Source organism: Gilliamella sp. wkB112, from assembly GCF_001690685.1.
GTDB classification, from domain to species: domain Bacteria; phylum Pseudomonadota; class Gammaproteobacteria; order Enterobacterales; family Orbaceae; genus Gilliamella; species Gilliamella apicola_J.
Window position 1 is genome coordinate 459,953 of record NZ_LZGL01000009.1, and the last position, 57,671, is coordinate 517,623.

Below are 57,671 nucleotides of genomic sequence, written 5' to 3' on the forward strand. Positions count from 1 at the left end.
CAGTTGTGGTAAGGTTTGTGGCGCTTGATGATTAGTTTCCAATGACACTTGTTTGATTGCTTCAGTCATTGATTCTGGATTTAAAAATCTGGCATCATTAGGATTGACTACGTATATAAATGGTTGTTGTTGTCTGGCTTGTTCAATTAGAGAGGTAATGTCTGATACGTTGTGTTCAGCACATACTCTTTGAAACAACCATAAACCCATTATGTTTTTCAATACTCTATAATAACCATTAACACCACCTTCATTAGTGATATTAGCTTTTAGAGCTTCAGAGCCAGTGACTGGGGTTTTGGATTCAATTCCCATCAACGACCAAGTTCCAGAACATAAGTAAGCACAACTTTTATTTTTAAGTGGTGCGGCAATAACAGCACTCGCAGTATCATGACTTGCTATTGCAATAACGGGGATAGCATCACCACGAGCATTGTGCCAATAACCTACTGTATTACCGGGTGCTTGGATGTTGCCAAACCACTGGCGAGGTACGCCTAGATAATTCAGTAAATCATTATCCCAATCATTGGTAGCCACATTAACTAATTGAGTAGTAGTAGCATTGGTATATTCGCGATTAAGTTTACCTGTTAGTCTATAAATAAGATAATCGGGGATCATCACTAAATCGGTAACTTGTTCTAGCCAATCAGGTTGTTCTTGCATCATGGCTTTAAGTTGATACAAGGTATTGAAAGTCAGAAATTGAATACCGGTTTTTTGATAAATATTTTCTGTACCAAATTCTGATTGAACTTTTGTCATTAAGTTATCAGTGCGGTGATCGCGGTAAGCATAAGTAGGACCAACTACAGCACCATTTTTATCTAGCAAAACATAATCAACGCCCCAAGTATCAATACCAATACTATCGAGCTTGATATTTTGTTCGCTAATTTTGTTAAGTCCGGTTAGGATTTCCTGTTCTAAATAAACAAGATCCCAACAAAATTTTTGAGCTATCGGTTTAAATCCATTACTAAAGCGATGAATCTCTTCCAGAGTTAGATGTTGGGTTTGTGATTGATAACGAGCTAACATTACCCTACCACTTGAAGCCCCTAAATCTATAGCTGCTATATATCTATCTACCATTCTAACTATCCTGATTATTGTTTTGATGGTTACAGTCTAGATAGGATTGAACTTAGCAACATTTGAATGTTTGCCATTGTTTTAATCTTATTGGCAAAATTTTAAAAGTGAGTGTGATCTATGCCACAAATTAGCAATTAAAGCGACTTTACACATTACTAATAATTCTTGTTATAATGGCGAGTTTCCAGCAATTATAGAGAGCAATTTATGTTAAACCAATTTAAAGCAATCATTCAGTATCTTTTACCTAAGCAGTTATTAACCAGTATTTTTGGTTGGTTAGCTAAAAAACGATTGGGTAAAGTAACTACTTGGTTGATCATCGGTTTTAGCAAACTATATAAAATTAACTTAGATGAAGCAAAATTAAGCAACGCCAAAGATTACCAAACCTTTAATGATTTTTTTGCCCGAGAATTAAAAGATGGAACTCGTCCAATAGATGACACTGCTAATGTGGTGGTAATGCCTGCTGATGGAGTGCTAAGTCAATTCGGTTCTATTCAAGCTAATCAATTATTACAGGCTAAGGGGCATTTTTATTCTTTAGAGTCTTTACTTGCTTGCCATCCTGACATGATTAAGTTTTTTACTAATGGTTCATATGCAACCACTTACTTATCACCTAAAAATTATCATCGTTTTCATATGCCATGCGATGGTATATTGCGGGAAATGATTTATGTGCCAGGATCTTTATTTTCAGTAAGCCAAGCTACAACTCAAGGTATTCCTAATATTTTTGCTCGTAATGAGCGAGTAATTTGCTTATTTGAAACTGAATTTGGTCCAATGGCTCAAATTTTAGTGGGAGCAACCATTGTTGGTAGTATTGAAGTTCAATGGGAAGGAGTAATCACTCCACCGCGTGATGGTATCATGAAACGTTGGACCTATGCTGGTGAAGTGAAATTAACCAAAGGCCAAGATATGGGTTGCTTTAAATTAGGTTCAACCGTAATTACTTTATTCGCTTCTAATACAATTGAATTTAGTAGCGACTTGAAAATTGGCAATACAACTCGAGTTGGTCGAAAATTAGCCGAAAGGATATAACTTTATATAGCTATGTAGTGAAATTCAAAAGTTAATCATTGAAGCTTACCGTAAACATGGTTTGCAACTACTATTTCTACCTTTGCAAACCAATTTGGAAGCACTTAGCCGTAAATATGAATGACATGGTTATACCGCTGGTTCGATTTAACCGAATAAAGTTTCAAGCCAAGGGACGCCATAGGCACCAGGAGCAAGTAATACAAAAGCCCAAACTGGTGCAGAGCTAATATTAGCTAGATTAAATTTACTGGTTGGCATTTGCATCGTACCAGCAATTAACGGCACAATTGCCCGTAAAGGTCCAAAAAATCTACCAATAAAAACGCCAAAGGTCCCATAACGATGGAAAAATTGCTCGGCACGAAAAACTAATTTAGGGTGTCGATTGAGAGGCCAAGAGGTAATGACAACTTGATGATAATGTTTACCTAACCAATAAGAAACCGAATCACCAATAATCGCCCCTAATGAAGCTGCAATTAACACAGGTACAAATGAAATCGCCCCTGCACCAATTAAAGCACCAGCACCTAATAAAATAGCAGTTGCCGGCACTAACAGCGAAATAATAGCTAATGATTCACCAAAGGCTAATAAAAAAATAATTGGTAAAGCCCACATTTGATTATTTTGAATAAATTGCATTATTACGTGGGTAATTTGCTGTAATGACATACCTTTGCTTCGTAAATTATAAATTGATTATATTTTGCCATTTTACCATAATAATCAATTATAGTTTTAAGTTTGCCATTTAGCAGTAGCATCTTTTAAATATATTTAACGATTATTAATAATTGGTTAATTTGTTTTTAATTGTTTACTAATAGACGCTATCAACTTTTATTAAATTTACTTATTATTGAGCTAATCTCCAAGAGATAAACATGACCATTGGAATCGAAACTATTGCAGTAAATAAATTTAACCACAGTCAATTACAACACACGGAACAAGATGTGTTGGCTATAGAAAAACCGGTGGCATTAGTTTACAACGGTATTTCACATGTAGTGATGATGGCTACCCCTAAAGACCTTGACTATTTTGCTATTGGTTTTTCATTAACTGAAAAAATTATTGAGTCAGTTAGTGAAATTTACGGCATTGATATTATAGAAAACTCGAAAGGAATTGAAGTTCATATAGAATTATCATCCAGACGATTCCTTGAATTAAAAACCAAACGTCGCAATTTAAGCGGCAGAACCGGCTGTGGAATTTGTGGTACCGAACAGATTGATCAAGTCTGTCAAATCATCCCTTCATTACCACTTACTAGCAGTATTAAGTTAACTAATTTTAGTAATGTGCTTGCAAATTTAAAACAAGTGCAAATAGTTGGTAGCCAAACTGGTTGTACTCATGCCGCAGTGTGGCTTGACGTACAAGGTAATTTTATTGCTGGTTTTGAAGATATTGGCCGCCATGTTGCCTTAGATAAATTACTCGGTTTCCGAGCTAAACAATTACAAAATCTCAGTAATGATAACAAAGGATTAATATTGGTTTCTAGCCGAGCTAGCTATGAAATGGTGCAAAAAACCGCTGTCTGTGGCATTGAAATTTTACTTGCTGTTTCAGCAGCAACATCGATGGCAGTTGATATGGCTAAACAATGTAATTTAACTTTAGTGGGATTTTTTCGCGGAGATAAAGGTGTAATTTATTCGGGTGAATCTCGCATTATTTAATTTAAACAACATATTGATTTATATAATTAAAAAATTTAAACCAATCATTTTATAGCAACATAATTGCACATGTACCTTTCTTTATTGTGAGAAGTTCATCATAATATACGCCTTGCTATATAAGAAATGCTTTGATTTTCTTATATATTATTTTTTTCATTGATGAAAAGTTTTATTGATTAGTAACTACAAAATTCTAAGGGATACCGTCATGCATCAAACAGCAGATATTCAACAAGCCGTTAATTATATTCAGCAACAAACCGATAAAAAACCTACCATAGGTATTATTCTTGGTTCAGGGTTAGGACCTTTTGCCGATACTCTTACTGATGCGGTTCATATTCCTTACCATACTATTCCTCATTTTGCTAAATCTGCCGCAGTAGGCCATGCTAATGAATTAGTAATTGGTAAAAGTGGCGATAAGACAGTTGTAGCTATGAAGGGTCGATTCCATTACTACGAAGGCTTTACTTTAGATCAGGTTACTTTCCCTGTGCGGGTAATGAAAATGCTTGGTGTTGAAAAACTGATTATTACCAATGCTTGTGGTGCGGTGAATACCAGCTTTCAACCAGGTGATTTAATGCTGATCACCGATCATATTAATCTCACAGCTAATAATCCGTTAATGGGGCCAAATAATGATGAATTAGGGGTTAGATTTTTAGATGTTAGTGAAGTGTATAACAAACAACTACGCGCAACAGTAGTTGATGTAGCCAAAGAACTGAATATTACACTTCGTCACGGTGTTTATGCATGGTGGACCGGCCCAACTTATGAAACTCCTGCTGAAGTTAGAATGATTCGAGTGTTAGGTGCAGATGCGGTTGGCATGTCAACGGTACCTGAAGCGATTATTGCGCACCATTCTGGCATCAAAACTATTGGAATATCCTGCTTAACTAATATGGCTTGTGGCATTTTAGATCAACCTTTAGGCCATGAAGAAGTAATTGAAACAGCCGAACGGGTTAAATCAACCTTTTTACAATTGATAACTCAAACTATAACTCGTTTCTAACTGAGCCTTTTATAAGGTTAAAGATATTGGTTACAATTCACTTTATGATACTAGGCATAAACAATGGACATAAAAAATAGATTAAAAATCATGATGTTTCTCCAATATTTTATTTGGGGAAGTTGGTTAACAACATTTGGCGCTTACATGAATAACACCCTGCATTTTTCAGGGGTTGAAGTTGGCTTTGTTTTTAGTTCTAAAGGCCTTGCTGCTCTAATTATGCCAGCCATTCTTGGAATTATTGCGGATAAATTTATACCGGGTAAATATTTGTATATGCTTTGCCATTTGGTCGGTGCAATTGCTCTGTTTTATGCAGCACCAATTAATGATTCAACAGCTATGTTTTGGATTATGGCGTGTAATGCATTTGCGTTTATGCCAACCATCTCTTTGTCTAATTCAATTAGTTATTATTGTTTGGATAAAGGTAATTTAGATACTGTTACGGTATTTCCTAAAGTGCGAGTATTTGGAACCATAGGTTTTATCGTAGCAATGTGGACAATTAGCTTGCTTGGATATGAATTAAGTAATATGCAACTTTATGTAGCATCAGCAGCATCAGTTTTATTAGTTCTGTACACAGCTACATTACCTAATATTCCTATTATTAAACAACAAAACCAATCGTGGTTTTCACGTTTAGGATTAGATGCGTTTGTGTTATTTAAAAAGCCTATTATGGCAGTATTTTTCCTGTTTGCCATGTTACTAGGCGCTATATTACAAATTACTAATGTTTTTGGCGGTGCTTTTTTACATGATTTTGCTAATTACCCACAATATAAAGATAGCTTAGTTGTGAGTCATGCGGCAATTTTATTATCCGTTTCACAAATGGCTGAAGTGGGCTTTATTTTAACCATTCCATTTTTCCTTAAGAAATTGGGTATTAAAAAAGTTATGATCATCAGCATGATCGCTTGGACATTACGCTTTGGCTTATTTGCCTTTGGCGACCCATCACCGTTCGGCTTTGTTCTATTGATGTTATCCATGATTGTTTATGGGTGCGCCTTTGACTTTTTTAATATTTCTGGTTCTATTTTTATTGAAAAAGAAGTCAATTCAACAATTCGAGCTAGTGCTCAAGGTCTCTATATGACTATGGTAAACGGCATCGGTGCTTATATTGGTTCGATTCTAAGTGGTTTAGTTGTTGATATGTGTACTCATGATGGTATCAAAGATTGGCAAACTATTTGGCTAATTTTTGCGTCTTATGCGTTATTACTCTGCATCATTTTCTACTTTACCTTTAATTATGATCATAAAAAAGATTCAGTAACCAATCAATAATTTAATTAACTAAGCAATAAAAAATCGAAACCAAGTAACAGGATCACCTCCTGTTACTTTTGTCTGTCCTGTCATCGTCAAAAACGATGCAACCGATATAAAAAATAATGAGATTTAAATATGAAACAGCAGTTTATAGGTGGTTTGTTAGTTTTTTTAGGGGCTTGCAGCTTCGGAGTGTTATCCTCTATTGTTAAAACCGCTTATCATGCCGGTTATACCTTAGGTGAAGTCACTGGGGTGCAATGTTTGTTTGGCATGTTAATTTTATGGGGACTTCATATTATTTTTACTACCTTTAGGAATTCCAAAAAGAAAGCCAATACTCATCACAACAATCAACCATTCACACCAAGATGGAAAGTTGTCGCTACCGGGATTTTTCCAGGATTGGTAGGAATATGCTATTACCAATGTGTCCAATTAGTGCCGGCTTCTATTGCTATTATTTTATTAATGCAATACTTATGGATGAGTGTAATGATTGATTTTATAGTATTTAAAAATAAACCAACAAGCATGCGACTATTGGCAGTAATTGTAATTATTGTAGGTAGTTGCTTGGCAGCTGGCATTACTAATCAAAGCATTCATTTAAATTTAACCGGTTGTTTATTTGGATTGTTAGCAGCATTAATGTATTCATTATTTATCAGCACCAGCAGTAATATTGGTAATCATTTACCTAAATTGGAAAAGAGTGCTTTAATGATTACCGGTGCATGTATTGTCACTTTTGCGATATTTCCACCTCTATTTTTGTTTAAATTGAGTTTTAATGATCTGATTTACCAATTAGGTTTATTATTAGCATTACTGGGTACCGTTTTACCACCATTTTTATTTGCAGTCGGTATGCCCAAGATTGGAATTTCGTTAAGTGCCATTTTATCAACTGCGGAACTTCCAGTTGCGGTCACTTGCTCATATTGGTATTTACAAGAATCAGTTTGCTTTAATCAATGGATAGGAGTGTTTCTGATTTTGTCCGCAATGGTATTACCTAATTTAAAACATATCCGCAAAAAACATTAATTTTATCAGTTTTAGGAGCGATTATTAATCGCTCCTTTTTAAATAGAATTACCAATAACGACAACAATAACTCAATAAGTTCAACCAATAAATAACATGTACAAGTTTAAGTTTATTTACTGTTTAACTATTTTTAGTATAGCTGTTAATAAAAAATCTTTGGTATTGAATATTGATAGAACGCCCCCATTATAATAACTTCTAGATTGTATTGATAATATTACTGCCGCAGATAGTTTAGCTGTGGGGAGACCTTCTGGATTTGTTGGTCAAGCAATGGAAAGATTATCTGATCGTAATATATAGATTTATCAAAATTAAGTTTTTTTTTATCAATTAATTAATGAGAAACAATTTAATATGGCATTTTAAGTTAAATATAAAATTGAGTTCTCAGTTTACAATCTAGTTTTTTATTGTGAATTTCACGCAATACCTAAAATATCTTAACAAATAGTAGTAACCGTTTTTTTTCATTGTCAGACATATTGTTATCTTATTATCCTGAAAATAAAAAGGAAGTTATAGAATGGCGACATATAAAAAACCTTTATTTACCTTGATTCCCGGCAATAAATCACTACTTTCCCAAAAAACATTAAACCAATGGGATGCAAATTCAAATAATCCAATCCAAGCTGATGAAGTTTTTGCCTTACGAATTAAAAAACATAAACTCCATCATGCAACGTATACGGAAAAAGAGTACACAAACGAAACTAATGATAATCGTGAATTTCGTTTTATTTTTAATGAAATCTTTGAATCAGAGCACCATGCTAAACAAATAGGAATGTTGAAGGATGAAATTGCTCTAGACGAAGAATCTAATAAAATAAAAAAATTATTAGCCAATCGTTTAAAAGAGATCATTGAACTTTACCCTAAACTAAAATTTGATTTGCATGATTGTTGTTTGTTACCTAAAAAAATTAAAGATTATCTCTTTGCACCACCATTAGTCCTCACTGCAGATAATTCAATTATGCTTTGGGACAGTTAGTTAAGGTTGAGCAAAATTAGGTAATCATCAACTAATAACTATTTTTTAACAGGGCAATATGCCCTGTTTTTATTGAAGTAAATTATTAAATACCGCTAATTATTAAATGCACTTTCACCATGGTAGTTAATATCCAAGCCTTCGCGTTCGTGTTCTTCACAAACTCGTAAACCAACACACAGATCAGCAATCTTATAGGCAATAAATGCAACTACTGACGTCCAAATAATACAGGTAACTACACTCATAGCTTGAATACCAACTTGAGTTGCCATGGTGATGCCTTCTTGGTAGCCAACGCCACCTAAAACATCTGATGTGAATACGCCGGTGAGTAGACAACCAACAATACCACATACTCCATGCACACCAAATACATCGCAGGTATCATCAACTTTTAAGATTCGTTTAAGTGAAGACACCCCCCAAACTCCGGCAAAACCACAGATAAGTCCAATTAACAATGCGCCCCCTACCCCCACAAAACCTGCTGCTGGAGTAACACCAACTAATCCGGCAATAACACCAGAGGCGGCACCTAAACATGATGGTTTCCCTCGTAATACCCATTCAGCTAATGACCAAGATAATACTGCAGCAGCAGTTGCCGCAACAGTATTAATAAATGCTAGACCAGCTATTTCATCGGCATGGGTTGAAGAACCGGCATTAAAGCCAAACCAACCTATATATAGGATCGCCGCACCAAGATAGACTAAAGGTAAGTTGAAAGGTTTTAGTGGTTCACGGTTAAAACCAATACGGTTTTTCAGTAGATATGCACCCATCAAACCAGCTACAGCGGCATTTATATGTACCACTGTACCACCAGCAAAATCTAATGAGCCTTCATCACCTAAAATGCCGCCGCCCCAAACCATATGTGCCATAGGAATGTAAGAGAAAGTAAACCAGATCACCATGAAAATTAACACAGCTGAAAAGCGAATTCTTTCAGCAAAAGCACCAGGGATTAAACAACAGGTAATGCAAGCAAAAGATCCTTGAAAAGCGATCCATATCAATTCATAAATCATGCCGGACACATCAGTAACACCAATACCAATCAATAACAGGTGGTTAAAATTACCCAAAAACCAGTTGCCTTCACCAAATGCAAGGGAATAACCATACACAATCCATAATACAGCGATAAGAGAAAAGCTTACCAGTACTTGTGATAACATTGACAGCACGTTTTTAGCTCGTAATAAGCCACCATAAAAAAGTGCTATTCCTGGTACGGACATGAATAATACTAGTGCAGTGCAAATCATCATAAAGCCATTATCTGCTTTATCAGCTACTGCAACTTCATCAGCAAACGCAGGGCTTGCAAGTAAAAACAACACAGATAAAGTAAATTTTTTAAACATAATTATATCCTTAACAATGGTTATAATGCTGAATCATCGGTTTCACCAGTGCGAATACGCACTACATGTTCTAATGCAGTCACAAAAATTTTGCCATCACCAATTTTGCCGGTATAGGCGGCCTTAGTGATAGTACTGATGACTTCATCCACTAGATCGTCACTAATGGCTAAATCAATTTTTACTTTTGGCAGGAAGTTGACATTATATTCAGCGCCACGGTATAACTCGGCATGACCTTTTTGCCGACCAAAACCTTTGACTTCGGCAACAGTTAACCCGGTAATCCCAATATTGGATAATGCTTCTCTAACTTCTTCTAATTTAAATGGTTTGATAACTACTGTGACTAATTTCATCAATAATTCCTCATTTATGAATGCAAAACATTGTTATTAATGCAAAGCATATGCCACATTTTTAAAATAGTTATTTAGATAGTCGTTAGAGAAGTTTTTAGGTAGGACATATTTAAGATTAAATGAAATTAAAACTATTGATATAGTTAGAGATAAACCAATTATTACTTAGGACTTATTATCATTTAAGTTGCTTGCATGTTACTAACTATTTAACTAAAGTTAGTTGTTTTTAATAAATAAAATTTTTTGTAAAGATGTTTCAGGAGTGCCGTACGTTTAAGTATAAATGTGTTTTTTGCGCACTTCGTTGGTGCGGATGCTTATTTTTAGTGCTAGTAATTTTAGCAAATAATATCGATTAAACCGTTACCATCAATTTACGATATTCATCATAAGCAAAATGATCGGTCATGCCACTAATATAGTCTTGTAATAATCGACAACGATAATAAAGCTCCATACAAGCAAAACTTGCTTCTGTGGTTTTGAGTTTAGTTACTGCTTTTTGATAAGCATCACAATGTTTAGCTGATAGTTTATGATATAAGCGAGTTTCAATTGGATAATGTTTATGATTACCGGTTTTAACTAATTTTATAAAATCATCAGTTGGCATATCTAACAGTGGGCTATAAATATCAAGTAAGCCACTAATAATGCGATAACCCTGTAGTTCAATATTTTCAACCGATTCATGATTAAAAATATGTTCAAAGCCAACCGCTTTAAAAATATTAAGTAATTTATATTCAGCATCATGATCTTCAAGTAAAGCATGATTAAAGTAACCATGATAAATAGCTTCGATATTTTCAATAAAACGTTCGGCCGCATGCGGAACCAGTTTACCAATAGTGTTTACGCGTAAATACATGAAGAACTGATCAACACCAATTGGATCAAACTCATTTTGTATCAGATTATCGTAAGGGCGATTGACGACTTCATCAAATAAATCACCTGCTTTAACCGGTCCCCAAGCATTTTTCAAGTAACTATAAAGCTGTTTTATTGTAAGAATTTTCTTTTCAACAGCATCTTCAAGATCGGCAATACAATAAGAAATATCATCCGCCGCCTCCATAATATATGTTAATGGATAACGATGAAAAGGTTGGATATCAAGTTGTTTAGATAATTCTTTAACAAATGGTTCTTCAGATAAATAATAACCTGGCTTTTTCATTAAATAGTCAAACTCACTTGGTATAGGCTGTGACCAATAGGCTGGTTTGGAATATTTAAAGATGGCAGCGATTTGTGAATAAGTTAAGTTAAGCCGTAAAATAGTATGTACTAGTCGAATTGCTTGGGCATTACCTTCAAAATTACATAAATCTTGGCGAATCTTCAATTTCAAGTCTTGCAATTTATCACTATCATTTGCTTGTAATTCAATAGATAGGTAGTTAGTAGATTTACCAATTCCTAAGCGTTTAACAAACCATTTATTAATTGCTGCTTCACCAAAATGACCAAAAGGCGGATTGCCAATATCATGCATTAAACACGCCATTTCTACCAGACTTTCAATCGCCATAATTGATTTATCTAATCCATAGGTTTTTAACTGCCCAGATTTACCTAAACGATTAACAATCTCTTTGACGATATAACGCCCGACTTGTTGCACTTCCATTGAATGTGTAAGGCGAGTCCTAACGACTGAATTACGTTCTAAAGGAAAAACTTGCGTTTTTTGTTGTAATCGCCTAATGGCGGCTGAATTAATAATACGACCACGATCGCTTTCAAAACAACGGACTATTGAATATTCGTCTGATAATGCTTCGCGTTGCTTACTTGCATAACGTTGATAATTAATTTTGTTGCTAAAGTTTATCATGACTCAATCCTTGATGTATAAAAGCGTTGATTGACTAAGTTGTTACAACTTTTGCTTTGCCCATGCAATAGCGAATTGATAATCAGTTGGCAATAACGGTCTTAACGCATCTAATGAGGTTCGTAATTTTTCAGGTTGATTATGAGTTAGATTTAAATGCCCTACTTTACGCCCGATACGGACTTCTTTGGCATACCAATGTAGATGAACTAAATCAATTGCTAACCAATGTTGATTTAAATCGGTACCGATTAAATTGACCATTACTGAAGGTGCAAATACATCTGGTTTAGGTAATGGTAGGTCTAGAATAGCACGCAAATGAAGTTCAAATTGGCTAATGGAGGCGCCATTTTGAGTCCAATGACCACTATTATGCACCCGTGGTGCCAATTCATTTATTAAAAGTTTATCGCCGATTACAAAGCATTCCATTGCCATAACACCTACATAATTAAGCTTATGCATGATAGCTGAGAGCATTTGCTCGGCTTGTTGCTGTAACCGCGGATTTTCATTAGGTAAGGCAACACTCATTTTAAGAATGCCATCTTGATGTAAATTATTGGTGAGTGGGTAAAAAACCGTCTGACCTTTGGTATTTCGTGCCCCAACTAAAGACATTTCTTTATCAAAAGCAATGGCTTGTTCCACAATAGCATGCTGATAGACATCATCCGGTACATTGATTTCATTATTGATCTCAATGCGCCATTGCCCTCGCCCATCATAACCACCGGTGCGACGCTTAACAATTAATAAATCACCTAACTTTTCAAATAATTGAGTCCAATCCTGTTGATGATTAAGTGGCAACCACTTAGCCGTAGCCAAGCCAAGCTCATCGAGTAATTGTTTTTGAGTCAAACGATCTGCAATAATCGGAAAAATATCGCGGTTAATAAAATGTGAGTGTTTAGCGAGTTGTTGAGTAAATGGAGTATCAGGCCAACGTTCAATCTCGGCGGTAATCACTGAATTCTGATAAGGAATGCTATTAGGATCAACATCTGAGCCTACCGGATAAACATCAATACCTAGTAGTTCGCCAGCTTGCCTTAACATTCGCCCTAGCTGACCATTACCGAGTACACAAACAGTTGGCGTTATCATATTAAGCTTCTACTCTTGGATCTGGATTATTTAATACTTCATCAGTCTGACTAAGTCGCCAGAGCGATAAACGTTGATAAATGGCATTATCGTGTAGTGCTAATATTTGTGCCGCCAGTAAGGCTGCATTTGCCGCTCCTGCTTTACCAATTGCTAAGGTACCTACTGGAATACCTTTCGGCATCTGCACAATCGAATAAAGGCTATCTACACCATTTAAGGCTGCAGTTTGTACAGGCACGCCTAACACTGGCAGTAATGTTTTCGCTGCTAACATCCCCGGCAAATGAGCAGCACCACCAGCCCCAGCTATAATGACATCAAAACCTTTCGATTTAGCGTCTTCAGCAAAGCGAAATAGTTTATCTGGAGTACGGTGAGCCGAGACAATTTCTACGTGATAAGGAATAGTTAATGTATCAAGCACATCAGCAGCATGCTGCATGGTTGCCCAATCACTTTTTGAGCCCATTACAATGGCAATTTTAGGTTGATTATGCATAAGATTGCTATCAATATTTACAAAAATGATATGGAAGAAGTATACACTAAATTTTAATGGATGGGGATAGTTAGTAGCTTGATTACTAATTAATTGGCTAACTAAAACCGAATATTAAATTAAAGGATGGCATAAACATTCACTAATACCAATAAACTCGAGAGCTTCCTCCTCATTATAAATGAGGAAGATAGGTCATAAATCGATAAATAGAATAATTTAAGGTTTTACCGCAGCAACTATTTTAATTTCCACCAAATATTCCGGTTTCATTAGTCCAGCTTGCACCGTACAACGTACTGGAGCCTTGCCTTTAGCAACCCACTCATCCCATGCTTTATTCATCGCAGCAAAATCACTTTTATTCACTAAAAATAGCGTAACATCTAAAATTCGTGTTTTATCACTATTAGCGCGAGCCAAAATTTTATCAATTTCGGCTAAAGCACTTTGAGTTTGCTGATAAGCATCATCAACCAGATTAGTTGGCACGCTGGTATAGTAAATTACATTATTGTGGATCACTGCTTCAGACCAGCGATCATCGGGATCGATTCGCGTTATTGTCATCTTGTTTCCTTTTAAGATACTTTAATAAAATCTGCACGTAGTTTTTTTATCTCATCACGTAGCACTCCAGCTTTTTCAAATTCAAGATTTTGTGCTGCTTCATACATCATGGCTTCAAGTTCTTTGACTCTTGCTTGTACCTCTTTTACTGACACATAATGATATGGCTTACCAGGTTCGAAGGCTTGAACTTTAGCGGTAGCTTTTTTAGTACTTAATCCCGCATCTAAAATGTCTTTAATCTCTTTGCGCACTGATTTAGGTGTAATACCATGAGCAGTATTAAAATCTTGTTGTTTTTTACGACGACGAGCAGTTTCATCAATAGTTTTTTGCATTGCCGGAGTAATTTTATCCGCATATAGAATAGCTTTACCATTTACATTACGGGCCGCTCGGCCAACGGTTTGAATCAATGAGCTTTCCGAACGTAAAAAGCCTTCACGATCAGCATCTAAAATCGCTATCAACGAGACTTCCGGAATATCTAATCCTTCACGCAATAGGTTAATGCCAACTAGCACATCAACTTTACCTAGTCGTAAATCACGAATAATTTCCATACGTTCTACCGTATTGATATCCGAGTGTAAATATTTAACATTAATATTATGTTCTGACAAGTAATCAGTTAAGTTTTCTGACATACGTTTAGTTAGTGTGGTTACCAGTACTCGCTCGTCATTTTCAATACGAATTTTAATTTCCGACAACAGATCATCGACTTGTGAAGCAACCGGACGCACTTCTAAAATTGGATCTAATAAACCTGTTGGTCGAACTACTTGTTCAATGATTTCACCACCTGATTTTTCAATCTCATATTTAGCTGGGGTTGCCGACACATAGATTGTTTGCGGCATAATATTTTCAAATTCAGTAAATTTTAATGGACGATTATCTAATGCCGATGGCAAACGGAATCCATATTCAACTAAATTTAGTTTACGAGATCGGTCACCATTATACATCGCTCCAATTTGAGGAATGGCTACATGTGATTCGTCAATAAACAATAAACCATCAGCTGGCAAGTAATCAAACAGAGTTGCCGGAGGTTCACCCGGATTACGTTGAGCCAAAAAACGCGAATAATTTTCAATACCTGAACAATAACCTAATTCTGTCATCATCTCAATATCGAACAAGGTACGCTGAGTTAGCCGTTGTTCTTCAAGTAGACGATTATTGTCTAGTAATACTTTTTGACGTTCTTTAAGCTCTTGCTTTATTTGCGCAATCGCATTTTCCATAATGTTTCTTGGGGTTACATAGTGGGTTTTGGGGTAAATAGTGATACGTGAAACTTCGTTAACGCTACTCCCAGTTAATGGATCAAACAGCACTATCCGCTCGACTTCATCGTCAAACAATTCAACTCGTACAGCTAATTCGTCAGAATCAGCGGGAAAAATATCGATTACATCACCACGTACCCGAAATGTACCACGACTAAAGCCAATCTCATTACGAGTGTATTGCATTTCAGCCAAACGTGCTAAAATTGAGCGTTGATCTGTGATAGTACCTTTAGTTAAATGCAAAATCATTGACATATAAGTCTCTGGTGCACCTAAACCATAAATGGCGGAAACCGAAGCAACTATAACTACGTCACGGCGCTCTAATAACGATTTAGTAGCTGATAAGCGCATTTGTTCAATATGTTCATTGATAGATGCATCTTTTTCAATAAATGTGTCTGTTGAAGGCACGTAAGATTCCGGCTGGTAGTAATCATAATAAGAAACAAAATACTCCACCGCATTTTCCGGGAAAAAAGCTTTCATTTCACCATATAATTGTGCCGCCAATGTTTTATTTGGCGCGAGAATAATTGTTGGGCGATTATGTTTAGCAATTACGTTAGCCATAGTAAAGGTTTTACCCGATCCGGTTACACCCAATAGCGTTTGATGGGCTATTCCATCTTCAAGATTTTGGTTGATCCTTTTAATTGCTTCTGGTTGATCACCAGCAGGTTTAAAATCGGAACACAATTTAAATTTTTTCATTACATCGCAACCTAATATTTTACCTATTAATAAAAATTATCCCCAAAAAGACTTGACCTTTAAAAATCTTATATTTTTTGTTCTATTAACATAAAAACTTATAATTATGGCATTAAAATTACACCTTGATTTATGATAACTTATTGATATAAAACATAATAGCAATTCATGCTTAAGTTATAACCAAATCAAGTTAAAACCTGATAGCAACTGTAATTATAGCTTTTTTCAATGAACAATCCACAGAGTTATCCACAGGCATCGGGGATAACTCTATAAGTATAGTTGCCATCTCTCTTTTTCAATGGTCAAGCTAAATTTTCATGAAAAAAATAATTTATTTTCATTGATTGTTTCTATTTTTAAATAGCTATTAATAGCTGATAGCTAACAATCTAATTAACTCGCTCTAACTTATATTGATAGTTATGATCTAAATCAGGCTCAAAAGTTAATCGATGAGTGATGCATTTTGGTGCATCTTCTGCATGATGAGATACAAACAGTAGTTGGCTATAGCCGTTATTAATTAACCGATCTATCCAACGTTTAACTAATTCACGATTTAGCTGATCTAGTCCTTGCAATGGTTCATCCAAAATCAGTAATGTTGGATGTTTTACTAAAGCTCTTGCGATCAACACCAAGCGTTGTTGCCCCCAAGAAAGCGATTGAAAAGGATCATTTGATTGCTTTTGTAAACCAAGTAATTGTAACCATTGATCAACTAATTTATTTTGTTTATCACTCGTTGCTTGATAAACACCTATTGAATCAAAATATCCTGAGAGTAATACATTTTTAACACTGACACTGACTCGGTAATCTAAATGTAAACTACTACTGACATAACCAATATGTCGCTTAATGTCCCAAATAGTTTCTCCAGAACCTCGTTTGCAACCAAACAAGGTTAGATCATTACTATAACCCTGCGGATGATCGCCAGTAATCAGACTTAATAAAGTAGATTTACCCGCGCCATTTGGTCCAACAATTTGCCAATTTTGTTTAGCTTTGACTTGCCAAGTTAAACCATTAATTATGATTTTATCCGCATATTTAACATAACCATTGTTTAAAACAACTCTATCTATGTCATTATCTAACTTAACTGGTGGTTCATCTGCTTCAGGTAATAAAACATTTTGCATTGTTTCCATCTCTGCCAGTTGTTTAACTGTAGCGTCTTCTAATATGGTTACTCTACTACCAATTTTCAATAGTTGGCAATCAGCAAGTACACCAATAGTTTCAACAAAAGATGGAATTTCATTAAAACGATTCAAGACCAGTACAATTGTCACGCCTTGCTGGGACAATTCGCCAAGTTTTGCCGCTAAATTTTCACGAGATGCAACATCTAAACCATCAAAGGGTTCATCTAATATTAGTAAATCAGGTTGATTTATTAAGACGCGACAAAGTAATGTCTTTCGAGTTTCTCCAGTTGAGAGATATTTAAAACGTCGAGATAATAAATGCTCAATACCAAACTGTATGGCTAATTGCCGACAACGTGCTTCATCAATTGTATATTCTTGAATAATTTGCGCAGTAGTTAATCCGGTATCAGTTTCCCCTTCACTAAGCATGTCTGTGTTATTACGTTGCCATTCATCATCAATAATTTTTTGTAGTTGTTCAAACGAAATGTGAGCGATTGATTTAAATTCATTAATGACATTTCCGGATAATAAGGTCTGTTCACCTGCTAATATATTGACTAAAATTGATTTACCACTACCATTGCGCCCAACAAAAGCAACACTACTTACAGGTTTGATAGTTAATGATTTAATTAGAAAAACCTTATAATCACTAATTTTGTAGCGCGCATTTGTTATTGTTAACATGTCGATCCTCGTTGTGCTAGACCAATGTAGCCACAATTATATGTTCCGGGTGAATAGACAATCTAGTTTGCTGACCTTCTGTTAAGCCTAATTGTTTAACTATGTCTGTAGGTTGACTAGCATATAGTGTTATGCCAGAGGCTAAGGTCAAAACAATTTCGCTCCACTGACCATCACAAGTTATTTTATCAACTGTCACCAGTAAACTATTTTCACCACTATCAGTTATGTTAATCAGCGGTGCTTTAATCAACAGTAATACTGTTTTTTCAGCACTTAATTGCAAGCGCTCAACGCTATGTTGGGTAATATACACTTTTAATTCTGTTTGCTCATCACTTAATTTAACAGTAATAAAACCAGCTATACCGTTAGTGAGAATTTGCTGTACAGTACCATATAATTGATTTCGCGCACTGGTTTGCAAGGATAATTTAGCGGTGGTTTGTAAAATATCATCAAGCGGGACTTGGTCATCACTCAATATTTTAAAGGCATTATGCTGTATTTGTGTTAATAGATCATAAAGCTGAATAAACCGCACTGCATAAGCACTGAGTTTGGTCCCGCCACCGTTTTTACCACCAGTGATAGTATTCAAAAATGGCTTGGGTGCCAGTTGATTAATTTCCTTAATCGCATCCCAGGCAGTTTTGTAACTAATATTAATTAATTTTGCCGCTTGAGTTAACGATCCTGTTTGTTCAATTGCTTTTAGTAAAGCGATACGTCTAGGATCCGTAAAAAGTTGATGATTTAATTTTAGTGTTAGTAAAATTTCCGGAGAAAACATTAGTGAGATACCATTTTAAGCTAAAATTTAGACGGCTTTATCATTAGTTCATTGTAGACTTTTTTTATCCTTTCATCAAAATTTGTCACTGATTTTAAGTTTAGTTGTACTTTATAGATCAATTTTGATAGCATCGATATATATTATTTTATATAACGAATGTTTGGTTGTTAATATTAGTCATTGCTGATATTGATGATATCAATAAGCAATTGATGAACCGCCTATTAATCATCATACAAATAACTAACTTATTAATTTTGTGAGTGAGGAACTAAATGAAAAAATTGATTGGATTATTGCTGGCTATCTTAGCTTTAGCAAACTCATATTCTGCATCTGCTTTAGAAAAGGTTACAGTATTTGCAGCTGCATCATTAACTAATGCCATGCAAGATATTAGTGTAGCTTATAAAGCAGAACATAAAGATGCAGATATTGTGTTTTCATTTGCCTCTTCGTCAGTTTTAGCTAAACAGATTGAGCAAGGAGCTCCTGCTGATATTTTTATGTCTGCAGATCAAAAATGGATGACTTATCTAATCGACCATAAGTTAGCTAAAGATAAAGAAGATCTACTAAAAAATACTTTAGTACTAATTGCACCCAAACAATCTAAATTAGATAAGGTTGAAATTAATACTAGCACTAATTGGGCGACTATTTTACCTAAAGGTGAGCGAATCGCCGTTGGTGATCCAGAACATGTACCTGCGGGACTTTATGCTAAAGAATCATTAACTAATTTAGGAGCATATGATAAATTATCACCACAATTTGCACCAACAAGTAATGTCCGTGACGCTTTAATGTTAGTGGAACGTAACGAAGCGATATTAGGCATTGTTTATAGTACTGATGCGAAAGTTAGTGATAAGGTAAAAATTATTGGTACTTTCCCAGCTGATACCTTTAAGCCAATTGAGTATCCAATTACTTTATTGAAACCAGAAGCTAAAAATTTTTATCAATATCTTAAAACACCACAGGCTAAAACTATTTTTGAAAAATACGGATTTGTAACTAAGTAATATATTAAATAATATGCTACTAACAGATTTTGAATGGCAAACATTGCTACTTAGCTTAAAAATCGCTGGAGTAGCAATTATATTTAGTCTGCCTGTTGGAATTTTAACCGCATGGATTTTAGCTCGTTGTCAATTTCTTGGTAAATCTTTATTTGATAGTTTTGTGCATCTTCCATTGGTATTACCTCCAGTAGTATTAGGTTATTTATTACTATTAACCATGGGTAAACGAGGCATTTTGGGTGAGTGGTTGAATCACTATTTTAATATTAGTTTTAGCTTTAATTGGCAAGGGGCAGCACTAGCTTCGGCTGTAGTGGCCTTTCCATTAATGGTACGGTCGATCCGTTTGGCCATTGAGTCAATTGACACCCGTCTTGAAAATGTTGCACGTACCCTTGGTGCACATAAATTCCGAGTATTTATCACAATAACTTTACCATTAGCATTTCCGGGTATTTTGATGGGAATTGTTCTAGGATTTGCTCGTTGTTTAGGTGAATTTGGAGCTACCATTACTTTTGTTTCGAATATCCAAGGAGAAACTCGTACACTACCTCTGGCAATGTATACATTGTTACAAATACCAGATGGAGAACAATCGGCAATGCGTTTGTGTATTATTTCAATTATTTTATCTTTAGTTGCATTGTTCTTGTCTGAAATGTTGAATCGATGGCATAAACGAAAACTAGCTGGATAAAATATATGCTCAAACTACATATTAAAAAACATTTGGCTTCATTTTCATTTGTATTTAACCAAGACATAGAATGTCAAGGTATCACCGCTATTTTAGGTGTTTCAGGTTCAGGTAAATCAACGCTAATTAACCTTATAAATGGTTTAATCAAACCAGATATCGGTAGTATCATCCTTAATGAAGTTACTCTAGTTGATACTGAGCAGAATATTTTTATTTCTCCGGAAAAACGACATATTGGTACCGTTTTTCAAGATGCTTTGTTGTTTCCACATTATAAAGTTATTAAAAATCTGACTTATGGTACTAACCATAAATTACCAGAAAGATTTAATGAAATTGTCGATGTTCTCAATATTCGTCCATTATTAAATCGTTATCCCGCTATGCTTTCCGGTGGTGAAAAACAACGTGTAGCAATTGGACGGGCATTATTAACTAATCCCAAATTATTATTAATGGATGAGCCGTTATCAGCTTTAGATATGCCACGGAAAAAAGAACTTTTATCCTACATTGATAGTTTAGTCAATGAATTAAAAATACCAATTATTTATGTTACTCATAATATCAATGAAGTAAAACGTATTGCGGATGAAGTAGCAATTTTAGATCAAGGCAAACTATATGATTATGGCAAAACCGAAATTATTTTACAAAGTGATTATTTAAAACAATGGTTATAAAGTTGAATATTGTCACTGTTACTTTCTTGCTTAATATATGAAACCCCATCATGCCATGCACCAAGCACAATTCTTTTTACCGGCTTCTCATTGATTAAAAAAACATGAGTTGCTGGTTTATGGGTATGACCATGAATCATGATATCAGCATGATATTTAATCATCATTTTCACGACAGTTTGTTGATTAACATCCATAATAGTTTCCGATTTCACTCTATTATGTTGACTACTTTTTTGGCGCAATTTTATTGCTATTTTTAATCGAATAAACAAAGGCATGCATAAAAATAGTTTTTGTAACCAACTACAATGCATGATTTTACGAAATCTTTGATAGTGTGGATCATCGGTACAAAGCAAATCTCCATGTAGAAAAATAATACTGTTTTCTGACTTCACTAAGCAATTAATATCGGTTAATAATGTCATATCACAAGATTTGGCATATTGTTTACCTAATAAAAAATCACGATTGCCACAAACAAAATATTTTTTAATATGCCGATTAGATAAAGACTGTAATGCACTAGCTATTTGTTTATGCAAGATAGAATTGACATCATCACCAACCCAATAATCAAACAGATCACCTAAAATATAGAGTTCACAATTATCAGGTAAAGTATCCAAAAAAGATAATAAGCCCGCAGTAATTTCGGGCTCATCATCGGTTAAATGGATATCGGCAATAAAATAACGAGTTGGATTATTCAACCGTAACACTCGAAATTAAAACATCTTCAACCGGAACGTCGGAATGCATACCATTACGACCTGTTTTTACCGCTTTGATTTTATCAATAACTTCAAGTCCATCAACTACTTCAGCAAAAACACAATAACCATAACCATTAACATCAGCTGAACGATAGTTTAAATAATCGTTATCAACCACATTAATAAAAAATTGAGCAGTAGCCGAATGCGGATCTGAAGTGCGTGCCATAGCTAAAGTACCACGATTATTTTTGAGTCCATTAGCTGCTTCATTTTTAATTGGCGCTTTAGTCTTTTTCTGTTTCATATCAGGTTCAAAACCACCACCTTGAATCATGAAATTATTGATTACACGATGAAAAATGGTGTTGTTGTAAAAACCTTCTTTACAATAATTAACAAAATTTTTAACCGTTTCAGGAGCTTGATCGTCAAATGTTTTGATTTTAATGTCACCAAATGTAGTGTGAAATATAATCATAAAATGTTCCTTATTTTAATTTCTATTCAAAATAATTCTTTAAAACGTAAATCGTGAGTTTAAATAGAGATCTCTCACTTACTAAACTTTTCACACGCTTCAAGAGTATTACTCATTAGCATGGCAACAGTCATTGGCCCAACTCCACCAGGAACAGGAGTTATCCATCCAGCTTTTTGGGATGCAGCAGCAAATTCAACATCACCAGCAAGTTTACCATCAGGCAGGCGATTAATACCAACATCAATGACTATTGAACCAGGTTTTATCCATTCACCTTTTACATAATTAGGGATACCTACACCCGCAACTACAATATCGGCATTACTAACATGTTTAGCTAAATCAACGGTGCGACTATGAGTTATAGTTGTTGTACAACCCAATAACAATAGTTCAAGAGCCATAGGACGACCAACAATACTGGACGCACCCACTACGGTGGCATTTAACCCAGAAAGTTTTACTCCAGTTGACTGCAACATTTTTATGACCCCATATGGAGTACAAGGTCGTAAGATAGGATCACGTTGTAATAAATGACCAATATTATAAGGATGAAAACCATCTACATCTTTACAAGGTTCAATTCGTTCCAACACTTTGGTTTTATCAATATTATCCGGCAAAGGTAGTTGAACTAAGATGCCATGAACATCATCGCGTTGATTTAATTCGTCAATAAGTGCTAATAATTCTTGAGTCGTAGCAGTAGGAAAGTCATAAGCAAATGAGGTGAATCCAACATCATCACAGGCTTTTTGTTTATTTTTAACATAAATTTTTGAAGCTGGATCTGAGCCAACTTGTATTACTGCTAGACCTGGAACAGTTAATCCCGCTACAATTCGTTGTTTTACTTTAGTAGCAATTTCATTTCGCACTTGTTGTGCTAATGCTTTTCCATCAATTATTTTTGCTGTCATCAGCTTGCCAATCCTCATTAAATTAATGAGCTATTCTCGCAAAAGATTTTATTAATGTCTATTCACAAGTAAATTGATTACTGCAGTTCAGCTAAGATTTGTTGATATTGTTCGTCTATATTAGTAATAACGGTACAAATATGAGCATCAAAAGCTTTTAATTTTGGTTTTTGAGTCTTCCATTCATTTTTAGAAATTTGTTTAATGGCACTATAATTTTTTAATAAATCGAATTGTAAAATACTGCTGCCAACCACGTTATAAAAAATATGTTGTCCAATATCCTCACCTTCTTGTCTGATATTATTATAATTCTGGTAATAGAATCGGGTTTCACCATTATCAGTTAAGATTGACCGGCGTAACAATTTAACCAGTCTTTTATATAATTTATTCAATTGACTATGCAATTCATTGTCATCACCTAATTTGGTTTTTATCGCCTGATCAAACGTTTGTTTTACCTCACTCAAAAGGGTAAAAGCTTGTTGTTCTAACTGTGGTAATTGTTGACGCAAGTCTTGTTGAAATTGTTTGGTTTCCTTTATTAATTTCGGATCTAGGTTCATAGATTTATTATTCAATACTACCTCACCCTTCGGGGTGATTATCAAATCAGTTGTTTTATTAAAAATATGGACATTTACTTTATTTATGACAATGTCATAACTTGGGTTAACTTTACATTCCTTGTGTGCAGCAAGTAGTGACATAGGCACTAATAATGAAATAAATAACAGTTTTTTTAACATAACTACATCCTAGCGGTTCACCAATGAGATTAGAACTACTCACCAATAAAAAATAATATAACTTTCATTTAATGTTTTAGTATTCATTATATTTTAAGTTAACACCTTAATTTGATTTTACTAATCAATAATGTTTAAAAAATTTACAGTTAAATCAGAGTTACTAATTATAATCGTTTTCTGGCTTTATAATAGTATGATCGATAGATATAATCTATTTAACCAAATATGAATATCTGCTTTTTTTTCTATAAAAGTTAAGTATAGTAATTATATTTATTAAATAAACAATTAGAGGTGATGAATGTATACTGTAATTTTTGGGCGATCTGGCTGTCCTTATTGTGCCCGAGCAAAAGAATTAGCCGAAAAATTATCCCAAGAACGTGATGATTTTTCCTATCGTTATGTAGATATTAATGCCGAAGGTATTACTAAAGAGGATCTATCCAAAAGTGTGGGGAAAACTGTAGAAACTGTGCCACAAATTTTCATTGACGAAAAACCAATTGGCGGATGTACTGACTTTGAAGCCTATGCCAAGGAACATTTAGGCCTTTATAAAGACTAGGCCTAATTACTAATTTAGTTGTATACCTTAAATATGCCACCACACAGTGGCATATTTTTTATACGAATATATGGTTAGTTACCGACCGGGTAGTTTTTTCCAAGTTACTTCATTACGCAAATAAGTTGGTTCTACATCTTCGACAGAGATTATTTGATTATTTTGCCATTTATGATTTGCAATCATGACAAGATCTTGTGCTTGAGGTAATAAAATATCACTTTGCTGGATATTTGTAAGCATATTGGGATAAGTTTGCCAACCAGTTCCTGCACTATAGTAATTTATGGAAACTTGTTTAACTTGTTCCACTATCCTTTCGGGAGCAATGACACATTCTGGAATGACCGCCTGCCATTGATTGTTAACCAACTGATATTGACCAAGATAAACTTCATTCATTCTGGCATCAATTGCAGCTACTACACTATTTGCCTGTTGAGTACGGTAAACTCCTTGAGCCAAGGTCATTAATGTTGATACGCCTATCATCGGTTTATCAACTCCTAAGGCTAAGCCTTGAGCAACACCAATACCAATCCGAACGCCTGTGAAGCTACCTGGGCCTTGCCCAAAGGCAATTGCATCAACTTGGGAAAGAGCACAATTTGATTGTCTCAATATTTTGTCAATCATTGGTAAAATCTGTTGCGTATGATCACGAACGGATATAATAAAATCATGAGTGATCTCATTACGATATAATAAAGCGACTGAACAAGCTTCAGTCGAGGTATCAATGGCTAAAATAGTACTCATCGTTTTTCCAGAAATGTTTAACTTATGTAGATTATTTTTTAGTTAATAAAAAATTAATTACGTTATTTATATCTCGCGTTCTTGGTGAAGGCGGTAAGCTATTAATAAATGTTGCCCCATAAGATCTCATAACTAAACGATTATCACAAATAATAACTGCACCACGATCATTATGGTGACGGATTAATCTTCCAACACCTTGCTTTAAGGTAATAACAGCCTCGGGTAATTGTACCTCATTAAATGGATCTCCACCTTGCATTTGACAATCTTCCATACGAGCTTTAATTAAAGGATCATCAGGCGAAGTAAATGGTAATTTATCTATAATAACACATGATAAGGTATCCCCTCTGACATCAATCCCTTCCCAAAAACTACTGGTAGCAATTAATAAAGCATTACCATTGTGAATGAATTGTTCTAATAATTTAACTTTACTAGTTTCACCCTGCACTAAAACTAATAATTTAGTCACTTCTCGAAATTGTTTTGCCAAAGCATTCATCATGGCATACGAAGTACATAAAAAGAAACAACGCCCATTATTAGCTTCGATAACAGGTAACAAAATATTAACCAGTTTTTCGGCATTACCTTGTTCATTAGGGGAAGGAATATAACGCGGAACACACATGATGGTTTGATGCACGTAATCAAATGGGCTTTCTAATATAAGCGATTCTGCGTTAGTTAGTCCCAAACGTTTAGTAAAATAATCAAGCTGATTATCGACTGATAACGTAGCGGAAGTAAAGATCCAACTACCTTTACGTTCATTTAATAACTCAGTAAATTTTTCAGCCACTGATAAAGGTGTTAGTGCAAAAACAAAATAATTATAAGAGCTTTCATACCAATAGCTAAAACCAGGAACTTGAGTGTCAGTCAATCTTTTCAGCAATAAGTTATATTGATTAACTCTTTCAAAACAATTATCTAATGTTGTTGAACGACCTACCGCCAGTAATAAAACTTCCTGACAAAAATTTAAAGCATCAAAAAGGAAAGATAGCTCTTGTTTTACTGTCGGTTGCTTAAATAAATTACGTAAATTCCCTTTGGCATTTTGTTGATTAATTGCAAGTCTTAAATCTTGAGTACATTTTTGCAATTTATCTGCACATTGTTGTAACTGTGACATGTCTTTAACCTCAGTACGGTAACTGAGATTAATTTCTTTAGCTAGGTCAAATAGTTGGCGACTAGTTAACTGTTGACCGAAATAATGACAAGCTAAATCCGGAAGTTGGTGTGCTTCATCAAAAATCATCACTTCTGCTTTAGGAATTAGCTCACCAAACCCGGTATCTTTAACTACCACATCAGCTAAAAACAAATGATGATTTACCACCACAATATCAGCATTTAATGCGCGTTTACGGGCTTTAACTACATAACAATCATTATAATGTTTACACTCACTACCGAGACAATTATCGTTGGTGCTAGTTAATATTGGCCAAATTGTATTATCTTCAGTTACAGTAGTACATTTGCTAATATCACCATCCTTAGTTTTGATTGACCAGCTTTTAACTCGAACTAAATCGACTCGTAAATCTTTATCAAGATCACCTGCGGCAGCATATTGATGATGTAATCTTTCTAAACATAGGTAGTTAGCACGCCCTTTAAGCAGAGAAACTTTGCCAGTGTAATTTAGTGCTTTTTTTATAATTGGTAGATCTTTACTAAAGAGTTGTTCTTGAAGATTTTTAGAACCAGTTGAAATAATAACTTTTTTATCACTACGTAATGCAGGTACTAAATATGCAAACGTTTTACCCGTACCTGTTCCGGCTTCAACAACTAGTGATTGTTGTTTTTTTATTGACTCAGAAACTTTACTTGCCATGTTCCGTTGTGGTTCTCTAGCCACAAATCCATCGATCGTTTGAGCCAGTAAACCATTGTCAGCAAAATCATCAATCACTTAAAAAGTACCTAGTTAACCAAGAATAAGTTAGCAAAATCGATTAAAAATAGAAAATCTAATTACGACATTATACAGCATTATAAATACATAAATCCTGTATATTGAATGGGGATAGCATCTTACACCAGAATTGAACAACTCACAAATTATGTAATTCACATTTCTTAATGTAGTTATAGTGATTTCTGAGTATAAATATAGAAAAAATAATTAATTTATAGTTAATTAAAGATCCACTTAGTATTACCTAAAATCACTTTAACAATTCTTATTTGATAAATTTAGTTTTTAAATAAATCATGTATTGTATTACTGCTGATAAGTATTTTTTTTCTTTAAACATTAATTTTGAATAAGCGCGAATTGATGAAGTTTTTTTATTATTATATAAAGGTAAAATATCATTTTTCCATGAAGATTTAGCTAAATAAAAATCATATAACTTTGATTTATAAGGTTGATGCCATGGTTTATTTTTAGTGATGTAGTGGATCAATATAGTATCCTCAGGTAAATTAGAGTCTTCATTTCCATAAAGTGATAACCCTAATAAATTATTATACTTTCTATCTAATATTTTTCTTTGGTTACCCACAACAATATTTAATACATCTTGATCTGGATAATTAAACTTCTCTCCACTATTAAGTAATTGCAAAGTTTTTGAGGTAACATCTATTTGACACCAAAGGTTGATATTAATTAACATAACTCCAGAATTAAAATAGGTTCCTTTGACTATACCATATTTACTACATTGAGACTCCTGCATATAAGGCTCATCAGCCACTGCAGCAACTACAATATTATCTAATGGAATGTCAAGAAGATTGTCTAAATGTTTGAGGCAAAGTGTATCACTATCGATATATAGCAATCTTTCCGTAATATTTTTTAAAACAATTGGAGCTATCAATCTTACACAAGCTGCTATTGGAAATTGTTCGGTATTTTTATGATCAACTTGAAATTTATCATTAATAATATATTCTGTTATTGCTATGTTCTCAGCTGAAATTAAAGTAAACTTTTGTCTATTCTCTTCAGAAATATTATGTGTAAATAAATGAAAATGGATTTGATGATTTTTATTATTTTCAATAATAGAAATTATATCTACTCCGGCCGGTAAGGCATAATTATTATCAAAACAAAATAAAATATGTAAAACTTGTTTACTATTTACAAAATCATAGTTCAATAGTTTATTTCTTTTATTAATAAATTTATCAACATCAATCAAAATATATTCCTTAACGCTTTTTAAATAATTTATGTTTTAAATAAAGCAAATAATATTTAAATGCAGAAACATATTTGTGCTGGCTTACTAATAGTTTTGCATATCGCCTTGTCGTAGAAGGTGCATTTTCGTTAGCTAATAATAATTTATCATTTGCCCATGGTGAAGAAGCTATGTATTGCCGGTAAGTTGGAGTTAGATATAACTTATACCATGGTTTATTACCTGTGACATAATGGATAATTACTGCATCTTGATCAATCCGAAGATCCTCATTACCAGCAACAGTAAGCGAGGTAAGATTATTAAAACATCTAGGTAAAAATACTGTTTTACCTTGCATTAAAATATTAAGAACATCTTGATCTGCAAATTTATATACTTCACCACTATTAATCATAGCGAATGCTTTATCGGTCAGATTGTTTTTAACCCACATATCTGTGTTAATATATATCATACCTGCATTAAAATATTCACCATAAGGTATACCACATGCAGCACATTGTTTTTCTTGTGTCTTGTCAACATCTGGAACCACTGCTGAATATTTATTATCTAAATTAATCTTAATTAACCCATTAAGATTATTAGTACATAAAACATCACAATCTAAATATAAAACCCGTGAAGTAACTTTATTTAAAAGTTGTGGAACAATAAACCGTAAACAAGTAGATGCTGAAACATGTAAAACTAGAGTGTCAGGATTAATCGAAAAATCTTCACTAATCTCATAACAAATAATTGTTATATTATTTTTATTTAATTCATTAAAACGCTCAATTTTCGCATTTGAAACTTTATTAGCAAATAAATGGAAAACTAGATTTTTATCTGGATTATTGATAATTACAGAAGATATAGCAATACCAGCTGGCATTGCATAATTATCATCAAAACACAAAGCAATATGCAAAGTTGATTGCGATGTAACTGAATTCTCAAATATTGTTGATATTTGACTTATAAAAATATTTTCTTGCATATAAAATGTTTAATAATGGTTTGAAATCTAGATATATTGTAACATATATAAAATTAAACAAAGAACTAATAAACAATTTTAAGTTGACATATCTACTAGCAAATGACTAAATATTAAGGATAGATCTTTAAGAGCATTAATGATGAACAAGAATATTATTAACATAGCATATTGTACTGATTCCAATTATTTGGAACATGTAGGTGTATCTATTATCTCTATTATTTTAAATAACATGCATAATAATATTCATTTTCATGTTTTTTTATATGATGTTTCTTTTGAAGAACAACAAAAATTACAGAAAATAAGTTCATCTATAACTATTTATTCAATTCCACCAGAAGAACTAAATAAATATGAAGATACTCAAAATAATAAAATAAAACATATTAATCGATCCATGTATATCCGCTTATCTGTACCTCGATTATTGTACCAAAAAATAGACAATTTTATTTATCTAGACGCCGATATGCTATGTTTTGCTGACATTTCACCAATTTTGAATGTAAATATAAATTCTGTTATTTGTGCGGTATCTCCCGACTCTTTAAATAATAATAATATATTAAAAAATCAGGAGAGACTCGAATTAACCACACAAAATTATTTTAATTCAGGTTTTTTATACATAAATATCAACAATTGGATGAGTTTTGATACTGAAAATAAAGTCAATCAAATATTATTGAATTCGCAATATTCAGAAAAGTTGATATATCCAGATCAAGATGCACTAAATATCATTCTACAGAATAAAGTCTCGTTTATTGATAATAAATGGAATTATCTATTCACTTGGATGGATGACAAACAAAAGCAGAACTTTTTCTACAATAAAACAATTTTGCCATATATTATTCATTTTACTGGTGCAAGAAAAATATGGTATCAAGAACATAAAGGATTGGCTCAAGATATTTATTGTTTCTATAAACATTTTACTCCGTGGGCAACAACACCTCTGGCTAGTTATAAAACTAAAATGCGTATAAGTGACTATCGGATCTATGCAAAAAGCTATTTTCAAAAAGGTAAAATTATTAATGCAGCTAGAAACTATATTATTTATTTGACTAAAAAATTAAAAAGATAATAAATAGGTTCGAAGTGAACATATTAGCTAACATACATAAATTTTAATGATAACTAATATAAGTTCATTAATATTAAACTTCTAAAGTTAGTAAATTTATAGCTCAGCTTTATTTTTGATCTTGTTTGTAAGTCAAAAACCTATAATTGTAACTTGTCCATTGTTAGAATAATCTTATTCTAAATTTAATTTATACTTAATTAGAATTTCGTATATATAAATAATAAAATTTTAAAGCCGTTCCTACTTTACCTCTTTTCAAACAATATTTAGCATAATGACGAAGCCATGATCTTTTTAAGGTAATAGGTTGATTTGAATTCTTCCATGGTGATAATGATAAATATTTTTTGAACAAGTGAGAATCAAATGTTTGATACCAAGGTTTATGTCCAGTAACATAATGTAACAACACAGTATAAGGGGCTATTTCTTTTTCTTCTTTACAAGAAGTTGTAATATGGATTTTGGTATTATATTTAATCGGTAACAAACGTGTATTATTTTCTAGTAAAATATTTAAAACATCTTGATCTGCAAAACGATAAACTTTTCCATTATTTATTGTGTTCATACAAAGTTCGGTAATATTGTTCTTAACCCATTTTTTAACATTTATAAGTAATACTCCAGCATTAAAATAATTTTTATAATTAATTGTATAAAGATCTTTTATTAAACTTTGCATTCCATCATCATCTGGAATAACACCTGCAATATTATCTCCAAGCTCAGTATCATATAATGAATTAATAGGATTTAGACATAAGATATCACTATCTATATACAATAGTTTATCCGTCTTATTCTTTAATATATCGGGTATAATAAACCGAACACATGACATTGCTGACAAATAGCCTAACACCAGCGTATCACAATTGATTTGGAAATTATCATTTATGTAATATAAATTTACAGAAACTATATCATTTGCTAACTCTTTTATCTTTGCTAAGTTATTTTCAGATAACTTATCAACAAAAAGATGAAAACATAAACAAATATCAGAATTATGATAAATTAATGAAGAAATAGTAACTCCTGCAGGCATTGCATAATTATCATCAAAAGCTAGCGCTATATGCACTAATTCAGATGATTCCGCAGCATCTTTTGACAGAATTTCCATTCTACTTATATAATTTTTCGAATCAAACATATAACGTATCTTTGTGGTAATTTTATTTAAATTGTAAAGAAAATATTTTTTATGTAAAAATAAAATAATATAAATATAAATCTATTGTTAGATTATTTAGATTGCATGTATACTAAATTACAATAAAAAAATCAAATGGAACATTATGTTATCATACAAAATTTATAAACAAATGATAAAAATAATAACCTTCCCTATTTTTATCACCCCTTTGCGGAAAAAAATAAAAAATTATTTAAAACTGAACGTTTTTAATATGCCATACCGGAGACAAAAAGCGTTTTATAATTATGTCAAAAAATATTGTGATGATTCTGTTGTAACAAGCAATATATCTACACATATTGATCCAGAAAAATTACCAATCTGGCAAATTTGGTTTCAAGGTCAGGATTTAGCGCCCGATATTGTTAAACTATGTTTCAAAAGTATTGATAAGTATGCCAATGGTCGCAAAATAATAAGGTTAACGGAGCAAGATATCCATCAATTTATTGAATTACCAGATTATGTCTTAGAAAAATATAACAAAGGGATCATCACACCAGCACATTTATCTGATATTATCAGGGTATGTTTATTAGCAAAATATGGTGGGACATGGATAGATGCAACAGTTCTTTTGAGCAATTTTATTCCGACTTCTATCATAAACTCTCAATTTTTCGCGTTCCACATTACCCCAAAAAGCACTTGGTTTGATTGCCATGATTATCTAACTTCAGCTAGTTGGTTTTTACACTCTCAACCTAATAATAACCTGATGTGTAGTGTAAGAAATGCACTTTTTAAATACTGGAAAAACGAAAATAGTATTGTTGATTATTTCCTTATTTATTTTATATTTAAATGTTTGGTTGATCAACATACTAAACTGGCAAATGAATGGAATTCTACAGTCAATATCAATGAAGAGGCAACACATCAAATGCAATTATTTTTTAATAGTTCATTTAACTCAAAGAAACTAGAGCAAATAAAAGAAAATTCTTCTATACATAAATTGACCTATCATTATAAAACTATAATAGATGATTCTTTGCTAGATATATTTTTTAAAAAAAATAATTTATTTTATTAATATGCTTTTAATTTTATAAATATAAACTTTTCAGTGTATAATATAGTTTTTTATATTCATTTACTTTATGTTTAATTCTCAAAATTTCATTAAAACAAAAAACACCATTGTTAAAGCATCTAGTGAACATAAATCTATTCTACATATTGCGTTAGGTTTTGATAATAATTATGCAATGCCAGCAGGTATTGCTATGTTATCAGTTATACAAAATACCTTTAATTACAATTTACATTTTCATTTATTTATTGATCAAGTATCAGATTCGAATATTGAAAAATTCAAAAAATTAGTAACGACTAAAAATGTTACTATTACACTTTATTATATAAATAATGATTTCGTAATTAACCCCAAAACATTAGTATTACATATAACAACAGTATCAACATGTATTCGTTTTATAATACCAGAAATACTAGCATCAATAACAGATAAATTAATTTACCTCGATAGTGATGTAATATGCTTACAGTCTTTAGCAGCATTAGCTGAGTATAACATTGATAACTATATTGCTGGCGTTATACCTGATACTAAAGATATGCAAAACGAAATTAGAACGATGTATAATATAGATTCATCTCAATATTTCAATGCGGGAGTTTTATTAATTAATACAAAAAAATGGAATGAATTTCATATTTCAGAACAAGCATTTAATCTAATAAATAATGGTAATATTTATAAATATGCAGATCAGGATGTGCTCAATATTTTATTTGAACACAAAACTTATCCACTACCTATAAAATATAATACTAAAATAAAAATATCTACTGATGCCCATCAGGAAAAAAGCATTAAATCATATACTGTAATATTGCACTATATATCGCAAAATAAACCTTGGTATAAAGTATATCGTTCTAAAATCTTTAAACAATATTTCAAAGATTCACCTTGGAAAAATGATCCACAGCCTTTAAGCGATAACAGCTCATCAATAAGAAATTATGCAAAATATTTAGCTCGATTGCATAAGTATAAAGCAGCTTTTTATTATTATCTGGTATATTTAAAATATAAATTATATCTGAAAAAATAATTTGGTCACTTTGCAAGTGAATTAATAACAAAAATTCAAATATAACTTTTTATTAGACTATTATAATTAGATAAAAATATGGTTTAATAACCATTCTGCTTTTTATATATTGCTAATAACTAGCTAATAATCATAATATTTTCATTTTAACTATTTAATTTCCCTTGATATAATTTTGCATATAAACCATCTTTTAAAAGTAATTCTTGATGATTACCTTGTTCAACAATATGACCATTATCTATGACTAATATCTTATCCGCATTTTCAATAGTTGATAATCTATGCGCAATGACTATTGCTGTTCTACCTTTTTGTAATTCATCTAAAGCTTTTTGTATTGCTTTCTCCGATTCAGTATCTAATGCAGAAGTCGCTTCATCAAGGATTAAGATAGGAGTATCTCGTAATAACGCTCTAGCTATGGCTATGCGTTGACGTTGACCGCCAGATAATAATATGCCACTTTCACCAACTACTGTATCGAAACCTTTTTCCATTTTCATTATAAAATCATACGCGTTGGCTTCTTTAGCTGCTTTATCTATTTGTTTTTGAGAATATTCCCCAATATTCCCATAAGCTATATTATTAGCAATAGTATCATTAAACAAATGTACATTTTGCGATACTAGACCAATTTGGTTACGTAAACAATGTAAAGTTAAATCTTTTATATTATAGTTATCGATTAAAATTTCACCTTGAGTAATATCATAAAATCGAGGTAACAAATTGGCTATAGTCGTTTTACCCGAGCCAGAACGCCCCACTAAAGCAACAGTTTTTCCTGATTCTACGGAAAAGCTAATATCTTGCAATGCTGGTTCTTGTCTAGTCTCATAAGTAAAAGTAACATGTTTAAAGTCAATTTTACCGTTAACACGATCAATATTTACTTTACCTTTATCCGCCTCAATTGGTTGTTCAAAAATAGCAAATAATGTTTGGCAAGCAGCCATACCCTTTTGAAAATCAGCGTTTACACTTGTTAAACTTTTGATTGGTTGCATTAACGCAACTAGGGAGGAGAAAACAACGGTAAATTGTCCTGGAGTAATATTTAAGTCTGGATTACTTGCCGTTAACAATACAAAAGCAATAGCAAATGAGATTATAAGTTGAACAATAGGAGTTGATAATGCTGAAATTGAAACTAATCGCATCCCATCACGACGAAATTTATTATTCACTTTATCAAATTTTTTGGATTCTTCATCTTGGGCACCAAAAAGAATTATTTCTCGATGACCTTTTAACATCTGTTCAACAGACATAGTGACACTACCCATAGAATTTTGCATATTTTTGGCTAATTTCCGAAACTTTATAGAAATAAAAGTAATTAAGCCAATTACAATTGGTGTAATTATGAGCAAGGATAAAGACAACTGCCAACTATTAGTAAACATGGTATAAAATAACCCACAAATAAAAGCTGACTCACGAACTATGGTAATTAATGCATCCGATGCAGACGAGGCAACTTGGTCTGTATCATAAGTAATTCGAGATAATAATCTACCAGTAGAATTTTGGTCAAAATAACTAACAGGTGCGTCGACAAAGTGATTAAAAAGTCTTTGACGAATTTTTAAAACAATTTTAGTAGAAACTAAAGATAAAAAGAACGAATATCCATAATTAGTAACACCTCGCAACAGTACTAATCCAAAAATATAAAAAGGAGCCATAAATAAGAAATACTGATCATTCTCAACAAATCCTCTATCAAGTAAAGGTTGAAGCAATGCGATTAGAGAGGTATCAGCGAAAGCACTGATGATAAGTAAAATAACTGATATAAAAAGAATAAATTTATGTTGCGCAATATAAGGTAATAGCTTGGAAAAAGTACTCCATGTTGATGAATCGCGATCAATATCATTAGTCATAGATTGAATATCTTTTTTATTCATAATTCATTATATATTAAGAGTTAAATTGTAATTGATGCATATGAGTATATATGCCTTTTTTTAATAACAAAGTTTTATGATCACCTTCTTCAACAACTTTGCCATCATCAATGACTAGAATACGATCAGCATTTTCAATTGTAGATAAGCGATGTGCAATAATAATAGAAGTTCGATTTTTTTGTAAGTTTTCTATTGCTTGCTGTACTAATCTTTCAGATTCATTATCTAATGCCGAGGTTGCTTCATCAAATATTAAAATTGGATTATTACGCAACAAAACTCTTGCGATTGCAATCCTCTGCCTTTGTCCACCAGATAACAAAATTCCATTGTCACCGACCTGAGTATTTAAACCATATTCTAATTTATCAATAAATTCCATTGCATTAGCTTGTGTTGCTGCTTTTATAATATCTTGCTGATTATACATATTTTTCGCACCATAAATTATATTATCAGCTATCGTACCATTAAATAAATGCACTTTTTGCGAAACTAATCCTATTTGATTACGCAATGACTTGAGAGTATAGTTTTTAATATTTATACCATCTAATAATATTTCTCCTTGTTCGATATCATAAAATCTTGGAATCAAACTTACAATTGTTGACTTACCTGCCCCAGATCGGCCAACTAAAGCCACTGTTTCACCTTGTTTAATTTTAAAGCTTATTTTATTTAAAGATGGTGATGTTCTTGTTGGATAGGTATAAGTTACATGACGAAATTCAATACTACCTTCAGCTTTGTCCAAACTTATCTTTCCATTGTCCTCTTCAAGAGGTGAGTTTAGGAGTCCAAAAAGGGACTCACAAGCTACGGAACCTTTTTGCAATTCTAGATGAACACTGGTTAACTCTCTCAGAGGACGCATTACCGCAACCATAGCTGAAAAAACGACGGTAAATGAACCCGGTGTGATATCTAAAGCTTGGTTTGCTACCAAAAACAAAATTATACCTAAGGCCAAAGTTGCAACTAATTGAATTATCGGTGTCGATAAACCGGAAACCAGCACTATTTTTAAAATACTTCGTCTGAAAATTTTATTAATTGAATAAAAATTATTCTTTTCGTACTTCTGGGCATTAAAAATTAAAATTTCTTTATGTCCCTTAAGCATTTCATCAGTTGCTGTTGTAATGGTTCCTATATTTTTTTGCATTGAGAAAAGGGTATTACGAAATTTTTTTGCAATGAATTGTGCAATAAGAATGACAATTGGGACTACAAAAATTAAAACTAAAGCTAGTTTCCAATTTCCGTAAAACATCACTATACATAAACCAATAGCATAAGCAATTTCTCTAACTAAAATAATCAGTGCATCAGAAGAAGCTTTCGATAATAACTGGGTATTATAGGTAATTACAGTAACTAGTTCTCCTATTGGATTTTTATCTAGATAATTAATAGGACTTTTAACTAAATGGTCAAAAATTAGCTGTCGAAATTTAGCTATTACTTTACCTGATAACCATGAAAGACAATAAGTGGAACAATAATTTGATAGTCCACGCAATGCAATTAAACCAATAATGCCTATTGAAAAAATAATTAGCAACTCATAATTCTTATCCATTAACCCATTATCTAATAGAGGTTTGGTTAATGAAATTAATGTTGCATCAGTTGCGGCATTTAGTAACAGAGCAAAAACTGCCACAACTAAAGCTTTTTTATGTGGATAAATAAATGGCCACAATTGTTTAATAGTATTTAATGAGCTATATTTATTTGACATAATAAATAAAGAAAGTTAATTATGTTAAGAATTATACTATACATAATCTATAAATTTAAATTTTATTACAATTCCTTTTCAACTAGAAAACTAAGTGTTTTATCTATATAATAGTTAAAATTATGTAGTAACGTTCTTGTTACTTGCGTTATTTTAATCAAACTTACTAACAAGTTATTAGTCCATATTAATCGTTGTTCAAAGAGATAATAGGAAACAAGTAATGCATTTGAATGCAAACACTATTATAAAAAAAAAAATAACATTTGGAGCTAAAAGCTATAATAATGTTGATCAATTAAATATTGCCTATGGTATTGATCGGAATTTTTTTTTAGGTTGTGTTATCTCCATTACTTCTATCTTATTAAACAACCCTAATGATGATTTTAGGTTCCATATATTTACCAATCATATAAATGACGATTTTCAACATAAAGTAGAACAACTTACTAATAAGTATAAAACTTGTATAATTATTTATTTCATAGATGATAATAATCTATCTAATTTACCTACAACTAGAAACTGGACTATTGCAACCTATTTTCGATTTATCATAGCTGATTACTTCTATAACCAATTAGATAAAATTCTTTATCTTGATGCTGATATTATATGCAAAGGGTCTTTACATGAATTATTTGTGTTACCATTTGATAAGAATATAATTTATGCCGTTGAGGATAAGGATTCTATATGGTGGAAAAAATGTGCTATACGACTTAATGAAAATAAATTATTAAGTGCTTATTTCAATGCTGGTTTTTTACTAATTAATCTTAAAAAATGGGAAAGTTTTAACGTAAATGGTAAATCATTAAAATTACTTGCCGATGAAAACCTATCAAAAAAATTTACTCATTTAGATCAGGATGTATTAAACTTAATTTTACTTGAAGAAGTTAAATATCTGGATAAAAGATACAATCAGCAAGTTAATATCAACTATGAATTAAAATATAAATCAAAATCTAACTTTTATTGCCCGATTACTGATGAAACTATACTAATTCATTATATAGGGCCAACTAAACCTTGGCATAAATGGGCTAAAGATTATAAATGTTCTCAATATTTCCTTGATGCAAAGTCAAATTCTCCATTTCAAGATACTCCTTTATTATCAGCAAGAACTTCAACTCAAATGCGGTACTGTGCTAAACATAAATTACATCAAAAAAAGTTTTTTTCTAGTATTTTTTATTTTTTAAAATATTTCACACATAGAATTAACTATTTGAAAAATTTAACATTTAACCGAAAAAAACGATAATAAAGAGTATAAAAAAACCAAATCACTCTATTATTTTTCTGTATTACCTTAAATTTATTTTTATCTTTATTATTCAGCTTATGTTCATTAAATAAAATTTCTTTATCTAAAAAATCAGTTTGTTTTAAATAGTATTTTATTTTCTTATAGTTCATTTTTTTTATACAATCGATCAAATAAGAAATTTCTCTTTGAAAAATAAAGGCAGAAGCTAACTTTATTATTTCTTGCTTATCATCTTTATCATAATTATTAAGTAGATATAATAAAATTTTCTGACGACCTTGAATATCGGCAAGCCACTTATCTTCATACCATAAAGACGACATTACAGATCCAGTCCGTTGAACATAATTAAATAAATATTCTTTAACACAATAACAATCAAAATTACTAAGAAGTTTAACCGTAAACAATAGATCTTCTGAGATATTACAACCTAGCTCAAAATAAATAAGATTGTCTGTTAAGATTTTTTTACGTATCAACATGCCAGAGAAATGGAAATATCCATTTCTCTGTAAATAAGGATTCAAAATATTACCTTCCATAAAAGAATTATAGATTGGTGACAATTTACCTGATATATCTATTCGATTAAATCCACAATAAACTATATTTGCATCATTTTCTTTTTGTTTAGCCAACATTTTTTCTAAAAATGTTGGTGAATAAGTATCATCACTGTCAAGAAATGCAATAAAATCACCATTTGCCAGTTCAATCCCTTTATTTCGAGCCACTGAAACTCCACTATTTTTTTGACTATGCAAAATTATATTATTTTTGTTTTTTTTATAATCCATTAGAATATTCAAAGAGCCATCAGTTGAACCATCATTTATTAAAATAATTTCATAATTATTATAAGATTGAGCTTCTAAAGAAATTAATGTCTTTATTATAAATTGGCTAGAATTATAAATAGGTATAATTATTGAAACTGCTGGCATATTGTTCTTCATCAAGAATCTCATTTTAAAATATTAGATCACAAAAATATTTAATAAAACATATAAATATATATAAACTAAAATTTATCAATTAACTATTTGCATTTTTATGTTAAAAATATACTATATGTTAACTAACTATAACATTTTATTCAGATTAGTGGAAAGAGAAAACTATGAAGTATGACTATTTAATTGTTGGTAGTGGCTTATTCGGTTCTATATGTGCATATGAACTTAAGAAAAAAGGATTTAAAATACTAGTGATTGAAAAACGAGATCATCTTGCTGGTAACATATATACTGAAGATAGCAATGGTATAAATGTTCATAAATATGGTGCTCATATATTCCATACTAATAATAAAAAAGTATGGGATTACATAAATAACTTTGCAGAATTTAATCGTTTTACTAACTCACCTATAGCGAATTATAAAGGTAAATTATATAACTTACCATTCAATATGAATACTTTTTATCAATTGTGGGGAGTAAAAACCCCAAAAGAAGCTCAAGCAAAAATTGAAGAACAAAAAAAACTATATCACATTGAAAATCCTAAAAATCTTGAAGAACAAGCCATATCTCTAATTGGTAAAGATATTTATGAAATATTAATCAAAGGGTATACTGAAAAACAATGGGGAAGAAAGGCAACTGATCTTCCACCATTTATTATTAATAGATTACCGGTTAGATTTACTTTTGATAATAATTATTTTAATGATAAATATCAAGGCATTCCTATAGGTGGATATACTCAGGTAATTGAAAAAATGCTGGATAGTGTTGAGATAAGATTAAATACTAATTTTTTTGATGATAGACAAACTTATCTAAACATAGCTAATAAAATCATATATACAGGTCCGATAGATCAATTTTATGATTATAAATATGGAACCTTGGAATATAGGTCTTTACATTTTGAGAATGAGACAATTAATGAACCTAATTTTCAAGGGAATGCTGTAGTCAACTATACAGAATTTGATATTCCTTATACTCGTATTATAGAACATAAACATTTTGATTATGTTGATACAAAGCATACTATTATAACTAAAGAATATCCCAAAGATTGGAAGATCGGAGATGAAGCTTATTACCCAATCAATGATGATAAAAATGCTAAATTATATGAGAAATATAAGAAAATCGCAGATAATGAAAAACAGATATATTTTGGCGGTAGATTAGCTGAATATAAATATTATGATATGCATCATGTAATTGAAAAAGCATTAAATTTTACCAATAAGTTGGCGTGAAAAATGCCCTGCCATTTTTAATGGCAGGTTTATAATTTTATTTCTAATTAATATTTAAAGCTTTAAAACTTTGGTCCAGAATTCTTTTGAAGTAAGCTTTCCTATGTTATTTTTATACTTTATCACATTAGACTGATAGTTTGATCTCATCTTATACATATCTATATAAAGACCAAACAATAATTTAAAGAATTTAATACGTGAAACTTGTACAACAAAACCTTCCTTATTATTAGGTTTATAATAAAGAATACTTTTATATCTAAAAATATGGTCATAGTTAGCGCAATAATTAAAATCCTGATAAGCAATTTTATTTTTCATTGGTAATAAAAGACCATTAAAGGATATTTTCTTTATTATTTTCTTTCTTCTTTTATAAGAAAAAATAGGTTTTAATTCATCCAAGTTAACATCATGAAATCTTTCTACCTTAACAAAACTATTAATTTCTTTTCTAACATCAGCCAGATCATAATTATTAAACCAGAAATCAATATTACCTAAAACATGTTGAAGCGCTAATCTAATAGCTAATACCGTTTCATATTTATGAGAATACAATGCATCTAAGTAAAAAAGTTTATAAGTTTTCAATATTTTTTTAACTGGAATTCCCAAATAAAATGAATTAATAATATGATTTCTCGTATCCAAATATAGGTTTAAAGGAGACGATTTGGTAGAAAAACTCTCGCCATAACAAGCGATCCCAATAGGAGATATGTAATTAAAATTATTAGAAATGCCAAAAAATATATCATCTCCTCTAACAAAAAATGGGAAAGTATAATTTTTCACATAATTAATTGGGAATGCAAAAAACCACCACGCACCATAATTTGCTTGAGGATGATATCCCAATTCTGATACTAACATACTATGACGATCTGCCATATTGTAATTATGCCAGTTAGGCTTACATATTGCATCAAACTGAGCTCCTTTTTCAATAAGGAAATCTGGTCGATCATCCATAAACAAGGAACCACTGACTACTGAATTATCTTTTAATGCATACGATAAAATCCAATAAGCTCTAGTTATACTTTCTGTTTCACAAGATGCATCATCATCCATGAATAAAACATGGGTGGCATTAGTATCATTTTCATAATGAAGTAAACCACGCATAAAACCACCTGAACCGCCAGTGTTTTCATTAGGGATTATGTTTACTCCGCTTGCCTCTTCGTTAGTAATATTTTTGGAATTATCAACAACAGTGAAAAGAATTTTATTTTTAAATTCTGGATTATCCAATATATTTTTTTTTACTCTTTGAATAGCTGGTAAAACATATTCTTTACGATTGAAATGAGTTACACTAATTCCAAGAACAACCTCTCGTTTGGGTTTATCTGGAGTATACCATCCACCGCCTGTAAAAAATACCTTATCTTCCATTGGCGAAATAGTAATATATAATAATCCATTATGCTCTATTTTGGATAATTCATATTCAAAAATTATTTTTTCATTTTCAGTGAATTCAACCGTTTTCGTGGCTAACTCATAATCAATTCCAATTGTAGCTACAAATAATTTAACTACAGCTTTACCTTTTCCTTTAGCACAAAAAACAATTCTATTGAGACCACATTGTTCTTTCCAAACAGGCAATGATAATGCATTATAATAAGAATCAAAGTATATTCCCCCTCCAGAAAAGATCACAATTTCATCTTCTGAATGGCTTGCTAAGTTAGACCCCATATATTTAAATCCACAAGAACCAAATGTTTTATGAGGGAAAAGAATATTTTGAATACATATTAAGTTGTTTGAAATCATTTTATTTGCAATAAGTAAATTAAGAGTAAATAGTTTGTGAATTTTACACATTTCTCACATAAAATAAACTTTTTTATTATAACGATAATTTTTTTAAGTTTAAAGATAATAGATAATAACAAATTATATTTTATGATTAAATACTATATTTACTATATTAAATTAATCGACTATATTATCATCCACATTATCTATTCATAATAATTTTTTGCTTATTGTTTATTAATTTTGGCTGTTAGGGTCTGCTTTTCCATGTTTAAATTTATAAGCTAGACCCTTTGTTTGTTGAAAAGTACAAACTTTAGTGAAAATTAAATCATTATTGACAGCAAACGGTGAATAATATTTCCGTTCGATAAAAATTCATAAATATTATGTTTCACTGCTTCATCAGTAATAACTTCTAATATACTAACTAATGCGCGATGAGTGCTAAATACAAACTCTATTGAATTATCGTCTTTTATCCGATCTAACTTGTATCCTTTACAAAAAACAGTATAAAATAGTCCTGTGAAAATTTGAAACGCTTAATAAAGCTTCTGGAAGAATTATATAATACACAACTCAAATATCAATTCAAAAAATACTTATTTTTCAACTAATTAAAATTAACTATATTATAACCGTTTCCTGTACTTATAAATGAATGGAATCACTTTAATAATTAATATTTTTTTTAAATCTTTAAAAGTAAAAAAAGGATTCTTTTTAGAGCATATTTCGCGGTTTTTACCTATTTCTTTTGACCAAAACAAAAGAAATGAATAGCGATAAGGCATTTCTAATCTATTATAATTCCATTTATAACTTTTATATTGCAAATAACTAATTAAGTATTTTAGCTTTTCATATATAAGTTTATCTTTAGCGTATCTAATAATTTCATTAAATTCATTACATATGCAATATACTTTATCTTTACTTTTTATTGAAGATTGCTCATGTATTCGATAATAAATTAATGCATTATCAATAAGCATTAATCTTGTTGCACAAGCATACACTTTAAAACTAAAAGCTGTATCTTGATATGATGCGCCAGGAGTTTCTAAAAAGCTCAATTTATTTTCTTCAATAAATGTTCTTTTATATATATTAGCCCACACGGCTGGCCATTGAAAAAAAGGTGATAAATCATTTTTTGGATTAATTAAGGTACCGCTTTTCATTTGATAAGAATCAATTTTTTTTATTACACCATTTCTTTGTTTAAAAGTATAAAAATGGCACCTAACAATGTCTAACTCATTTTCTAAAGCTACTTTAAAAAGTGTTTCAAACATTTCAGGTTTAGCAAAATCATCTGATTCAACAATGCCGATATATCGCCCTGTACATTGTTGAAATCCAATATTCATTGAATGACCATAACCTCTATTAGGTTTATCTATAACATATATTCTTGAATCTTTGCTAGCATATTCTTGTAAAATAGATAATGAACTATCAGTTGAACCATCATTTACACAAATAATTTCAATATTAGTTAATGATTGGTTGATAATACTATCTAAACATTGACGTAAATACCTTTCCACGTTATATACAGGAACTACAATTGATACATCTGGTATCATAAAAATTATTCCTTATTTTTAATATTATTTAAATACCATTCAATAGTTTTTCTTAGTCCACTAATAAAATTTTCTTGTGGCTTCCAGCCTAATTCTTTTTCAATTTTAGAGGAATCAATGGCATATCGATAATCATGTCCTAAACGGTCTGCTACAAACTGAATAAGATCTTTGTATTGCTTAACACCTATTGGATGATTAGGAACTAATTCATCTAGAATTTCACATATTGCGTATACTAAATCAATATTTTTATATTCATTATTACTACCAATATTATACGTTTCACCAATTTTACCTTTTTTTAGCACTTGATATAAAGCCTTAACATGATCTTCAACATAAAGCCAATCGCGAATTTGTGAACCATCACCATAAATGGGCAATGGCTTACCATTAATTGCATTATATATAACTAATGGAATTAATTTTTCTGTATGCTGAAATGGTCCATAATTATTAGTACTGTGGGTTATAATAGTTGGCAAACCATAAGTTTGATACCATGCACTAACTAAATGATCACTTGATGCTTTAGAAGCGGAATAAGGATTGTTGGGCACATACGGTGTTAATTCAGTAAATGATAATTCTGTATTTTTTAAATCACCATAAACTTCGTCCGTAGAAACATGAATGAAACGAAAACTCTCTTTTAACTTTTTAGATAAAGAATTCCAATAAAACCTGCTCGCTTCAAGGAGAGTGAATGTTCCTATAATATTAGTTTCAATAAAACTTACCGAATTATTAATTGATTTATCTACATGACTTTCTGCCGCTAAATGTAACACTGCATCAGGTTGATATTGTCTAAAAATACGATTTAATGCTTCTCGGTTACAAATATCAATTTGTTCAAAATAATATCTTTCATTATTCGATACCATTTGGAGTGATTGTAAATTTGCCGCATAAGTTAACTTATCAATATTAATTACATGATTATGTGTAAAATTAATCAAATAACGAACAACAGCTGAACCAATAAAACCAGCTCCTCCAGTTACTAAAATCTTCATAACTCTATCCAACAAAACTACCGCCCTATCCCATAATCTCTTAGCTTATTAGCAATGGCAGTATGCGAGACTCCGAGTCTTTTAGCTAGTTTTCTTGAGCTTGGGTATTTGTCATATAAGCGTAATAAGATCTCTTTTTCGAATTGTTTGGTCATTTCATCGAGAGTTTTATTTTCGATATTTTCTACCCATGATAATTTTGATGTAGCCGGCATTGGTAATACAAGATCTTTTACGGTTAAAGCGTTGGTTGTCAATTGTGCCAATGCAGAATAGAGTACATTTTTTAGTTGCCTTACATTGCCTGGCCATGAGTAACGTGATAAGTAATCAACCACCGCATTGTCAATTGTTGGTGGTGTAATTCCTTGTTTGTTAGCAAATTCATTTACAAACATATTAGTGAGAGGAGCAATATCATCTTTACGTTCTTGCAAAGAAGGTAAATTAAGTGATAATACATTAAGGCGATAATATAGATCTTTCCTGAAATTACCTTGTTCAACCAGTAGTGCTAAATCGACTTTAGTCGCACAAATAATTCGTACATCAACATAAACTTCATCATCATCACCCACACGGCGAAAATAACCATCATTTATAAATCTGAGTAGCTTCGTTTGCATTTGGAAAGACATTTCATCAATACCATCGAGCAAAACCGAACCACCATTGGCCTGCTCAAAAAAACCTTTTTTACTCTCAACAGCTCCGGGGTAAGCACCAGCAGCATGTCCATACAATTCACTTTCAACAACATCATCCGGCATAGCGGCACAATTTAAACCTAAAAAGGTTTGATCACCTCGTGGACTGTATTGATGGCAAGCATTGGCAAGTAAATCCTTACCTGTTCCAGTTTCACCGGAAATCAATAACGGTTCTCTTTGTATTGAAAACGCTTTGGCTTGAGCGATTAATTTTTGCATCGCTTGACTTTGAGTGGCAAAAATATCAAATGCATGACTACCGACCACATTGATTTTTGACAAGCGTTTTTTTAGGTATTCAATGGGTTGCAAAATAAAAATTGTTTTTGATGATTCTATAATTTGCTGTAATAAAAAATACTGAGCATTTAATACAATAATCGTATCATCTTGTTTTGCAAAACCATTATTAGCATCTAAATTAAAAATATGATAATAATCAAAAATATGATTTAATTTTAACAAATCAGAAGAGAACAACTTTCTAGCGGTGTCATTATATGCAACCAGTTGTTTGTTAAGATTAATTTCAAAGATTGCTGCTTGCATATTTAATCCACTTTTCATTTAGTTTGGTTAAATTATCATGACGGAGCCGCCAATCATGATTTTTAGTTAATTCGGCATAAGTGATCTGTTTATTGCTAAGTAATTGTTTAGCTTTATTAGATACTAATGACTGCTGTTTAGCTAAAACAGCTAACTGTTCTAATATAGCTAAAGTACCTTGCCTATTGTTACAAGCTAACAGCAAATCGCAACCTGCAGCTAATGCTGCCTGTGCTCGTTGGGCATGATCACCTAATACGGCTGCGCCTTCCATGGATAAATCATCAGAAAATATAATGCCATCAAACTGTAGCTGCTGACGCAATATAGTTTTAAGCCAATATTGGGAAGCACTAGCTGGTTTATCATCAAAAGCTGGATAAATAACATGAGCCGGCATTATGGCATCGAGTTTTTTAGCTGTAATTAGATTGGTAAAAATTTGCATATCTTGCTCAATTAGCGATTTATCACGATGATCAATCGGTGTTTCTTTGTGAGAATCAGCAATAACATGTCCATGACCAGGAAAGTGTTTACCAGTAGTTTTCATTCCTGCAGCATGCATACCATCAATCATTGAGGTAGCTACTTGTAAAGCAATATCAGCATTTTCATGAAAAGAGCGCGTACCAATTGCTAAACATTCATGCCCTAAATCTAACACAGGGGCATAACTAAGATCGATATCAAAAGCAATAAGTTCTATCGCCAATAACCAACCGGCATCAAAAGCCAACGCTTTGGCTTGTTCAAGTTCATTTAGTACTGCAAATGATTGTGCGGGTGGAATAACAGTAAACCCTTGCTTAAAACGCTGTACTCGACCACCTTCATGATCCACTGAAATCAATAATCGTTCAGTTGATACAGATCGAATTTCTTTAATTAGTTCACTTAATTGGCTTTGATCTTCGAAATTACGACTAAATAAAATGACACCAGCAACTAATGGATTTTGCAATAGTTTTCTATCATCCTTAGTTAAGGATGTACCTTCAACATCAATCAATAATGGCCCCATTATTCAGTAACCTCTTTAACATTATCCGCATTCGTATTAGATGCTTTGATTAACTCTTTTGAGGTAACTCGTTGTAAAATTTCACCTGATTGAGTAGAAAGTAGCTCCATCGCCAAATTAGCTTCATTATTATCACTTGGTAGTTTATAAATAGTGGTAAACAACACATAACCTGCATTCATCGATTTAGCGATACCAATCATTTTGCTGCGTGACACTAACTTATCATCAGGGGAAATACCTAACGCTTGCTTAGCTTGATTTATTGATTGTCTATCTGCCACGGAAAAGATTTTTTGTTGAGCCATTAATTGATGTAATACTTCATCAACCTGACTAGTTACAATATAGTCACCACTACGATTTTGAATATCACTTATCAAAATAACCTTGTTGTCATCATAAGTTGAAGATGACTGCAACAATTTATTTACAAACGGTGATAGGATTGAATTCCAATCAGTTTTTTTGATTATTTCTGGTGGTGTTTCAACTACCTCATCAGGTGGTTTAATTACATCAACTGGCTGGTTAACTTGTTTATTTTCAGGTTTAGGAAACAATTGACAACCTGCTAATAAAAAAATCATCGCTATAGTAATTAATATTCTTTTTTGCTGTTTCATGATTGATTAACCTAATAATCGACCTAAATTTTTGCCACCCAATAAATGCATATGAATATGGAAGACTTCTTGTCCGGCATCTTTATTGCAATTCATAATTAAGCGATAGCCATTAGTATCAATACCTTCTAGTTGTGCGATTTTCGCTGCCACAGTTATCATGTGACCAAGCATGGCTTCATCTTGAACTGTCACATCGTTAAGGGTTGGAATTAATTTATTAGGAATAATTAAAATATGAGTTGGTGCTTGGGGAGAGATGTCACGAAATGCAGTAACCGTATCATCTTGGTAAACAATATCAGCGGGAATTTCATGTCGAATAATTTTACTAAAAATAGTTTCCTCTGCCATTAAATTTCTCCTTCATTATTCTATTTTCTTATGAAAAAATCATGTTACTGCAAGCATAGCATATTTTTAAAATAAAAATGTATAGATTTCGTTACATTTTACAGATGAAATCAATTTTGTAAAGATGTTTCAGGAGAGCATGACATTTTAGTATAAAAATCACTTTATGATTGCTATACAAACTAAATATAATCATTTGTCAATAATAGCGAGTTGGTATATAATGCCCCGTCGATTTTCAACCGCCTATTTTTCATGTTCCTTGCTTTCAATGGGTTGCGGTTGCCCCCGACAGAAAGCTGATTAATCCGTAGGGAGCGATAATGCGTCATTACGAAATAGTATTTATGGTTCACCCAGATCAGAGTGAACAAGTACCTGGTATGATTGAGCGTTATACTGGTACACTAACAACTGATGGTGGCAAAATCCATCGTTTAGAAGATTGGGGGCGTCGTCAATTAGCCTATCCTATCGAAAAACTGCACAAAGCACATTATGTGTTAATGAATGTTGAAGCGACTCAAGAAGCTGTTAATGAACTTGAAGATAACTTCCGTTTCAATGATGCAGTGATTCGCAGTTTAATTATGCGCACTAAACATGCTGTAACTGAAACTTCACCTATGTTAAAAGCGAAGGATGAACGTCGCAATCCTGAAGAAGATTTTAACGAAGTAAACTTGGACGATGATTCCGACGAATAATCGTTTAGTATTGTCGGGTGTAGTATCTAAAACCCCGATACGAAAAGTTAGTCCTAGTGGGATTTCTCACTGTCAATTTTATTTAGAACATATTTCTGAACAAATTGAGGCCGAACTCACAAGACAAGCATGGTGCATAATGCCGGTGATTGTTAGTGGACAAAAAGAGTTAAGTTACAGTATAAAAAAAGGCAGCAAAGTTTTAGTTAGTGGTTTTATTAGTACCCATACTAGACGTAATCAAACAAGCCAACTTGTGTTACATGCTGACCAAATTAAACTATTAGGAGAATAGCCAAATGGCACGTTATTTCCGTCGTCGCAAATTCTGCCGTTTTACAGCAGAAGGTGTTAAAGAAATTGATTATAAAGATGTTTCTTTATTAAAAAGTTATATCACTGAAAGTGGTAAAATCGTACCAAGCCGTATTACTGGTACTTGTGCAAAATATCAACGTCAACTAGCTCGTGCAATCAAACGCGCTCGTTATTTGGCATTATTACCATATACTGACAACCATCAGTAATTAGCAACAGAGGGAACATATAATGCAAATTATTCTACTCGATAAAGTTGCTAATTTAGGCAGCTTAGGTGATCAAGTTAATGTTAAAGCGGGTTATGCGCGTAACTTTTTGATCCCACAAGGTAAAGCAGTACCTGCTACTAAAAAGAATGTTGAATTCTTTGAAGCTCGTCGTGCTGAATTAGAAGCTAAACTTGCTGAGACATTAAAAGCCGCTGAAGAACGCGTTGCTGAAATTAATGCGCTTGGTAAAGTAACTATTACTTCTAAAGCTGGTGACGAAGGTAGATTGTTTGGTTCAATTGGTACTCGTGACATTGCTGATGCCGTTAAAGCTCACGGTGTTCAAGTATCTAAAAGCGAAGTTCGTTTACCAAATGGTGTATTACGTACAACTGGCGAACACGAAGTATTATTCCAAGTACACAGTGAAGCTTTTGCAAAAGTTATTGTTGATATTATTCCAGAATAATAAACACACAATTACAAAAAACCCGTTCATGTTGACGGGTTTTTTATTAATTAAATTATAGAGTAAAACATCAATTCAATTTATCCGAAAAGAACTGCCATAAATATTCAATCTTACTAACTATCATTTTGAACTTGGTTATCTATTTTCCTTTATTCGTCTTTATTAAAGTTTATTGCCATTAAATTTAGTAAAAGATAAATAAATTAATAATGTAAAAATTGTTAATAATACTAACGTCATTAATTTCCACAACTCATTAACTATAAGAGGAAAATAAAAATGTATAGTTTGAATACCCTAAACATAATTAGGAATGATTTAGAAAAATCATCAAATTATAGTAAAAGATAGCGATGGATATATTAAGAAGTCATTTCATCAAACAATCGCATAGCTAAAAAGCCATGTCCCATTGTCGCGCCGGCTCTTACCGCAGCAGCAATAGAAATTAACTCTGCTAACTCTTCTTTGCTTGCACCTACGCGCTTAGCGTTCTTACTATGAACTTCAATGCAATACGCACATTGTGTCGTAAGTGCAACTGCTAATGCAATAAGTTCTCTTATTTTGACCGGAATATGTCCTTCAGTCCGCTTAACCGATCTATGATCAAAATCAATAAAAGCTTGAGTTTCTTTAGGTGCATATTTCAATAAAGTAGTGACATATTTAAAATCATTAGATGATTGGTAATAACTCATATTGTTACGCCTTGTTATTTTTTAATTTATAAATTAATCCGCTCAACCAACATACCGGACAACCACGCAATAAAAATACAACACAAGCTTAGCAAATAAAGGAAGCTGAAATAAAAATAGTGCTAAAACTAGCATCAAAGCACACACGCCTCTTATTAAATGCAAACTTACAAAATTACGACAATACATAAACTCTCCTTTTTTAAATCTATTAATTTAGATAGGTTTTTGAATCCAACTTTTGTTTTATAATCATTCTTGCTCGATGCAATCTGCTTTTTACTGCCTCAATAGTGATACCCAATTTTTCAGCAACTTCGGGTGCACTATATTCTTCAATATCGCGCAAAATTAATACTTGACGATAAATGAATGGTAACGAACCAATAGCATTGGTTAAATCAATATGCAGACTCAAATCTGTATTTTGCATAGCAATGTTTTCTAGATTAAATTCACTATTAATACTTTTTGATTGTCTAGCTCTAAATAATCGATAACACTCCCTTTCAATAATTCGAAATAACCAGCTGGCGAAAGTCGCTATTGTTTTCAATGTGCCAATTTTTCTATACATTTGCCAAAGAGCGATTTGCACAGCATCTTCAACATCTTCAGCTGAAGAACAAGTTCGCCTAGCAAACCTTTTAATATCAGGTTGGCAAAGGATAAGTAGTTGTTCTAAAGCTTGTTTATTGCCCATACAAGCCGCTTGAATGAGTTTTTCGTTTTTTGGGTTCATATAATTTAATTATTGTGAAATTTTTAATTTTGTTATGCTAAAAGTATCATTTCCTAAGACTTTTAAATAACATTTATTTGATTATATAGAGGATGAATAGTGGCAAAAGGATTCATAAAAATTTGCAATTTTAGATATTGATTAAATCTGCGTGCGGATTATGACGATCAATTAGTCGAGCAAATTCCTTTCATATTTATGAAATTTTGAAGATATCACTAAATTGAATATTTAAGCTTGAATATTCAATTGGTAAGTATTAAATAAATGCTTCAAATCCGTTGGCATATTTAGTTGGTACAAATTCAATTATGTCGTACTCGGCAATTTGATGAATATAAAACGGATCTTTTTGCATTATAGCTATTGCTTTTTCACGACTTTCAACACGACAAAGAATGATACCTCCGACACGAGGTACTTTGCGACCGGAAGCAATAAAATGCCCTGATTGATAATGATGTTCTAAATAATCGATATGTTGCGGTAAGTATTTTTCTACTTCATTAATCGGTTTAAGGTAGGTAAGAGAAAAAATAAACATTTTAATGTCTCCATTTAAAAAATAATAAGCCAACCATATATGTTGGCTTTGATTATACTCGTTTTTATTGAGCATCAATCATACAGTATTATGAGAATGTTAAAACAAAGTATACATTGTTCAAGTTACTATTTTGCAACCCATTTGCCGTTTTCATCTTTATGATAAAGCTTTTCAACCGCTGACCAAGCAACACGAAAAGCAATTTGCTCTGGATTACTGTTGTCTCGTCGTTTTTTAGGATCTTGATACTCTTTTATCGCACTATTGAATGCTTCTTTAAAAATGTCTTGGGCATGTTCAGGTAAAACATGGCGAACTGAATCCGGTAAATCATTACGTGTTTGATAAGGCATATAACATTTCCTCTATAAATTAATCATGCATGATTGAAAATTTAAAAACGGTAAAAGTTAAAACTGCTACATCATCATAATTCACTCTAGAATTTATGCTTTTTTTAGGAGTAATACAAGTTTTGTTTATTTTCATAATAATTATAAGTTAGTTGTTGTTATAAATATTACTTTACGATCTTTAATAAAAATTACTTACTTATTTTAGTGATATTAGTAGTAAAATGACTCATTGTAATAATAGTTAATATATAAATATAATACTAAATTATTAATGAACGTATTTAACATATAAGATATTATTTTAACGAATTTAAATTTTTTATGTTGTATAAATCACTTTAGCCAAAGTTGATAGAATCAAAATATAAGGAAATAAAGATGAATCGAAAAAAATTTCTTGCCATTTTAATTACTAGTTTATTAATCCTAGGTTGTAATGAAAAATCCAGTGAAAACAAAGTCGAATCGACCGTATCTGAACCCACACAGGCAAAACAATCGGATGTAAATCAATCAGAATTATTAGGTTTAAAAGCCAAAAAAGCAAATTTATGGCTTGATGTTCTCGAATTACAATATACCACACCTGGATTAGTATTAGAAAATCGACTTGCTACAACTCATATGATTGAAGCAATAGAGCAATATTTCGAAAAATATACGGATAAAGATGGTCACTTAATTTTAAATAACCTTCGTAAAGCGAAAGGTGAAATAGATATAACATTCTTAATGATTCATGGTATACCAAGATTAGATTACTTGGAAAAGTATAGTAATTTAATCACTAAACTAGTCGCTTATTCCCCTGAATTACCAGCTCTAGATGCAACTGGTAAAGTATATGGTGACCAGTTTATTGAATTAGGAAAAGTATATATAGATTTCTATAACTATTATAAAGTTGACAAAGAATACAAGTTAGATGATTTTGCTAAATCAGAAGAACTTAATAATAGACTTTTAACTGCTTATAAAAACTATTTACAAGCCAAAGATAGTGCATTTATCGCCTACAATAATTTATACAATGAGTTACATCAAGCTCAAAAAATACAACTTAAAAAAGAAGGTTTGCTAATTATCTTTAATATTTATGAGGCTTTAGATTTATCTGAAGAATTTGTAAGTATAATCAACGATAAATCTAAAGATGGCTTTGCTAATTTTGATAAATCAATCCCAGAGCAAAAACTAACCGCTTTAGAAGCAATAGCTAATGAATTAAAATCTAGCAAGATAACTAAAGATGATCTTAAAAAAGAAGGGATTAAAAATATTGATGATTTTTATCGATACAGAGATGCCCTTTCAGGTTTTTTAGTGCAAGCTAAAGTGGTATTACGTGATATTCATGAAAAAAATATAAATAATCAAATCGATCATCTTAATGAGATTGAGCTTAATAGCGTAATTGAAAAATATAATTCTTTAGTCAGATAATTTATTACCATCAATTTGGTTACGATTAAGCGCAAACAGACTAGCCTATTTTATGGGCTAGTCTAAATTTAATTTATTGATTCACATCTACCACAAAACGACCTTTTATTTGTCCGGCTATCATTTTATTAGCGGAATCAACACACTCAGTTAAAGTGATAGTATTGCCAATATGAGCTAATATTTCACCATCTAAATGCTGGGACAATAAGTCCCATGCTGCTATACGCTTATCGTAACTAGCCATAACACTATCAACACCAGCCAAAGTTATTCCACGCAAAATAAACGGAGCCACCGTAGCTGGAAAATCCATACCTTGTGCCAGCCCACAACAGGCAACTATTCCACCATATTGAGTTTGGGCACACACATTAGCTAAAGTATGTGAACCCACTACATCCACAACTGCTGACCATAGTTCTTTTTGCAGTGGTTTACCTGCTAGTTTTAATGTTTGACTATCAATAATATTAACAGCTCCTAATCCGGTTAAATAATCGCTATCATTTATTTTACTGGTTGATGCTGTAACCTGATAACCAAGTTTCGCTAGCAAAGCGATCGCAATTGAGCCTACTCCACCACTAGCACCTGTAACTAATATCTTGCCCGGCTCAGGTTTAACCCCAAAATCAACAATACGCTTTACACATAATGCGGCCGTATATCCAGCCGTACCAATAACCATAGCTTGGTAAGGTGTAAGATTATTAGGTAAAGGGATCAGCCAATCAGATTTTAAATAAGTATATTGCGCTAAACATCCCCAATGAGTTTCACCACAACCCCAACCATTTAAAATAACCATATCACCTTGTTGATAACGACCGCTAGCACACTCCACTACCTTACCAACTCCATCAATTCCAGGCACCATTGGCCATTGCCTGACTATTGGACTTTTATTGGTTAACGCTAATGCATCTTTATAGTTAATACTTGAATACTGAACCTCAATTAAGGTATCACCTTCTTGAGCTAATAGTTGCTGTTTATTAATTTTATTTAATGAAGCTGAAAAACCAGTATTGGCGTCTTTTGCTAACAAAATCGCATTGAATGACATGAAAACTCCTTATTACTTGCCGTAACCTAAATGCTACTTATTAAGTTAATAAATAATGATGAGTGCAAAAATTATTTATTAATTGTTTATAGACGATTGGTCTAAAAAATTATAGACCGATCGTCTAGTAAATTGCAATATATAAAAATAGACTAATTAATAATTACGCTCATTAGAAAAGAAAAATTAAATCTTAAAAGATTATTTAATGATTTTATTTAAGAAAAACTGCATAAAAATATCTAGAGGTTCAGAATTTTTGATTAATTTACTTCGGGTGACCGCTCCCTCCCAACCAATCCAAAAAAATTGTGCCAACTCATTACAATTAATATCTACAGCAATTTCCCCCAATTGCTGTGCCTGCAATAAACACTGTTCTATTTTAGTTTGCCAGCTAGTTAAAATTTGCTCTAATATTTTATTATAGCCATCGGGTAATAACGATTCTTCTTGGATTAACTCGCCAATTAAACAACCACGATTAAAAGCATATTTTGCCATACCCTGTTTGGCATCTTCATAAAAAGCTGAAATTCTTGATAATGGCGAAGTAATTGACTCATTAGTCAAATGCTTATCTAATTTATAGGCAAAAAAACTATCATAATTAGCAATAATTGCTCGCCCAAAATCTTCTTTACTTTTAAAGTAATAATAAAAAGATCCTTTAGGCACATCAACTTTTTGCAAAATACTTTCAATATTGCAGGAAATATAACCATAAGTTGTCATCAACTCCACGCCACTACGAATTAGTGCCGTTCTAGTTTCAAGACCTTTTTTAGAAAGATTGTTAGCTAAAGTATTTTGACTAGCAAGCATGTTATTTCTGATCCTGTTATTGCAGGTAATATAAAGTTAAATTGAATTATAAATAATAAATAGTCATACTAGTAAATGCAATTATATTCTTAACAATACCAAAATCAGAATTAAAAAACTCCTTGGTTGAAATCAACCTCAAAAAAGGCTAAACATGATAGTGATCCAATTTGGGATACATTGATCGTGAAAGAATAAATAGGTACAGCCTAGCTAAATAACTGTTATGATCAAAAAAATACATACTTGATAACGATTATCTAAACTTAATTATTAACAAGCCACATAAAATCAATATAAATTTATTATGTAAGCTAGTAATAAACAAAAACTCACTTATAAACAGCAAATTATTTTAACTATATAAACAAGCTCATATAAACTAAACATTTGCCCTTAATAACTAAAAAATACCATTATTATGCACGGCTTCAATCTTTCCAACATTATGCTCAATAACATCCCAATGTTCAACTAACTTAGAGTTTTCAACACGATAGATATCACATACTTTATTGATAATGCCATTAGCTAGTGTGCATTTAAAAAATACATAAACAAAATTATTTTCACAACTCACATTAATAAATTCTATTTTAGGTTTCAGTTTTATAAATTCTTCAATAAATTTGATAAAACCAATTCTACCTGTTGTTACTCGTGGATTATGTTGAATATAATCATCAGCAACATAATCGGAAATTTTAGCTAGATTGCCTTCGACAAAAATATCCTCATAGAAGTTAATAACTAATTGTTTATTATTCATAATAAAATACCTATTTTTTAACTTACTTATATTTTAAAAACTAGTTTTTTGCTTGTAATTTACGAATCATCAGTATCTGAAAACCAAAATAATTTTAGATCCATACTAATAAATATCAAGGGGATAGGTAACTTAATATAAATTAAGACACTAACCAAACAGGGAAAGAACTGGCATATTTACCTATTAATCGAAAAATGGAAAATTATATCTAATATTAATAATTTGATGAAGAAATACAATTATAATCATAAACAAGTAGTTTATATCTTTATAAAGCCGATTAATATATAAAACATTATTTAATTTACCCTAATATATTAGTACTTATTTAGTTATAAGTGACTTAAGGTATTCTTGTTACCAAACTATTATAGTTGTCCTGACATAAAGTATATATAAATTATTACACTACACTGACACATAAAATCAACCGAAAAAACTCTATAATAAAGTACCATAGTCTATCAAAAGGAGGATTTCCTATTAGATAGTGATAGCTACCATTAATATTATTGTATTCCAGATCTCTTACATGCTTCAGTAATTCCACTTTTGCACGCTTTGGCATAAGCTTCCGAAGACTTTTTGTGATCATTTTTTACCCAGTAATAATAATAACCTAATCTAAAACAACCATCAGCATCATTGGCATCACAAGATTTTTGAGCAAAAAGAAAGGCCATATCATAATTCTTATAATAGTTATGATAAATACGAATTAATTCATTACAAGCTGGTGTATATAAAGCATCGCAAGCTTGGTTATGGTAAGTTATTGCTAGCTCCATTTGTTTTTTACGTTGATATATTAGACCTTTATTGTAA

Annotated in this window: 58 protein-coding genes (2 of these 58 running past the window's edge); 20 read left to right on the forward strand and 38 right to left on the reverse strand. The window is 31.8% G+C overall.

Annotated elements, in window-relative coordinates; translation table 11 throughout:
* Positions 1-1,101: the 5' portion of a rhamnulokinase gene (rhaB, locus tag A9G12_RS04480; protein WP_065564652.1), read on the reverse strand. It extends 321 nt beyond the left edge of the window; 1,101 of the gene's 1,422 nt are visible here — the first part of the coding sequence; it begins with the start codon at positions 1,099-1,101; its stop codon lies off the left edge, out of view.
* Between the two features lie 210 nt (positions 1,102-1,311).
* Between rhaB and asd the strand changes: the two genes are divergently transcribed.
* Positions 1,312-2,160, forward strand: a complete 849-nt coding sequence (gene asd, locus A9G12_RS04485; protein WP_065564653.1) for an archaetidylserine decarboxylase — start codon at positions 1,312-1,314, stop codon at positions 2,158-2,160.
* Positions 2,161-2,307: 147 nt separating this feature from the next.
* On the opposite strand, the gene A9G12_RS04490 is transcribed toward asd, so the two are convergent.
* The gene (locus A9G12_RS04490) at positions 2,308-2,838 is read right to left on the reverse strand and encodes a DedA family protein (RefSeq protein WP_065564654.1); all 531 of its coding nucleotides are present in this window, start codon (positions 2,836-2,838) and stop codon (positions 2,308-2,310) included.
* A 212-nt stretch (positions 2,839-3,050) separates the two neighbouring features.
* Here A9G12_RS04490 and fdhD point away from each other — a divergent pair, with 212 nt between their 5' ends.
* From fdhD to A9G12_RS04515, 5 genes are all read left to right on the forward strand, one after another.
* Positions 3,051-3,857, forward strand: a complete 807-nt coding sequence (gene fdhD, locus A9G12_RS04495; RefSeq protein ID WP_065564655.1) for a formate dehydrogenase accessory sulfurtransferase FdhD — start codon at positions 3,051-3,053, stop codon at positions 3,855-3,857.
* A 211-nt stretch (positions 3,858-4,068) separates the two neighbouring features.
* Positions 4,069-4,887 carry a purine-nucleoside phosphorylase gene (locus A9G12_RS04500; protein ID WP_065556701.1) on the forward strand — a complete coding sequence of 273 codons (819 nt, stop codon included), beginning with the start codon at positions 4,069-4,071 and terminating at the stop codon, positions 4,885-4,887.
* A gap of 63 nt (positions 4,888-4,950) precedes the next feature.
* Positions 4,951-6,192 carry a nucleoside permease gene (locus tag A9G12_RS04505; protein ID WP_065564656.1) on the forward strand — a complete coding sequence of 414 codons (1,242 nt, stop codon included), beginning with the start codon at positions 4,951-4,953 and terminating at the stop codon, positions 6,190-6,192.
* 120 nt (positions 6,193-6,312) lie between these two features.
* Positions 6,313-7,227 (forward strand): EamA family transporter, encoded by a 915-nt coding sequence (locus A9G12_RS04510; protein WP_065564657.1) that lies wholly within the window; start codon positions 6,313-6,315, stop codon positions 7,225-7,227.
* Between the two features lie 529 nt (positions 7,228-7,756).
* Entirely contained in the window at positions 7,757-8,230 is a 474-nt protein-coding gene (locus tag A9G12_RS04515) for a hypothetical protein (protein ID WP_065564658.1), read from the forward strand.
* A 95-nt stretch (positions 8,231-8,325) separates the two neighbouring features.
* Here A9G12_RS04515 and amtB read toward each other — a convergent pair whose 3' ends face one another.
* From amtB to A9G12_RS04560, 9 genes are all read right to left on the reverse strand, one after another.
* Entirely contained in the window at positions 8,326-9,606 is a 1,281-nt protein-coding gene (gene amtB, locus A9G12_RS04520) for an ammonium transporter AmtB (RefSeq protein WP_065564659.1), read from the reverse strand.
* A 20-nt stretch (positions 9,607-9,626) separates the two neighbouring features.
* Positions 9,627-9,965 (reverse strand): P-II family nitrogen regulator, encoded by a 339-nt coding sequence (gene glnK / locus A9G12_RS04525; protein ID WP_065564660.1) that lies wholly within the window; start codon positions 9,963-9,965, stop codon positions 9,627-9,629.
* 361 nt (positions 9,966-10,326) lie between these two features.
* A complete protein-coding gene (gene dgt, locus A9G12_RS04530; protein WP_065564661.1) occupies positions 10,327-11,814 on the reverse strand; it encodes a dGTPase in 1,488 nt (495 codons plus the stop codon).
* Between the two features lie 42 nt (positions 11,815-11,856).
* Positions 11,857-12,927: a 5-(carboxyamino)imidazole ribonucleotide synthase gene (purK, locus tag A9G12_RS04535; RefSeq protein ID WP_065564662.1), complete on the reverse strand. Its 1,071-nt coding sequence runs from the start codon at positions 12,925-12,927 to the stop codon at positions 11,857-11,859.
* A 1-nt stretch (position 12,928) separates the two neighbouring features.
* Positions 12,929-13,429 carry a 5-(carboxyamino)imidazole ribonucleotide mutase gene (gene purE, locus A9G12_RS04540; protein ID WP_065564663.1) on the reverse strand — a complete coding sequence of 167 codons (501 nt, stop codon included), beginning with the start codon at positions 13,427-13,429 and terminating at the stop codon, positions 12,929-12,931.
* Positions 13,430-13,648: 219 nt separating this feature from the next.
* A complete protein-coding gene (locus A9G12_RS04545) occupies positions 13,649-13,999 on the reverse strand; it encodes a RidA family protein (RefSeq protein ID WP_065564664.1) in 351 nt (116 codons plus the stop codon).
* 11 nt (positions 14,000-14,010) lie between these two features.
* The gene (gene uvrB / locus A9G12_RS04550) at positions 14,011-16,014 is read right to left on the reverse strand and encodes an excinuclease ABC subunit UvrB (protein WP_065564665.1); all 2,004 of its coding nucleotides are present in this window, start codon (positions 16,012-16,014) and stop codon (positions 14,011-14,013) included.
* A 395-nt stretch (positions 16,015-16,409) separates the two neighbouring features.
* Positions 16,410-17,876, reverse strand: coding sequence for a molybdate ABC transporter ATP-binding protein ModF (gene modF / locus A9G12_RS04555; RefSeq protein WP_442903470.1), 1,467 nt, complete (start codon positions 17,874-17,876; stop codon positions 16,410-16,412).
* Positions 17,877-17,886: 10 nt separating this feature from the next.
* Positions 17,887-18,663 (reverse strand): TOBE domain-containing protein, encoded by a 777-nt coding sequence (locus A9G12_RS04560; protein WP_065564667.1) that lies wholly within the window; start codon positions 18,661-18,663, stop codon positions 17,887-17,889.
* 278 nt (positions 18,664-18,941) lie between these two features.
* Here A9G12_RS04560 and modA point away from each other — a divergent pair, with 278 nt between their 5' ends.
* The 3 genes from modA to modC are packed head-to-tail and all read left to right on the forward strand — an operon-like array spanning position 18,942 to position 21,083.
* Positions 18,942-19,694 carry a molybdate ABC transporter substrate-binding protein gene (gene modA / locus A9G12_RS04565; protein ID WP_065564668.1) on the forward strand — a complete coding sequence of 251 codons (753 nt, stop codon included), beginning with the start codon at positions 18,942-18,944 and terminating at the stop codon, positions 19,692-19,694.
* Between the two features lie 13 nt (positions 19,695-19,707).
* Positions 19,708-20,397 carry a molybdate ABC transporter permease subunit gene (modB, locus tag A9G12_RS04570; protein WP_065564669.1) on the forward strand — a complete coding sequence of 230 codons (690 nt, stop codon included), beginning with the start codon at positions 19,708-19,710 and terminating at the stop codon, positions 20,395-20,397.
* 5 nt (positions 20,398-20,402) lie between these two features.
* On the forward strand, positions 20,403-21,083 hold the full coding sequence (modC, locus tag A9G12_RS04575) for a molybdenum ABC transporter ATP-binding protein (RefSeq protein ID WP_065564670.1): 681 nt from the start codon (positions 20,403-20,405) through the stop codon (positions 21,081-21,083).
* On the opposite strand, the gene A9G12_RS04580 is transcribed toward modC, so the two are convergent.
* The 4 genes from A9G12_RS04580 to A9G12_RS04595 all read right to left on the reverse strand — a co-directional run bounded on the left by A9G12_RS04580 (position 21,062) and on the right by A9G12_RS04595 (position 23,961).
* Complete coding sequence (locus tag A9G12_RS04580) at positions 21,062-21,799, reverse strand: UDP-2,3-diacylglucosamine diphosphatase (protein WP_065564671.1); 738 nt, start codon at positions 21,797-21,799, stop codon at positions 21,062-21,064. The genes modC and A9G12_RS04580 overlap by 22 nt on opposite strands.
* On the reverse strand, positions 21,792-22,283 hold the full coding sequence (ppiB, locus tag A9G12_RS04585) for a peptidylprolyl isomerase B (protein WP_065564672.1): 492 nt from the start codon (positions 22,281-22,283) through the stop codon (positions 21,792-21,794). The genes A9G12_RS04580 and ppiB overlap by 8 nt, the downstream gene beginning before the upstream one ends.
* 74 nt (positions 22,284-22,357) lie before the next feature.
* Positions 22,358-23,209: a bifunctional methylenetetrahydrofolate dehydrogenase/methenyltetrahydrofolate cyclohydrolase FolD gene (folD, locus tag A9G12_RS04590; protein ID WP_065564673.1), complete on the reverse strand. Its 852-nt coding sequence runs from the start codon at positions 23,207-23,209 to the stop codon at positions 22,358-22,360.
* Positions 23,210-23,286: 77 nt separating this feature from the next.
* Positions 23,287-23,961, reverse strand: a complete 675-nt coding sequence (locus A9G12_RS04595) for a DUF2884 family protein (RefSeq protein ID WP_065564674.1) — start codon at positions 23,959-23,961, stop codon at positions 23,287-23,289.
* A 304-nt stretch (positions 23,962-24,265) separates the two neighbouring features.
* On the opposite strand from A9G12_RS04595, the gene A9G12_RS04600 reads away from it, so the two are divergent.
* Complete coding sequence (locus A9G12_RS04600) at positions 24,266-24,532, forward strand: GrxA family glutaredoxin (RefSeq protein WP_065564675.1); 267 nt, start codon at positions 24,266-24,268, stop codon at positions 24,530-24,532.
* A 78-nt stretch (positions 24,533-24,610) separates the two neighbouring features.
* Here A9G12_RS04600 and tsaB read toward each other — a convergent pair whose 3' ends face one another.
* From tsaB to A9G12_RS04620, 4 genes are all read right to left on the reverse strand, one after another.
* Positions 24,611-25,291, reverse strand: coding sequence for a tRNA (adenosine(37)-N6)-threonylcarbamoyltransferase complex dimerization subunit type 1 TsaB (tsaB, locus tag A9G12_RS04605; protein WP_065564676.1), 681 nt, complete (start codon positions 25,289-25,291; stop codon positions 24,611-24,613).
* A 31-nt stretch (positions 25,292-25,322) separates the two neighbouring features.
* Positions 25,323-27,227: an ATP-dependent DNA helicase gene (locus A9G12_RS04610; protein WP_065564677.1), complete on the reverse strand. Its 1,905-nt coding sequence runs from the start codon at positions 27,225-27,227 to the stop codon at positions 25,323-25,325.
* Positions 27,228-27,498: 271 nt separating this feature from the next.
* Positions 27,499-28,473 (reverse strand): glycosyltransferase family 8 protein, encoded by a 975-nt coding sequence (locus A9G12_RS04615; protein ID WP_065564678.1) that lies wholly within the window; start codon positions 28,471-28,473, stop codon positions 27,499-27,501.
* 10 nt (positions 28,474-28,483) lie between these two features.
* Positions 28,484-29,461: a glycosyltransferase family 8 protein gene (locus A9G12_RS04620; RefSeq protein ID WP_065564679.1), complete on the reverse strand. Its 978-nt coding sequence runs from the start codon at positions 29,459-29,461 to the stop codon at positions 28,484-28,486.
* A 142-nt stretch (positions 29,462-29,603) separates the two neighbouring features.
* Here A9G12_RS04620 and A9G12_RS04625 point away from each other — a divergent pair, with 142 nt between their 5' ends.
* Entirely contained in the window at positions 29,604-30,560 is a 957-nt protein-coding gene (locus A9G12_RS04625; RefSeq protein ID WP_218056572.1) for a glycosyltransferase family 8 protein, read from the forward strand.
* Positions 30,561-30,756: 196 nt separating this feature from the next.
* Here the strand turns inward: A9G12_RS04625 and A9G12_RS04630 are convergent, their stop codons facing one another.
* A complete protein-coding gene (locus A9G12_RS04630) occupies positions 30,757-31,722 on the reverse strand; it encodes a glycosyltransferase family 8 protein (RefSeq protein WP_081299653.1) in 966 nt (321 codons plus the stop codon).
* Between the two features lie 145 nt (positions 31,723-31,867).
* On the opposite strand from A9G12_RS04630, the gene A9G12_RS04635 reads away from it, so the two are divergent.
* Positions 31,868-32,803 carry a capsular polysaccharide synthesis protein gene (locus A9G12_RS04635; RefSeq protein WP_065564681.1) on the forward strand — a complete coding sequence of 312 codons (936 nt, stop codon included), beginning with the start codon at positions 31,868-31,870 and terminating at the stop codon, positions 32,801-32,803.
* Positions 32,804-32,870: 67 nt separating this feature from the next.
* Positions 32,871-33,851, forward strand: a complete 981-nt coding sequence (locus tag A9G12_RS04640) for a glycosyltransferase family 8 protein (RefSeq protein ID WP_081299654.1) — start codon at positions 32,871-32,873, stop codon at positions 33,849-33,851.
* A 146-nt stretch (positions 33,852-33,997) separates the two neighbouring features.
* Here A9G12_RS04640 and msbA (A9G12_RS04645) read toward each other — a convergent pair whose 3' ends face one another.
* Positions 33,998-35,746: a lipid A ABC transporter ATP-binding protein/permease MsbA gene (gene msbA / locus A9G12_RS04645; RefSeq protein ID WP_065564746.1), complete on the reverse strand. Its 1,749-nt coding sequence runs from the start codon at positions 35,744-35,746 to the stop codon at positions 33,998-34,000.
* 37 nt (positions 35,747-35,783) lie between these two features.
* Positions 35,784-37,520 carry a lipid A export permease/ATP-binding protein MsbA gene (gene msbA / locus A9G12_RS04650; protein WP_065564682.1) on the reverse strand — a complete coding sequence of 579 codons (1,737 nt, stop codon included), beginning with the start codon at positions 37,518-37,520 and terminating at the stop codon, positions 35,784-35,786.
* Between the two features lie 223 nt (positions 37,521-37,743).
* On the opposite strand from msbA (A9G12_RS04650), the gene A9G12_RS04655 reads away from it, so the two are divergent.
* Positions 37,744-38,796: a glycosyltransferase gene (locus A9G12_RS04655; protein ID WP_065564683.1), complete on the forward strand. Its 1,053-nt coding sequence runs from the start codon at positions 37,744-37,746 to the stop codon at positions 38,794-38,796.
* On the opposite strand, the gene A9G12_RS04660 is transcribed toward A9G12_RS04655, so the two are convergent.
* Entirely contained in the window at positions 38,757-39,749 is a 993-nt protein-coding gene (locus A9G12_RS04660) for a glycosyltransferase family 2 protein (RefSeq protein WP_065564684.1), read from the reverse strand. The genes A9G12_RS04655 and A9G12_RS04660 overlap by 40 nt on opposite strands.
* Positions 39,750-39,925: 176 nt before the next feature.
* Here A9G12_RS04660 and glf point away from each other — a divergent pair, with 176 nt between their 5' ends.
* Positions 39,926-41,023 (forward strand): UDP-galactopyranose mutase, encoded by a 1,098-nt coding sequence (gene glf, locus A9G12_RS04665; RefSeq protein WP_065564685.1) that lies wholly within the window; start codon positions 39,926-39,928, stop codon positions 41,021-41,023.
* Between the two features lie 54 nt (positions 41,024-41,077).
* On the opposite strand, the gene A9G12_RS04670 is transcribed toward glf, so the two are convergent.
* The 7 genes from A9G12_RS04670 to hinT all read right to left on the reverse strand — a co-directional run bounded on the left by A9G12_RS04670 (position 41,078) and on the right by hinT (position 48,682).
* Positions 41,078-42,739, reverse strand: a complete 1,662-nt coding sequence (locus tag A9G12_RS04670; RefSeq protein ID WP_065564686.1) for a glycosyltransferase — start codon at positions 42,737-42,739, stop codon at positions 41,078-41,080.
* Positions 42,740-43,437: 698 nt separating this feature from the next.
* Positions 43,438-44,397, reverse strand: coding sequence for a glycosyltransferase (locus A9G12_RS04675; RefSeq protein ID WP_065564687.1), 960 nt, complete (start codon positions 44,395-44,397; stop codon positions 43,438-43,440).
* Positions 44,398-44,402: 5 nt separating this feature from the next.
* The gene (gene rfbB, locus A9G12_RS04680) at positions 44,403-45,419 is read right to left on the reverse strand and encodes a dTDP-glucose 4,6-dehydratase (protein ID WP_065564688.1); all 1,017 of its coding nucleotides are present in this window, start codon (positions 45,417-45,419) and stop codon (positions 44,403-44,405) included.
* Between the two features lie 17 nt (positions 45,420-45,436).
* Positions 45,437-46,678, reverse strand: coding sequence for a sigma 54-interacting transcriptional regulator (locus A9G12_RS04685; protein ID WP_218056574.1), 1,242 nt, complete (start codon positions 46,676-46,678; stop codon positions 45,437-45,439).
* A complete protein-coding gene (nagZ, locus tag A9G12_RS04690; RefSeq protein ID WP_065564690.1) occupies positions 46,659-47,702 on the reverse strand; it encodes a beta-N-acetylhexosaminidase in 1,044 nt (347 codons plus the stop codon). Before nagZ ends, A9G12_RS04685 begins: the two co-directional genes overlap by 20 nt.
* Positions 47,702-48,328 carry a penicillin-binding protein activator LpoB gene (locus A9G12_RS04695; RefSeq protein WP_065564691.1) on the reverse strand — a complete coding sequence of 209 codons (627 nt, stop codon included), beginning with the start codon at positions 48,326-48,328 and terminating at the stop codon, positions 47,702-47,704. Before A9G12_RS04695 ends, nagZ begins: the two co-directional genes overlap by 1 nt.
* A 6-nt stretch (positions 48,329-48,334) precedes the next feature.
* Positions 48,335-48,682 (reverse strand): purine nucleoside phosphoramidase, encoded by a 348-nt coding sequence (gene hinT, locus A9G12_RS04700; RefSeq protein WP_065564692.1) that lies wholly within the window; start codon positions 48,680-48,682, stop codon positions 48,335-48,337.
* Between the two features lie 323 nt (positions 48,683-49,005).
* Between hinT and rpsF the strand changes: the two genes are divergently transcribed.
* Genes rpsF through rplI form a run of 4 tightly spaced genes read left to right on the forward strand, consistent with a single transcriptional unit; the run spans position 49,006 to position 50,388 of the window.
* A complete protein-coding gene (gene rpsF / locus A9G12_RS04705) occupies positions 49,006-49,389 on the forward strand; it encodes a 30S ribosomal protein S6 (RefSeq protein WP_065564693.1) in 384 nt (127 codons plus the stop codon).
* On the forward strand, positions 49,373-49,684 hold the full coding sequence (gene priB, locus A9G12_RS04710; protein WP_065564694.1) for a primosomal replication protein N: 312 nt from the start codon (positions 49,373-49,375) through the stop codon (positions 49,682-49,684). The genes rpsF and priB overlap by 17 nt, the downstream gene beginning before the upstream one ends.
* A gap of 4 nt (positions 49,685-49,688) precedes the next feature.
* Positions 49,689-49,916 (forward strand): 30S ribosomal protein S18, encoded by a 228-nt coding sequence (rpsR, locus tag A9G12_RS04715; protein WP_065556660.1) that lies wholly within the window; start codon positions 49,689-49,691, stop codon positions 49,914-49,916.
* A 22-nt stretch (positions 49,917-49,938) separates the two neighbouring features.
* Positions 49,939-50,388 (forward strand): 50S ribosomal protein L9, encoded by a 450-nt coding sequence (gene rplI, locus A9G12_RS04720; protein ID WP_065564695.1) that lies wholly within the window; start codon positions 49,939-49,941, stop codon positions 50,386-50,388.
* A gap of 365 nt (positions 50,389-50,753) precedes the next feature.
* On the opposite strand, the gene A9G12_RS04725 is transcribed toward rplI, so the two are convergent.
* The 4 genes from A9G12_RS04725 to A9G12_RS04740 all read right to left on the reverse strand — a co-directional run bounded on the left by A9G12_RS04725 (position 50,754) and on the right by A9G12_RS04740 (position 52,734).
* The gene (locus tag A9G12_RS04725) at positions 50,754-51,092 is read right to left on the reverse strand and encodes a carboxymuconolactone decarboxylase family protein (RefSeq protein ID WP_065564696.1); all 339 of its coding nucleotides are present in this window, start codon (positions 51,090-51,092) and stop codon (positions 50,754-50,756) included.
* Between the two features lie 211 nt (positions 51,093-51,303).
* A complete protein-coding gene (locus A9G12_RS04730; protein WP_065564697.1) occupies positions 51,304-51,834 on the reverse strand; it encodes an RNA polymerase sigma factor in 531 nt (176 codons plus the stop codon).
* A gap of 259 nt (positions 51,835-52,093) precedes the next feature.
* Complete coding sequence (locus A9G12_RS04735; RefSeq protein WP_065564698.1) at positions 52,094-52,378, reverse strand: YciI family protein; 285 nt, start codon at positions 52,376-52,378, stop codon at positions 52,094-52,096.
* A 128-nt stretch (positions 52,379-52,506) separates the two neighbouring features.
* Positions 52,507-52,734, reverse strand: coding sequence for a ChaB family protein (locus tag A9G12_RS04740; protein ID WP_065564699.1), 228 nt, complete (start codon positions 52,732-52,734; stop codon positions 52,507-52,509).
* A 381-nt stretch (positions 52,735-53,115) separates the two neighbouring features.
* Here A9G12_RS04740 and A9G12_RS04745 point away from each other — a divergent pair, with 381 nt between their 5' ends.
* The gene (locus A9G12_RS04745) at positions 53,116-54,180 is read left to right on the forward strand and encodes a DUF3829 domain-containing protein (protein WP_065564700.1); all 1,065 of its coding nucleotides are present in this window, start codon (positions 53,116-53,118) and stop codon (positions 54,178-54,180) included.
* A gap of 73 nt (positions 54,181-54,253) precedes the next feature.
* On the opposite strand, the gene acuI is transcribed toward A9G12_RS04745, so the two are convergent.
* The 4 genes from acuI to A9G12_RS04765 all read right to left on the reverse strand — a co-directional run.
* Complete coding sequence (gene acuI, locus A9G12_RS04750; RefSeq protein ID WP_065564701.1) at positions 54,254-55,249, reverse strand: acrylyl-CoA reductase (NADPH); 996 nt, start codon at positions 55,247-55,249, stop codon at positions 54,254-54,256.
* A 201-nt stretch (positions 55,250-55,450) separates the two neighbouring features.
* The gene (gene acuR, locus A9G12_RS04755; RefSeq protein ID WP_065564702.1) at positions 55,451-56,074 is read right to left on the reverse strand and encodes an acrylate utilization transcriptional regulator AcuR; all 624 of its coding nucleotides are present in this window, start codon (positions 56,072-56,074) and stop codon (positions 55,451-55,453) included.
* Between the two features lie 403 nt (positions 56,075-56,477).
* Complete coding sequence (locus A9G12_RS04760; protein ID WP_065564703.1) at positions 56,478-56,843, reverse strand: nuclear transport factor 2 family protein; 366 nt, start codon at positions 56,841-56,843, stop codon at positions 56,478-56,480.
* A 512-nt stretch (positions 56,844-57,355) separates the two neighbouring features.
* Positions 57,356-57,671 carry the end of a tetratricopeptide repeat protein gene (locus tag A9G12_RS04765; RefSeq protein WP_065564704.1) on the reverse strand. 449 nt of this gene lie beyond the right edge of the window, so 316 of the gene's 765 nt are visible here — the last part of the coding sequence; the start codon falls outside the window, past its right edge; it ends in the stop codon at positions 57,356-57,358.

Excerpts from the sequence above, each read along its gene's own strand:
- asd (WP_065564653.1), top strand. The coding sequence starts at position 1,312 with ATGTTAAACCAATTTAAAGCAATCATTCAGTATCTTTTACCTAAGCAG.
- A9G12_RS04490 (WP_065564654.1), bottom strand. The coding sequence starts at position 2,838 with ATGTCATTACAGCAAATTACCCACGTAATAATGCAATTTATTCAAAAT.
- fdhD (WP_065564655.1), top strand. The coding sequence starts at position 3,051 with ATGACCATTGGAATCGAAACTATTGCAGTAAATAAATTTAACCACAGT.
- A9G12_RS04500 (WP_065556701.1), top strand. The coding sequence starts at position 4,069 with ATGCATCAAACAGCAGATATTCAACAAGCCGTTAATTATATTCAGCAA.
- A9G12_RS04505 (WP_065564656.1), top strand. The coding sequence starts at position 4,951 with ATGGACATAAAAAATAGATTAAAAATCATGATGTTTCTCCAATATTTT.
- A9G12_RS04510 (WP_065564657.1), top strand. The coding sequence starts at position 6,313 with ATGAAACAGCAGTTTATAGGTGGTTTGTTAGTTTTTTTAGGGGCTTGC.
- A9G12_RS04515 (WP_065564658.1), top strand. The coding sequence starts at position 7,757 with ATGGCGACATATAAAAAACCTTTATTTACCTTGATTCCCGGCAATAAA.
- amtB (WP_065564659.1), bottom strand. The coding sequence starts at position 9,606 with ATGTTTAAAAAATTTACTTTATCTGTGTTGTTTTTACTTGCAAGCCCT.
- glnK (WP_065564660.1), bottom strand. The coding sequence starts at position 9,965 with ATGAAATTAGTCACAGTAGTTATCAAACCATTTAAATTAGAAGAAGTT.
- dgt (WP_065564661.1), bottom strand. The coding sequence starts at position 11,814 with ATGATAAACTTTAGCAACAAAATTAATTATCAACGTTATGCAAGTAAG.
- purK (WP_065564662.1), bottom strand. The coding sequence starts at position 12,927 with ATGATAACGCCAACTGTTTGTGTACTCGGTAATGGTCAGCTAGGGCGA.
- purE (WP_065564663.1), bottom strand. The coding sequence starts at position 13,429 with ATGCATAATCAACCTAAAATTGCCATTGTAATGGGCTCAAAAAGTGAT.
- A9G12_RS04545 (WP_065564664.1), bottom strand. The coding sequence starts at position 13,999 with ATGACAATAACGCGAATCGATCCCGATGATCGCTGGTCTGAAGCAGTG.
- uvrB (WP_065564665.1), bottom strand. The coding sequence starts at position 16,014 with ATGAAAAAATTTAAATTGTGTTCCGATTTTAAACCTGCTGGTGATCAA.
- A9G12_RS04560 (WP_065564667.1), bottom strand. The coding sequence starts at position 18,663 with ATGTTTTCTCCGGAAATTTTACTAACACTAAAATTAAATCATCAACTT.
- modA (WP_065564668.1), top strand. The coding sequence starts at position 18,942 with ATGAAAAAATTGATTGGATTATTGCTGGCTATCTTAGCTTTAGCAAAC.
- modB (WP_065564669.1), top strand. The coding sequence starts at position 19,708 with ATGCTACTAACAGATTTTGAATGGCAAACATTGCTACTTAGCTTAAAA.
- modC (WP_065564670.1), top strand. The coding sequence starts at position 20,403 with ATGCTCAAACTACATATTAAAAAACATTTGGCTTCATTTTCATTTGTA.
- ppiB (WP_065564672.1), bottom strand. The coding sequence starts at position 22,283 with ATGATTATATTTCACACTACATTTGGTGACATTAAAATCAAAACATTT.
- folD (WP_065564673.1), bottom strand. The coding sequence starts at position 23,209 with ATGACAGCAAAAATAATTGATGGAAAAGCATTAGCACAACAAGTGCGA.
- A9G12_RS04595 (WP_065564674.1), bottom strand. The coding sequence starts at position 23,961 with ATGTTAAAAAAACTGTTATTTATTTCATTATTAGTGCCTATGTCACTA.
- A9G12_RS04600 (WP_065564675.1), top strand. The coding sequence starts at position 24,266 with ATGTATACTGTAATTTTTGGGCGATCTGGCTGTCCTTATTGTGCCCGA.
- tsaB (WP_065564676.1), bottom strand. The coding sequence starts at position 25,291 with ATGAGTACTATTTTAGCCATTGATACCTCGACTGAAGCTTGTTCAGTC.
- A9G12_RS04620 (WP_065564679.1), bottom strand. The coding sequence starts at position 29,461 with ATGCAAGAAAATATTTTTATAAGTCAAATATCAACAATATTTGAGAAT.
- A9G12_RS04625 (WP_218056572.1), top strand. The coding sequence starts at position 29,604 with ATGAACAAGAATATTATTAACATAGCATATTGTACTGATTCCAATTAT.
- A9G12_RS04630 (WP_081299653.1), bottom strand. The coding sequence starts at position 31,722 with ATGTTTGATTCGAAAAATTATATAAGTAGAATGGAAATTCTGTCAAAA.
- A9G12_RS04635 (WP_065564681.1), top strand. The coding sequence starts at position 31,868 with ATGTTATCATACAAAATTTATAAACAAATGATAAAAATAATAACCTTC.
- A9G12_RS04640 (WP_081299654.1), top strand. The coding sequence starts at position 32,871 with ATGTTTAATTCTCAAAATTTCATTAAAACAAAAAACACCATTGTTAAA.
- msbA (WP_065564746.1), bottom strand. The coding sequence starts at position 35,746 with ATGACTAATGATATTGATCGCGATTCATCAACATGGAGTACTTTTTCC.
- msbA (WP_065564682.1), bottom strand. The coding sequence starts at position 37,520 with ATGTCAAATAAATATAGCTCATTAAATACTATTAAACAATTGTGGCCA.
- A9G12_RS04655 (WP_065564683.1), top strand. The coding sequence starts at position 37,744 with ATGCATTTGAATGCAAACACTATTATAAAAAAAAAAATAACATTTGGA.
- A9G12_RS04660 (WP_065564684.1), bottom strand. The coding sequence starts at position 39,749 with ATGCCAGCAGTTTCAATAATTATACCTATTTATAATTCTAGCCAATTT.
- glf (WP_065564685.1), top strand. The coding sequence starts at position 39,926 with ATGAAGTATGACTATTTAATTGTTGGTAGTGGCTTATTCGGTTCTATA.
- A9G12_RS04670 (WP_065564686.1), bottom strand. The coding sequence starts at position 42,739 with ATGGGGTCTAACTTAGCAAGCCATTCAGAAGATGAAATTGTGATCTTT.
- A9G12_RS04675 (WP_065564687.1), bottom strand. The coding sequence starts at position 44,397 with ATGATACCAGATGTATCAATTGTAGTTCCTGTATATAACGTGGAAAGG.
- rfbB (WP_065564688.1), bottom strand. The coding sequence starts at position 45,419 with ATGAAGATTTTAGTAACTGGAGGAGCTGGTTTTATTGGTTCAGCTGTT.
- A9G12_RS04685 (WP_218056574.1), bottom strand. The coding sequence starts at position 46,678 with ATGCAAGCAGCAATCTTTGAAATTAATCTTAACAAACAACTGGTTGCA.
- nagZ (WP_065564690.1), bottom strand. The coding sequence starts at position 47,702 with ATGGGGCCATTATTGATTGATGTTGAAGGTACATCCTTAACTAAGGAT.
- A9G12_RS04695 (WP_065564691.1), bottom strand. The coding sequence starts at position 48,328 with ATGAAACAGCAAAAAAGAATATTAATTACTATAGCGATGATTTTTTTA.
- hinT (WP_065564692.1), bottom strand. The coding sequence starts at position 48,682 with ATGGCAGAGGAAACTATTTTTAGTAAAATTATTCGACATGAAATTCCC.
- rpsF (WP_065564693.1), top strand. The coding sequence starts at position 49,006 with ATGCGTCATTACGAAATAGTATTTATGGTTCACCCAGATCAGAGTGAA.
- priB (WP_065564694.1), top strand. The coding sequence starts at position 49,373 with ATGATTCCGACGAATAATCGTTTAGTATTGTCGGGTGTAGTATCTAAA.
- rpsR (WP_065556660.1), top strand. The coding sequence starts at position 49,689 with ATGGCACGTTATTTCCGTCGTCGCAAATTCTGCCGTTTTACAGCAGAA.
- rplI (WP_065564695.1), top strand. The coding sequence starts at position 49,939 with ATGCAAATTATTCTACTCGATAAAGTTGCTAATTTAGGCAGCTTAGGT.
- A9G12_RS04725 (WP_065564696.1), bottom strand. The coding sequence starts at position 51,092 with ATGAGTTATTACCAATCATCTAATGATTTTAAATATGTCACTACTTTA.
- A9G12_RS04730 (WP_065564697.1), bottom strand. The coding sequence starts at position 51,834 with ATGAACCCAAAAAACGAAAAACTCATTCAAGCGGCTTGTATGGGCAAT.
- A9G12_RS04735 (WP_065564698.1), bottom strand. The coding sequence starts at position 52,378 with ATGTTTATTTTTTCTCTTACCTACCTTAAACCGATTAATGAAGTAGAA.
- A9G12_RS04740 (WP_065564699.1), bottom strand. The coding sequence starts at position 52,734 with ATGCCTTATCAAACACGTAATGATTTACCGGATTCAGTTCGCCATGTT.
- A9G12_RS04745 (WP_065564700.1), top strand. The coding sequence starts at position 53,116 with ATGAATCGAAAAAAATTTCTTGCCATTTTAATTACTAGTTTATTAATC.
- acuI (WP_065564701.1), bottom strand. The coding sequence starts at position 55,249 with ATGTCATTCAATGCGATTTTGTTAGCAAAAGACGCCAATACTGGTTTT.
- acuR (WP_065564702.1), bottom strand. The coding sequence starts at position 56,074 with ATGCTTGCTAGTCAAAATACTTTAGCTAACAATCTTTCTAAAAAAGGT.
- A9G12_RS04760 (WP_065564703.1), bottom strand. The coding sequence starts at position 56,843 with ATGAATAATAAACAATTAGTTATTAACTTCTATGAGGATATTTTTGTC.